This window comes from Streptobacillus notomytis (assembly GCF_001902585.1).
Classification (GTDB): Bacteria; Fusobacteriota; Fusobacteriia; order Fusobacteriales; family Leptotrichiaceae; genus Streptobacillus; species Streptobacillus notomytis.
On sequence record NZ_LKKV01000081.1, the window covers coordinates 1 to 57671 of the forward strand.

Here is a 57671-nt window from a genome sequence, read left to right on the forward strand (position 1 = left end):
ATAAAAAAACAATACATAAAGGGCTAATGCCCTTTTTTTTATTTCAGTAAGACTTGAAAGGGGCTTATTTAGCTATTTGTTAATTTTTGACCATATTTATTGAAAATACTTTATAAATAATGTATAATTAAGTAATAAAATAAAAAAAGGGAGACATCTTATGGAATTAAGAGATTTACAATTAAATACCTCAGAATATTTAGATAAAAAAGTAAAACTAGATGGTTGGGTAAAAAAAATAAGATCACAAAAAAAGTTTGGATTTATAGAGTTTAATGATGGTACATATTTTCAAGGAATACAAGTTGTATTTGATGAAACTTTAGAAAATTTTGAAGAAATTTCAAAGTTATCAATATATTCTTCAATTTCTGTTGAAGGGACTTTAATTAAATCATTAGGTAAAGGTCAAAGTTTTGAAATTAAGGCCGATAATATTTCAATATATAACAAGGCAGATATTTCTAATCCATTACAAAATAAAAGACATGGTATGGAATTTTTAAGAACTATAGCACATTTAAGACCAAGAACTAATACATTTAATGCAGTTTTTAGAGTTAGATCATTACTTGCACATGCAATACATAAATTCTTCATGGAAAGAAATTTTGTTTATGTACAAACACCAATATTTACTAGTACAGATGCTGAAGGTGCTGGAGAAATGTTTCAAGTTACAACACTTGATTTAAATAACTTACCAAAAAATGAAGAAAATATGATAGATTATAAACAGGATTTCTTTGCTAAACCTTCATTTTTAACTGTTACTGGTCAATTACATGTTGAAGCTTTTGCATCAGCATTTCATAATACTTATACTTTTGGACCTACATTTAGAGCAGAAGAGTCATATACTGCAAGGCATGCTGCTGAATTTTGGATGATAGAACCTGAAATTGCTTTTGCTACTTTAGAAACAAATATGGATATAGCAGAATCTATGATTAAATATATTATTAAATATGTTATGGATAATGCACCACTTGAAATAGAATTTTTTAATACATGGATAGAAAAGGGACTAATAGATAAATTGAATTTAGTAGTAAATAATGATTTTGGTCGTGTTACATACACTGAGGTTATTGATATACTTAAAAATTCAGGAGTAGAATTTGAAATTCCAGTTGAATGGGGAATGGATTTAAAAACAGAACATGAAAGATATTTAGCAGAATGTGTATTTAAAAAACCTGTTTTCGTTACAGATTATCCAAAAGATATTAAGGCTTTCTATATGAAACTTAATGAAGATGGTAAGACTGTAAGAGCTATGGATTTATTAGCACCAGGTATAGGAGAAATAGTGGGTGGAAGCCAAAGAGAAGATGATTATGATAAATTAGTTAATATAATGGAAGAAAAGGGACTAAATATAGAAGAATATTCATGGTACTTAGATTTAAGAAAATTTGGATCATTTCCACATTCAGGTTATGGTTTAGGTTTTGAGAGAATGTTAATGTATATTACAGGTATATCAAATATTAGAGATGTATTAGCATTCCCAAGAACAGCAAAAAGCTTAGAATATTAAGAGGAGAAAATATGAAGAAGATATTTCTTGCACTACTTATTATACCTTTATTTCTTAAAGGTGATTTTTTGGAAGAACTTCAAAAAATTGATCTTCTTTTACAAAGAGGGCAATACAAAGAAGCATTGCAAAAAGGAAAAGAATTAGCACAAACTGAAATTACAGAAGATGATAAAAACTCTCTTCAAAATTTATTATCGGTTATAGAAAGAAAAATAAGATCTGAATCTGGAAATTTATCAGATAGAGTTTTTAATAATACAGGTGAAATTAACTTCACAACTAATGAAGCTACTAGAAATGGATCTTCAGATGTTTTTTCAACTGGAACATTTGCTTTTCCAGGGGATGTATTAAATGATGCTTCTAAATATCAAGAATATGTTGATTTTGAAAAAGAAGTTTTAGAAAGTGATAACACTGAAAATATATATACTTTATCTACAATATATATGAGAAGTGGATTATATGAAAGAGCTATGAATTTAGGTCTTAAAACTAATGAGATTAGAACAGTATATAATTCGGCATTAGGAGCAAGATTAATTGGTAAATATGATACTGCAATTAAACAATATCAAAAAATATTGTATTCAGATCCTTATCATTTAAATTCTTTATTAGGACTAGGTCTTTCTTATAGAGGTTCTGGAGATAAAAGTAATGCTATAAAATATTTAGAAAAATATTTAAGTTCTGGAGGAACTAATTCAAATATTGAAACAATAATACAATATTTAAGTAGGTAAGTATTATGGGGTGGATTAAGTTGAGTAAAATATTAAAAGAAGATATATGTGTGGAAATTATGAAAAGGTATAATAATATTTTTCATGCTATAGATGATTTTAAGAAATATAATTTAAATCAAATGATTTTAAGTAAATTGTTAAAAGCAGCAAAAGAAGATGATAGGTATTATATAACTAAATGTATGGAAGAAAATATTAAGATATTATCATTTAAAGATAAAAATTATCCTAAAAAAATGATACAATCTGGTTTTATTTTTCCATATATTTATTTAAAAACAAATATAGATATTAATAAATTAGAGAATATATTAGCTTTTAGTTCAAATTATGATTTGATAGATAATTCTAAAAAAATATTAAATGATACATTAGAATTAAATGCTAATATATCATTAAGTTTAGTTACTGAAACTGATGCAGATAAATATATTCAAAAGAAATTTCTATCTAAAAACAATAATATGATATATATCAATTCAAGAGATTTTAAGTATATACCAGAATATTATGATTTAGATAAAGATATTTTAATTTCAATAGAACCTTTTGAAAATTTAAGAAGTAAAAAAAATATTTTGAAATCTACTTGTTTACTTGCAAGTATTAGTGATTTTTTATATATACCAGAAAGCGTTTTAAGTTCAAGAGCAATGATACTTTCCCAAATAATGAATGGAATGGGTAAGGAAATATTTGCGAGTACTTCATATGGAAGTAGGTATTCAGGATGCAACTATATTTTAAGAAATAATATTGCAAAGCTTGTTATGAGTAAAGATGATATAAATAAAGAGGTGAATAATGTCTAAAAATTTAGTAATAGTGGAGTCTCCATCAAAAGCAAAAACAATAGAAAAAATATTAGGATCAAATTATGAAGTTCTTGCATCAGTGGGACATTGTATTGATTTACCAAAAAGTAAAATAGGTATAGATATACAAAATGATTTTAAACCAGATTATAAGATAATAAAGGGTAAAAAAGAAATTCTTGAAAAGTTAAAAGAAAAATCTAAAAAAGCTAGCAAAGTTTTCCTTGCTTCCGATTTAGATAGAGAAGGTGAAGCTATAGCATGGCATATCTCAAAATATATCGATCAAGATTCTAAGGTTAAAAGAATAGAATTTAATGAAATTACAAAAACTGCAATATCAAATGCAATAAGACATCCAAGAAATATAGACTTAAATTTAGTTAATTCACAACAAGCAAGAAGATTATTAGATAGAATAGTGGGATATAAGATATCTCCTTTATTATGGCCAATAGTTGGAAAAAAAGCATCAGCAGGAAGAGTACAATCTGTATCACTTAAATTGATTTGTGATTTAGAAGAAGAAATAAAAAACTTTGTATCACAAAAATATTTTGAAATAGATATTTTAATAAATAAAGATATTAAATTAAATCTTAGTGAAATTAATGGTGAAAAAATAGATAAAATCTTTGATGAGCAAAAATTTAAAAAAGCTCTTTTAGATTTAGAAAATAGTAAAGTAATGATAGATGATATAAAAATATCAAAAAAATCTCAAAAACCACCAGTTGTATTCAAAACTAGTACTTTACAACAGCTTGCATCATCATATTTAGGATTTAATGCAACTAAAACTATGAGAGTAGCTCAAAGGCTTTATGAAGGATTAAATATTGATGGTGAAAGTAAAGGGTTAATTACATATATGAGAACAGACTCTATAAGAGTTTCTGAAGAAGCTAAATTTGAAGCAAAAAAATATATAGAAAAAAAATATGGAAAAGAGTATGTAGGTAATTACTATGTATCTGGAAATAAAAATATACAAGATGCTCATGAAGGTATAAGACCTACAGATATTAAATTATCTCCTGAAAAAATAGAAAAATACTTAACTAATGAGGAGTATAAGTTATATAAATTAATTTGGGAAAGATTTTTAGTTTCACAATTTGCTAATGTAAAATACAATCAAATGCAGATTATAGCATCAAAAGATGAATATATATTTAAAGGGAGTATAAATAAAATTATTTTTGATGGATATTATAAAATATTTAAAAGTGAAGATATGATACAAACTAGTAATTTTCCTGAATTAAAAGAGAATACTAAGTATGATATTGATGAAATTTTAACTAAAATGGGGGATACAAAACCACCTGCGAGATATTCTGAAGCATCATTAATAAAAAAACTTGAAAGTTTAGGTATAGGAAGACCTTCTACGTATGCAAGTATAATTGATGCAATTAAAGAAAAAAAATATGTTGATATAGTTGAAAAAAGATTGGTACCTACAGTATTTGGAAAAGAAGTAAAAACATTACTTGAAAATAATTTTAAAAATATTATGAATGTTAAATTTACTGCTAGTATGGAAAATAAACTTGATGATGTAGCGACGGGTAAAACTTTTTGGATTGATTTGCTTAAAGAATTTTATAACCATCTATTAATTGAAATGGATGTGTATAAACAAAAAGTTGATGAACTTAAAAATAAAGTTATATACACTGATATGGAATGTAGTAATGGTAAAGGTAAAATGATACTAAAAAGTGGAAGTTTTGGTAAATATATAGTTTGTGAATTTGACAGTACGGAAAAAATTTCTATACAAGGTATAGAGTTAAATGAAGAAGATTTAAGTAAAGATGTAGTTGAGATAAAAGATAAAGTAAAAGAATTATTGGAAATAAAAAAAGGTTTTAAAACTGATATGTTTACTCCTAATGGAAGCCAATATTTGTTGAAAATTGGAAGATTTGGAGAATATCTTGAAAGTGAAGAATATGAAAACGATAATTTAAGAAAATCTTTAACTAAAGATTTAAAAACAAAAATTAAAAAAGGAACTTTAAAACCTGTAAATGGAGTATATTTATTAAAAGAATATTTTGATAAATTAGATAATGAAAATGAAAAAATACTTGAATATGCAGGGAAATGCGAAAAATGTGGTAGTGAATTTAATATTAAAATTGGAAGATATGGTAAATTTTTAGCATGCAGTGGTTATCCTAAATGTGAAAATATAAAGAAAATACCTAAATCTGACAATGTTAAAAAAAGAGTTTCTAAGAATAAAACTAAAGCTACGACTACAAAAAAAATTAAAAAGAAATAGAGGACTTTATGGATAAATTATTAGAAAAGTTTTTATATTTTCAAGAAGTCGTTTTGAATAAAAGTTTTAATACTGTTAAATCATATAAAAAAGATTTAGAGCAATTTATAGAATATTTAAAAAATAATGAAGGTATAGAAGATTTTAATAAGGTAGAAATATTTACCTTTAGATCTTTTATAGCTTATTTAAATATGGAACTTCAAGTTAATAAAAGAAGTATTAATAGAAAATTATCGGCAATTAGAACCTTTTTTAAATATTTACTTGAAAATGACCATATTATTGAAAATAAGGCTGTATATATATCAACACCTAAATTTGAAAAACCATTACCTAATTTTTTAACTAGGGAAGATATAGATAAATTAAGAAGTGTTATTAAACTAGAAAAAATTACAGGTTTAAGAGATAGAGCAATAATAGAATTACTTTATTCAAGCGGTTTACGTTCAATGGAATTGCTTGATTTAACTGAATATACAATAGATTTAAAAAATAGGGAAGTAAGAGTTATAGGTAAGGGTAATAAAGAAAGAATATCTTTTTTTAGTAATAATGCTCAAAAATATATATCAGAATATATTGAAAGAAAGAAAAAAGAATACAAAAACTATAGCAAAGATGTCATATTTGTTAATAAAGATGGGAATAAGTTAGATTCAAGATCTCTAAGAAGATTAATAACAAGTTATTCTATTAAAGCTGGAATAAATAAAGAGGTTACACCTCATATATTTAGACATAGTTTTGCAACAGAACTATTAAACCAGGGTGTTGATATTAGATTTGTTCAAGAATTACTTGGACATAGTAGTATATCAACTACACAATTTTATACTCATATAAGTAAAAATACATTAAAGGATGCCTATATGAAATCACATCCTTTTGCTACTAAAAAATAGGAGAGAAAATGAAAAAAAAATGTAAAGGTTGTGGATTAACATTACAATCAAATGATCCTAAAATTGAAGGATATATACCATATGAAAAATTAATTTCCAATGATGAAATAATTTGTAAAAGATGTTTTAGATTAAAACACTATGGTGAAAATTTAGAGAAAGAAGAAGATAAATTAAGTTATCAAATAGAAGTGAAAAAAGCTATTAAAGAAGCAGATATAGTTATACCCATATTTGATATTATTGATTTTGAATCTTCATTTACTACTGAAATTATAGATTTACTTGAGGATAAAACTATACTTGCAGTGATAAATAAAATAGATTTATTACCTAAATATATACATGTAGCTGAGATATCTAAATGGGTTAAATATTATTTTTCAGAAAATAATGTATATCCTGAAGATATTGCATTTATTTCTGCTAAAAATAGATATGGAGTAAATGGAATATTTAGAAAAATACAGTATATAGCTAAAAATATTTTGAAAAAGAATCTAGATAGTAATATTAAAATTGCTGTTATAGGTGTATCAAATGTAGGTAAATCGAATCTTATAAACCTATTACTTGAAAAAAATATTAGCACAGTTTCTAAATTTTCTGGTACTACAAAAAAAATGTTGGTAAATAAGAAAAAAACTAAGGAATATATGTTAACAATAATGGATACTCCTGGATTAATTCCTGATGGTAGATTATCTGATTTATTAAATTCAGATATTTCATATAAATTAGTACCTAGTGGTGAAATTTCAAGGAAGACCTATAGACTTAAAGAAAAACAAGTATTTATGTTTGAAAATTTAGCATATTTTGAAATCAAAAATATACCTGAAAATAAGTCAAGTGCTATAATTTCTGCCTATGCTTCAAGGGAAGTTAAATTCCATATTACTAATATGGAAAAAGCAAAAGAATTATTGAAAAATGGATTTTTTAACTTTTTAGATGAAGAAAACTATAATAAATATTTTTCAAATGAGTTTATAAAAAAAGATTTTGTAATAGAAGAAAATGAAGATTTTGTATTCTCTGGGCTTGGATGTATTGAAGTTAAAAGAGGTCCATTAGAAATATCGGCATATTATCCAAAAGGAGTAAAAACATTAGTAAGAAAAAGTATATCTAAAGATTCTGATTTTGAAGAAGAAATTGATGAGGATGATTTATTGTGGTAAGAATTTTAAGAAAAATAATAGTAGTTTTAATATTATTAATATTAGCTTATTGTTATTCAACTAATAAAATATATGATTTAAGTACTAAAGAAATGGTAAGTAGATAATGAAAGTTGCTGTACTTGGAAGTAGCAGTAGTGGTAATTCAACGTTTGTAGAAGTTGGTGGAGTAAAATTATTAATAGATGTAGGATTTAGTTTAAAAAAAATAATTGAAAAACTTGAAAGTATTAATGAAAAATTAGAAGATATTTATGCTGTTTTCATAACTCATGAACATATAGACCATGTTAAATCATTAGGACCATTACTTAGGAAAACTAATATATTAGTATATATACATGAGGATTCATATAACGAGATAAAATCAAAATTAGGTAAACATGATGAAGAAAAAGTAATACTTTTAAATAAAAGAGAAGTATATATTGGTAATGCATGTATAATAAATTTTGATTTGACACATGATTCAAAACATTGTTTAGGATTTTCATTTATAGAGAATAATAAGAAATTTGTATATATAACTGATGCAGGATATGTTACTAAAACTATGGAGTTTCACTGTAAAAATGCAGATGTAATAGCTATAGAAAGTAATTATGATTATGATTTATTGATGTCAGGTTCTTATCCTTGGGATATAAAAAGTAGAATTAAAAGTAAATTCGGTCATTTAAGCAATCAAGATTGTTTGAAGTTATTAAAAAATATTTATACAGAAAAATTAAAAAAAATATTTCTAATGCATTTAAGCGAAGAAAATAATATGCCTTCACTTGCAATGCATAATATAAGAAAAGAGTATAAGAATATTAATATAGAAATTTCAGATGAAAATGTTACTAGTATTTTTGAAATTTAGGGGGAAATATGTGGAAAGAATTAGAATATAGGATAAGAACATTAAGTGTTTATAGAAGCTATAAAGATAATACAGAAATTATGTTAGGTCAGGGTAATAGAAAATCTAAAATAATGTTAATATTACCTGATATAGAAAAAGAAGCTTTAGAAAATGGAAATATACTTGATAGTAATAGTGGTAAAGTTATACAAAATATTTTTAAATATTTAGGTATAGACCTTGATAATATTTATATTACTTCATTATATAAATTAGATAAAAATTTTATTAGATATGATTCAAATATTATAGAGGAATTATTAGATGTCCTTATAACAGAAATTATGTATGTTGATCCTAAATATATAGTAACTATAGGTGAAGAAGTATTTAATATATTGATATCAGATGCTTTAGGAAAAGATAATAAAAAAATGAATGTTAATATAAATAAATGTGTAGGAAATATTTATGAATATTTTGAAAAAGCCCTAATCCCTATATATGATATACCGTATATATCTAAGGCAAAAAAAGAAGAAAAATTTAAGATAGTAGAAGTACTAAAACTAATTAAGGAGAAAAATAAATGATAGGAATTGGAATAGTAGGATTACCTAATGTAGGTAAATCCACATTATTTAATGCCATAACTAAAACACAAAATGCAGAAGCTGCAAATTATCCATTTGCTACTATAGAACCAAATGTTGGTATCGTTTCTGTACCAGATCAAAGGTTAAATGAAATTGCAAAAATAATTAATCCTAAAAGAATACTAGGAGCTTCTGTAGAATTTGTTGATATAGCTGGACTTGTAAAAGGTGCATCTAGTGGTGAAGGATTAGGAAATCAATTTTTAAGTAATATTAGAAATACTAAAGCTATATGTCAAGTTGTAAGATGTTTTGAAGATGAAAATATTATACATGTTGAAGGTAGTGTAGATCCAATTAGAGATATTGAAATAATTAATAGTGAATTAATTTTAGCTGATATAGATACTGTTGAAAAAGCAATAGTAAAAAATTTAAAACTTTCAAGAACAAATAAAGATGCTAAGATATTAGTTGATACTTTAGAAAAATGTAAAAAAGTATTAGAAGAGTATAAGATGTTATCAAGCTTTGATTTTACAGAAGAAGAATTAAATATAATAAAAACATATCAGTTTCTAACATTAAAACCTATGATGTTTGGATTAAATATATCTGAAGAAGATTTAGTAAATGGAACCGAAAATGAACATATGAAAAGAGTTAGAGAATATGCTGAAAGTATAAATGCAGAATGTGTTTCTTTTTCAGCTAAGGTTGAATCAGAATTAATAGAAATAGAAGATGAAGATGAGAGAAATGAATTTATTGAAAGTTTAGGAATAAAAGAACCTAGTTTAAATAGATTTATAAGAGCAGGATTTAAATTACTTGGATTAATTTCATATTTTACTGCAGGAGAACAAGAAGTTAGAGCATGGACTATAGAGAAAGGAACTCTTGCACCTAAAGCAGCAAGTGAAATACATTCTGACATAGAAAGAGGATTTATAAGAGCAGAGGTTGTTGCATATGATAAATTCATTGAATATAATGGATGGACAGGAAGTAAAGAAAAGGGTGCAATGAGGTTAGAAGGAAAAGAGTATTTAGTTAAAGATGGAGATGTAATGTTTTTTAGATTTAATGTATAAAGGATGGAAATATATGTATGATTTATTAGTTGTAGGGTGGGGAAAAGGTGGAAAAACTTTAGCAGGAATTTTAGCAAATAAAGGTAAAAAGGTTGCTGTAATAGAAAAAGATCCTAAAATGTATGGTGGAACATGTCCTAATGTAGGATGTTTACCTACAAAATCAATGGTTCATAGATCTAAGTTATTAGTAGGAATTGAATCATTAGGTGTAAAAAGAGATTATGAGTTTAATAATATGATATATAAAAACTCATTATTAGAGAAGAAAAAGCTTGTTAACAAAGTTAATACAGCTAATTTTAATTTATTAAATAATAATGAAAATATTAAAATATATAATGGAGAAGCTAAATTCATATCAAATACTGAAGTTATGGTAAATGGTGAGATTTTAACATCTAAAAATATAGTTATTAATACAGGTTCTAAGACAATAATGCCTAGTATTAAAGGAATAGAAAGTAATAAAATATTAACAAGTGATAATGCATTAGAGCTTGAAGTATTACCTAAAAAATTAGCAGTTATAGGTGGGGGATTTATAGGTATTGAATTTGCAAGTTATTTTAATAATTTCGGTTCAGATGTTACAGTGTTTGAAAGTATAGATGAATTTATGTCTAGAGAAGATAAAGATATATCTGAAACTGTATTTAATATATTGGTTAAACAAGGTATTAATTTTAATTTTGGAACTAAAGTATTAGAATTTAATGAAGTCTATGATAAGGTAGAAGTTAAATTCGAAAAAGATGGAAAAGTTAACTCTGATATATTCGATAATGTTTTAATTTCTATTGGTAGAGATCCTAATACTTATGGATTGGGATTAGAAAATACTGATATTGAACTTTCAAGTAGAGGAGAAATAGTTGTAAATGAATATTTAGAAACTACAGTTTCAGGAATATATGCCTTAGGTGATGTAAAAGGTGGAGAAATGTTTACAGCAGTATCTCTAGATGATAGTAGAATAGCTCTTCCTAGAATGTTAGGAGAAAAAGGAAGAAGTCTTAAAGAAAGAAGAAATGTACCTAAGGTTTTATTTATTGATCCAAGTTATGCACAAGTAGGACTTAATGAAAAACAAGCTAGCGAAAAAGGTATTAATTACATAGTAAAAAAATTGCCTACAACTGCTATACCTAAATCTTTAGTTATAGGGGAAACTGAAGGATTTACTAAGGTGTTAATTAATGAAAATGATGAAATAATTGGAGCATTTATAATTAACTATGAAGCTCATGAAATGATAAATTTATTAGCACTTGCTATAGATCAAAAAATTAAATATCAGGTTTTAAGAGATTTAATTTATGCTCATCCTATATTTACAGAAGGACTAAATGATATTTTAAAATAAAGTAGGAGGATTAAATGGAATTTATGATGACATATTTAAAAAAAATATTTGATTTAACTTTTATTCTACATTGGTTAGAAAATAATTTATTTAAATTATTAATAGGATTAGCTGTGTTAATTTTCTATAGAAAAATAGTTGATTCTACTTTACAATTATTAGATAAGGTTTTATTTTCAAAAATAAGAGATCATGGTTTAAGAAGTTTCTTAAAATCATTTTTAAAAGTATTTATACATATAGTGTTACTTAATTTAATTATAGGTTTATTTGGATTTAACTTAACTTCTGTATTTGCTTTAGTTGGAGCACTTTCAGTAGTATTAGGGTTTGCATTTAAAGAAATTATTCAAAATATTTTTGGCGGGATAATATTGTTGGTATTTAAACCATTTAAGGTTGGAGATGTTATACAATATAATAGCTATATTGGTACCGTTAAAAAAATAGAAATTTTTTATACAAGACTTATTAATTTTCAAAATGAAACAGTAATAGTTCCTAATGGATTATTAATTAATAATGAGATAAGAAATATAACAGCTCAAAATAGAAGAAGATTAGATTTAATAATTTCTGTATCATATGAATCTAATTTAGCTCAAGTTAAAGAAATATTAGAAAAAATTGTAGCTGATTGTGAGTATGTACTTAGAGGTAAAAATGATAATGTAACTATAGGTATTGGTGAACTAGGAGCTTCATCAATTAACTTTACAACTAATGTATATGTTTTACCAGAACATTATGTGTTGACTAAATTTTTCATACTTGAAGAAGCGAAAAAAAGATTTGATGAAGCAGGTATATCAATACCATTTAATCAACTTGATGTATATATTAAAAATAAATAGAGGTTATTATGGAATTAATTAGATTTGAAAATTATGATTATACAAGTAACACATATATTATAATAAGTGATGATAAAACATATATAGTTGATCCGGGATCTAAAGATATGAATAGAATATTAGAATATATTAAAGAAAATAATTTAGATTTAACAGCAATACTTTTAACTCATGGTCATTTTGATCATATTTTGGGTTTACCTATGATACTTGAATTTAAAAATGTTCCAGTATATATGCATGAAAATGAAAAAGAATTTTTATATAATGATAAATTATCATTACTTTCATGGGCAGAAACTAATCAAAATTATTTAAATCCATGTTTAGAAAATGTTAATGTATTAACATTAAAAGATGGAGATAAAATAGATAAATTTGAAATAATACACACACCAGGTCATACTAGTGGTTGTATATGTTATCATAATAGAGAAGAAAAAATATTAGTTACAGGTGATACCTTATTTAAAAATACTTATGGTAGAGTTGATCTTCCTACTGGAAATTCAGAGGATATGTGGAAATCTATAGCTAAGATATTAAAATTAGAAAGAGATACAGTCATTTATCCTGGACATGGAGATAGTACTACTGTAGGTATGGAATATTCATTTTATTATTCAGCATATTAAATGAAAAAATTAAGATGATTTTAAATTTAGAATCATCTTTTTATATATTTATATTATTAATAATAACTATATAATATATATATTTTGTATATTTCTTGTATTATGATACAATACATTTATTAAAAAATAAAGGAGGAATCAGTAATGAAAAAAATAATATTATCAGTTTTAACACTTTTTATGTTGTTTAGTTGTGGTAATAAAACAGAAGTTGATGTAAAAGGAGGAACTGAGTCTATTATTAAAATTGGTGTTCCTGAACCTTTAACTGGAGATTTATCTCAGTATGGTGTCGCAATAAAAGAAGGTATAGAATTTAAAGTTTCTCAAATAAATAATGAGGGTGGAGTTAATGGTAAAAAGATAGAGTTAATAGTTGAAGATACTAAAGGAGATTTACAAGAAGCAGTAAATATAATGAAGAAGATGATATCAGTTGATAAAGTTGATGCAGTATTAGGTGAGGCAATTTCAGCAAATTCATTTGCTATAGCAGAACTTGCTCAAAAGGCTAAAATTCCTATGATAACACCAGCAGGAACAAGATTTGATATTACAGAAAGTAAAGATTTTGTTTTTAGGGCTACATTTACAGATCCATTCCAAGGAGAAGTGTTAGCTAAATATATTAAGAAGTTAGGATACTCAAATATAGCTGTTTTAACAAATACATCAAGTGATTATTCAGTAGGAGTTGCTAAGAGCTTTAAAGAAGTTGCAGATAAGATTAACTTAAAATATGATGAACAAAAGTATACTAAAGAAGATAAAGATTTTAAATCATTATTAACAAATATAAAGAACTCTGGATTTGATTCAGTTTTAATCCCAGATTATTATAACACAGTAGGTTTAATTTTATCTCAAGCAAAAGAGTTAGGGCTTAATGTTAAATTTTTTGGTGCAGATGGATGGGATGGAATACAAACAGATTTCGTTGATGTAGCTGAAGGAGCAATATTTACAACTCAATTTGATATAAATGATAGTTCAGAATTAAGTATGGAATTTATTTCTAAATTTAAAGAAAAATATGCTAAAGAACCTAATCTATTTACAGCACTTGGATATGATGCGGCTACTATTATTATAGAGGCTTTAAAATCTGTTGAAAATCCATCAGATCATATTTGGGTTAAGGAAGCATTAAGTAATGTTAATTTGGAATTAATTACAGGAAAATTAGAATTTGATGCAAATAGAAATCCTAAGAAAGTAGTTTCTTTCTTAACAATAGAAAATGGAAAATTAGTATTAAAAGAAAAATTCTAAAGTTGTGCTCTTAATGGGCACAACTTTTTAAGGAGAGAAGATGTTTAAAAATTTTATAGATCAAACAATAAATGGTCTGCAAACAGGTAGTATATATGCATTGATAGCTTTAGGATATACCATGGTTTATGGGATAGTTAAACTAATTAACTTTGCTCATGGAGATATATTAATGATAGGGGCATATATTAGTTTTATGGCTGTAAACAGAGGATTTAATTTAACTACAGCTTTAATAATATCTATAATATTTTGTTCTATTTTAGGTATAGTTATGGAAAGATTAGCATATAGACCATTAAGAGATGCATCACGTATGAATGTATTAATTACAGCTATAGGATTAAGTTTTTTACTTGAAAGTTTAGCTTTAATATATTTTGGAGCTTCTCCAAAAATTATTAAATCTGAATTTATACCTAAATACTTATCAAGTTCAGAATATATAAGTATTTTTGGTATTAGAGTTAGTAATTTAAGTTTTTTTGTAATTATAGTTACCTTATTTTGTATGTTTTTATTACATGTATTTATTAAATATACTAATTTAGGTAAGGCAACAAGAGCAGTATCTCAAGATATATCAGCAGCGAAACTTATGGGGATAAATACAGATTTCACTATATCTTTAACTTTTGCTATAGGTTCAGCATTAGGATCTTTAGGTGGATTAATGTATGCACTTACTTATCCAAGAATAGATCCATATATGGGATTATTGCCAGGACTTAAAGCATTTATTGCTGCTGTATTTGGAGGAATAGGTAATATACCAGGAGCAATGGTAGGTGGATATGTAATGGGATTAATTGAAACATATGTGAAAGGATATATTTCATCTACTTGGGCAAATCCTATAGTATTTATTTTATTGATTATTATCCTATTATTCAAACCTAATGGATTATTTGGTAAGAATAGAAAGGAAAAGGTTTAAATATGAAAAATAAGAAAAGTTTAAAATTAAATAAAACTAACTATATATTAGGATTTTTAATGATATTGTTTACATATCTAATATTACAATATTCTATAATAGATGATGGTATTTTTAGCTATAAGGCGAGTATTTATATAAATATATTGATATATATTTTATTTGCTTTAAGTATAAATATTACAACAGGAGTTATGGGTGAACTTAATTTAGGACATGCTGGATTTATATCTATAGGAGCATATTCATCATCTATTTTTTCTAAATATTTGTATAGTTTTAATTTAAATCCTTTATTACATTTAGTGATAGTTTGTATATTTGGAGCAGTAATTGCAGGACTTTTTGGAACTTTAGTTTCTATGACAACTCTTAGATTAAGAGGAGATTATTTAGCTATAATAACACTTGCATTCGGGGAAATATTAAAATATATTATACAAAATATAGATTTTTTAGGTGGAGCAGCAGGTTTAAATGGAATACCAGATATAATTAATTTTAGTTATGTATTTTTAATAGTTGTTGTTTCTTCTATATTAATGATAATGATACTAATATCTAAAAAAGGAAGACAATTATTATCAATAAGAGAAAATGAAATAGCTGCTGAGAATATGGGAGTTAATATTAATAAGGTTAAAATTTATGGATTTACTCTTTCTGCATTCTTTGCGGGTATAGGTGGGGCCTTATTTGCACATAACCTTGGAAGTTTAACTCCAGATAAGTTTAATTTTGTATTTTCTATAGAAATATTAGTAATGGTAGTTTTAGGTGGTCTTGGAAGTATAACTGGAGCTGTTGTATCAGCAACTTTTCTAACTTTATTAAATGAGCTTTTAAGACAAGTATCAGAATATAGATTTTTAGTTTATTCAATTATATTAATAAGTTTAATGATATTTAAAAAAGATGGTATTTTAGGAACTAATGAATTTACTATACCAGCTTTATTAAAATGGTTAAAAGATATTAAACAGAAGGTGATAAAATGAAGTTATTAGAAACTAAAAATTTAACATTAAAATTTGGTGGATTAACTGCTGTTAAAGGTGTTAATGTAGAGATTAATGATAAGGAATTGATAGGATTAATAGGACCTAATGGTGCTGGTAAAACTTCATTTTTTAATTTATTAACAGGAGTATATAAGCCAAGTGAAGGAGAAATATTTCTAAACGAAGTTAATATTTCTTATATGAAAACTCATAAAATAGTTGCTCTTGGGATGTCTAGAACTTTTCAAAATATTAGGTTATTTAAGCAATTAACAGTACTTGATAATATTAGAATTTCTTTAGATCAAAAAAAGGATTATTCAACATTAGATGCAATGTTTAGAACAAAAAAATTTAGAGAATATGAATATGAAAGTATAAAAAAGGCAAAATCAATCTTAAAAATATTTGATTTAGATGAAATATCAGAACATAGAGCAGATTCATTATCTTATGGTAATCAAAGAAAACTTGAAATTGCTAGAGCACTTGCTTGTTCTCCTAAATTATTATTACTTGATGAACCAGCAGCAGGAATGAATCCTAATGAAACCTATGAGTTAATGAAAATAATAGAAAAGATAAAAAATGAATTTAATATTTCGATATTATTAATAGAACATGATATGGATTTAGTAATGGGTATTTGTGAAAGAATTTATGTACTAAATTTTGGAGAGATAATTGCAAGTGGTAAACCAAGTGAAATACAGAATAATAAAGAAGTTATTAAAGCATATTTAGGAGATTAAAATGAAAATATTAGAGGTAAATAATATTAATGTATTTTATGATAAAATACATGCAATTAAAGATATTTCTTTTTATATAAATAAAGGAGAGATTGTATCTTTTATTGGTGCTAATGGTGCAGGTAAGAGTACAACTTTAAATGCAATTTCTAACCTTTTAAAAATTAAATCAGGAGAAATAGCATTATTTGGAGAAAATACAGTAAATATCAAGGCTCACAAATTAGTTTCAAGAGGGATAGCACATGTTCCAGAAGGAAGAAGAATTTTTACAGAATTAACTGTATTAGAAAATTTATTTATGGGTTCTTTTACAAGACCAAAATCAGAAATAAAGGAAAATTTAGAGAAGATGTTTAAACTTTTTCCAAGACTTAGAGAAAGAAAAAATCAATTATCTGGAACTATGAGTGGAGGGGAGCAACAAATGCTAGCTATGGCAAGAGCATTAATGTCTAAACCTAAATTACTTTTATTAGATGAACCTTCTATGGGTCTTGCTCCGTTGTTAGTTAAAGAGATATTTGAAATTGTAAAAAAAGTCAATAAAGAAGAAAATGTAACCATATTACTTGTTGAACAGAATGCTAAGATGTCTCTTGAGATATCTGATAGAGCATATGTTATTGAAACAGGTGAAATAATACTTGAAGGTAAAGGATTAGATTTAATAGATAATCCTATAATTAAAAAAGCATATTTAGGTGGATAATAAAATAAGTACTATCATGTCATTGATAGTACTTTTTTAATCATTAATCATTTTATCTATTAATATATCAAAAAATTTTAAAAATTCTTCTATAGGTTCTTTATTTCTCATTCTTTTTAATTTAAGGCAAGTTCCTTCAAGATTATTTATTAATAAGTAAGTATAATAATCTATAAATTCTGATTTGTATTTATTATGAACTATACTTAATGTTTCTAAGAAAAAATATATTCTACTTTCTATTTGAAAATATGCATCAGCTATTTTTGTATTAATCTCATCACTTAAATTAGAAAGTTCAGAATTAAGATTTCCTAAAGGTGAACCACCATAGAATTTTTTAGTATTACTATTATATATACCGAATAATAAATCATTTTCTTTATTTTTAGCTGTATTATCTTCATCTTCTATTTCTATAATTGCAACATTATTTAAAAAAATAGAAAAAAAAGATTTAAGTTTGTATATAGATAAATCATCTACATTTTTTTCAAATAATTTTAAAATATTTTCTCTATGATAATCTATTACTTGTAATAGTAAATCATCTTTACTTTTAAAGTAATAATAAAAAGAACCTTTTGGAATATTACATACATCTAATATATCTTGAACACCAGTATTAACGTATCCTTTTTTAAAGAAAAGATTTGCACTTTGAACTATTACATTTTGTTTTTTTTCTTGTAATAATTTCTTTTTTTCCATGTATTTCACCTCTTGATTACAGTTTAATATTAAAAAGATATAAAGTCAACATTTTTTTCGACATTTTGGTCTAAGACAGTATAATTTCCAAAATCAATACTATAATCATTTACGATTTTCTTTGAAAATGAACCATGTACTTCTTTTATACCTAACTCTTTAAATTTATGAAGATTATTAACATTTATTCCACAACCAGCTATAATAGGTAAATTTTCTTCTACTGCTTTTTTGATATTTTCTATACCTATTTCTACATTTTTTTCATGACCTGATGTAAGTATCCTAGTTATACCTAATTTTACTAATAACCGTATATTATTAAAATAATCATTACTTACATCTATAGCTCTATGAAATATTGCTTCTTTGTTGTATTTTTTAGCTAGATTTATAAATTCTTTACTTTTTTGTATATCTATACTATTATCATGATTTAAAAAACCAAAAACTATACCTTTTATAGGTAATTTCAATAAATATTTAGCATCTTCTTTCATTATCTTATATTCATTTTCAGTATATGTAAAATCACCTTCCCTAAGTCTTACCATAACAACTATATCCTTACTTGAAACTTCTAAAGCTTTTTTAACTAATGCATATGATGGAGTTAATCCTCCTACGCTTATCCCTTGATTAAGTTCTATTCTTGAAATATTTAGTTTTTCAGCTATTATTACATCTTCTATATTACCTGCACAAATTTCTATTTTCATTTTATACCTCCTAATATATTATACATTAAACTATGATAAAAAAATATTTAAATTGCAATATTTATCTATTAAATGTATACTTTAATATATAGTTTTTAAACTTATAAAAAATATTTAAATTATAGGAGGAAAAGATGAAAGTAACTATGGGAGGAAATCCAATTACTTTAATTGGAAATCAAGTGAAAGTAGGAGAAATGGCTCCAGATTTCAAAGCGTTGAAAGGGGATTTAAGTGAATTTAAGTTAAGTGATTATTTAGGTAAAAAAATAGTATTAACTTCTTTCCCATCAATAGATACAGGAATATGTGCAATACAAGCAACTAAATTTAATCAAGAAATAAGTAAATTTGATGATGCAGTACTTATAACTATTTCAAATGATTTACCTTTTGCATTAAATAGATATTGTGGTGCTAATGGAATCGATAATGCGATTACTATTTCAGATCATAAAGATGTTGATTTTGGAATGAAATATGGAATGTTAATAGAAGAGTTAAGATTACTTTCAAGAGCTGTGTTTGTAATTGATAAAGAAGGTAAATTAGCCTTTATAGAAGTATGTCAAGAAATTAAAAGTGAACCAAATTATGAAGAAGCTTTAAAAGTATTAAGTAGAATATAAAAAATGGTAGATTTAATCTACCATTTTTATATATATAAGTTCTAAAGAGTTAATGTGATTTTATCTTGTTATGAAATATATTAAGAATATTATAAATAATAACCAAACTACTTTTCCAATTTTTTTACGTTTACTTGTAAATAATTTACTTAATACATATACTATAAATCCAGCTGCAATACCATCTGCTATAGAATAAGATAATATCATTACTACTATAGTTATAAATCCAGCTGCTGCAGTTGAGAAATCACGCCAATCAACATTAGAAAGTTGTGTTGCCATTAAAATACCAACTACTACAAGTGAAGGCGCAACTACAGGTTCTAAGAACACTCCATTAACTTCTATACCAGATATTACTGTTAATAAAGGAGAAAATAAAGTAGATAATAAGAATAATAAACCAACAATTATTGAAGTTAGTCCAGTTCTTCCACCAACAGCAACTCCACTAGTAGATTCTATATAACTTGTAACATTTGAAGTTCCTAAAGCTGATCCTACTATAGTACCTATAGCATCTGAATAGAACATTTTATCCATATCATAATTTTTTCTACCATTATTATTAATCTTATTTGTAACAGCTATTAATGTACCTGCTGTATCAAAGAAATCAACAAATAACATTGTAAATACAACTATTATAGTTTGTGGTTTATTCATTATTGATTTTAATCCATCTAAAAAAGCTCCAATTGCTGAAGTGTCAAATTGTATACTTACTATTTTTGTTGGAGTTGCAGGCATTCCAGTAATTCCTGCTTTATTTAAAATAATACCAACAATTGCAGTTATAAATAACCCTATAAATATTCCTGATTTAAATTCTAAACTCATTAAAATAATTGTTATAAATAATCCAAATAATGCAAGTAATACAGTAGGATTTTTGAAGTTTCTTAGTGTAACTAATGTAGCAGGATTAGCTACTATTACTCCCATTTTAACAAGACCAATAAATGCAATGAAGAAACCTATTCCAGCTCCTATAGATTGTTTTAAACCTACTGGTATAGAGTCTATAATCAATTTTCTTAATCCTAACAATGAAATTAATAAAAATATTACTCCTGATAAAAATACCATTGCTAGAGCTTCTTGCCATGTATAACCATATTCAAGTACAACTGTATATGTAAAGAATGCATTAAGTCCCATACCAGGTGCTAGTGCTACAGGTGAGTTAGAATAAAACCCCATAAATATACAAGCTACAGCTGCAGATATAGCGGTTGCTAAGAAAACAGCATTTGCTGGTAGACCAGCAGTAGATAAAATACCTACATTAACTCCTAAAATATATGCCATAGTTAAAAATGTTGTAATTCCAGCTATTAACTCTGTTTTAAAATTAGTTTCATAAGTGTAAAATTTAAAAAATTTATTCACAAAAAAACTCCCTTCTGTATTTTTAAATCGCATCCATTAAAAATAAAAAAGAAAGTTCATAACTAAGAATATACAATATCTTCGTAGTCCTAGATCAAGGCTCTAGGGTAGAAACTTCCTTGCCATTTATAAGGAGATATACGATTTTTTTTCATAAACATATTATCATGAAATATAAAAAAAGTAAATAGTTTATAAAATTTCTTGAAAATTCAGCATAAATGATATATAATAACGTATATGTGAAAGTATATGTTTGATTAATAAAAGGAAAGGATGATTAAATTTGGATATACATCATCTGAAAATTTTTTACGAAACATGTAATGAAAAAAGCTTTACTAAGGCCGCTAAAAAATTATTTATAAGTCAATCAGCTGTTTCAATACAATTAAAGAAATTTGAACTTTCTATGTCAACGCAATTAATAGAAAGAAATTCTAAAACTTTTAAACTTACATTTGCAGGTAATGAATTATATAAGATGTCTCAAGATATATTTAATAAGATATCTCGTATGGAAAATGAAATGAAAAAGATAGTTTCAAATCATAAATCTAAAATTGTAGTTGGAGCAACACACAATATAGGAGAACCTCTTTTACCAAAGATAATTACAGATTATAGTAAAAAATACAAGGAAGTTGAGTTCGATTTATATATTAAAAATAGCACTTCACTTGTAAAACATATTAAAGATGGAATAATAGATATAGCTATGATGGAAGAAGAAATTGTAAATGAAAAAGATCTTAGATTTGTTCAAACTGATAATTATCCATTTGTAGTTATTGCACCTCCGTATGTTAATAGAGTAGAAGATATTAAAGAAATGAGTATGTTAAAAAAAGATACTCAATTAGCATCTAAATATATAGAAAAATTTGAAGAAATAATAAATCATAATTTTGACAGAAAAATAATTGTTAATGGTAGCAATGAAACTATTAAAAATCTTGTAATGAATGGTATGGGAATTAGTGTATTACCTTATTATTGTGTATATGAAGAAATTAAAGCTAAAAAAATGAATTTAGTTCATGAATTTGATAAGCTTGAAGATAAATTTCAGTTAGTTTATTTGAAAGAAAATGAAAATAAGGCGTGTATAGTAAACTTTGTTGAATTTTTTAAGCAGTATAATATAAAATTTGAAACAGATAGTATAATTAAAAAGAAATAAAAATATTGGGGTGCTGTAAAAGGCTGAGATTATACCCACAAACCTGATACAGGTAATGCTGGCGTAGGGAAGTATTTTTAAATTAAAGTATTTACTTCCTTTGCAGAAAGGAAGTTTTTTTATGAAAAAAATTATAGATAAATTAATTAGTTACTACTTAATATTTTTGATATTAATAATATGGCAATTATTATCTGGATTTGTAATAATACCAAAATTTTTATTGCCTTCGCCTATTGATGTAACAACAGCATTTATTAAAGATTTTTCTTTGATAATAAAACATACAAAATATACTATTACAGAGGCTTTCTCTGGACTTTTTTTAGGGACATTTTTTGCTTTCATATTATCAATGATCATGGATAGATTTGAGTTTATGTATAAAACAAATATGCCTTTACTTATTATCACTCAAACTATACCTACAGTAGCTATAGCACCTTTACTTGTATTATGGTTTGGATATGGTATGAGTTCTAAAATACTTTTGGTTATGCTTACAACATTTTTTCCTATAACTGTTGCTTTGCTTGATGGATATAAATCGGTAGATAAGGAAAATTTAATGCTTTTAAAATCTATGGGAGCTAATAAAATTCAGGAATATATATACGTTAAATTACCTAGTTCTTTGAGTTATTTTTTTTCAGGATTTAAAATATCTGTGTCATACTCTTTAGTAGGTGCAGTAGTATCAGAATGGCTTGGAGGGTTTTATGGTTTAGGAGTATATATGACTCGTGTTAGAAAATCATATTCATTTGATAAGATGTTTGCAATTATCTTTTTTATATCAGCATTAAGTCTATTTCTTATGACTATGGTTTCTAAAATGGAAAAATATATAATTAAATGGGAGGAAAAATGAAGAAAATACTAATTATATTTTTTGCTATGATTTTAATTGTGAGTTGTGGAATAAAACACGGTGAAACAAATAGAAAAAAAATAACTATAGTTCTTGATTGGGTACCTAATACTAATCATACAGGACTTTTTGTTGCTAAAGAAAAAGGATATTTTAATGAATATGGATTAGATGTAGAAATAGTGCAACCACCAGAAGGAAGTAGTACTCAACTAATAGGTATAGGTAAGGCTGAGTTAGGGATAAGTTTTCAAGATACATTAGCTAAATATTTTGCTACTAAAGAAAAATTACCTGTTACTGCTATTGCAACTATACTTCAACATAATACATCAGGTCTTGTATCTTTAAAGAATAAAAATATTACTTCATTTAAGAATTTGGAGGGTAAAACTTATGGTACATGGGAAGATCCTATAGAACAGGCTATAATTAAAAAATTAATGAAAGATGAAGGTGGAAATTTTGAAAAAGTTAATGTTATACCTTATTCATGGGACGTGTTAAAAGCACTTAAAATAGATACAGATGCTACATGGATATTTTATGGTTGGGATGGAATTGCTCTAAAAAATGCAGGATTTGATTTTAATTTTTTAGATGTTAAAATAGCGCCAGAACTTGATTATTATACACCAGTTATAATAGCAAATAATTACTTTTTATCAAATAATGAAGAAAGTGTTACAAATTTATTAAAAGCTATAGAAAAGGGATATAGATTTGTTTTGGAAAATGTTGAAGAATCTGTTGATATTTTATTAAAAGAAGCACCAGAGCTTGATAAAAACCTGGTGTTAGAATCTCAAAAATGGTTGAATAACTATTATGTAGATAAAGGTGTTAAATGGGGATATATAGATTCAAAAAGATGGAATACATTCTATGAATGGCTATTTAATAATGGATTACTTGAAAATCCAATAGAAAAAGATTTTGGGTTTACAAATAAGTATTTAGGAGAATAATATATATTTTATGATAAAATTAGAAGTGAGAAATTTAAGTGTTTTTTTAAATGGAAAAAACATAGTAAAAAACATTAATTTTCATGTTAATGATGGAGAACTTGTAAGCGTTATAGGTCCATCAGGGAGTGGTAAAACCACAATTTTTAATGCTGTTGCTGGAATTATACCCGTAAATACTGGAAAAGTTTTATTAAATAATATAGATGTTACAGGTAAAAATGGTAAAATGAGCTATATGCTTCAAAAAGATTTATTACTGCCATTTAAAAATATAATAGAAAATATTGCACTTCCTTTAATAATTAAGGGTATGGATAAGAAGAAAGCTTTTGAAAAAGTAATGAATAATCTTGAAGTTTTTGGACTTTTAGGACTAGAGCATAAATATCCTAGAGAATTATCTGGGGGACAAAGACAAAGGGCTGCATTTTTAAGAACATATATGTTTTCTGATGGTATGAATTTACTTGATGAACCATTTTCATCACTTGATTTAATAACAAAATCAAATATACATAAATGGTATATGGAAATTAGAAAAAAATTAAATATTACAACCTTATTAATAACCCATGATATAGATGAGGCTATATTATTATCTAATAGAATATATATATTAAATGGTAATGGTAAAATTTCTAAAGAAATACATATTGATTTGGGGTTAAGGGATAATACAACAATGGATTTTATAGAGTTTAAGAAAAAAATATTAGAAGAATTAGAAAAAAAATAGTATAATAAGTGTGGCGAAATTATCACCACACTTATTAAAAACATATGTTATATAAAAAACTTTCAAAAAAACACAAAAAGTGTTGACAAAGAATTTTAAATGTGATAATATAATTCTTGTCGATAGGACAATGTAACAACGGTGTATAGCGCAGCTCGGTAGCGCACTTGCCTTGGGAGCAAGGGGTCACAGGTTCAAATCCTGTTACACCGACCATTTTATGCGGGAGTAACTCAGTTGGTAGAGTGTCAGCCTTCCAAGCTGAATGTCGCGAGTTCGACCCTCGTCTCCCGCTCCATTTTTATTTATGGTGTCCGTAGTTCAGTTGGTAGAGCGCCAGTTTGTGGCACTGGTTGTCGCGGGTTCAAGTCCCGTCGGTCACCCCATACATGCGCGAGTGGTGAAATTGGCATACACGCTAGACTTAGGATCTAGTGCTTCGGCGTGTGGGTTCGAGTCCCACCTTGCGCACCATTTTTGTTAAAATGAATAATCATTTGAACAAACTAAAGACAGTAGGTACAAAGTAAATCCTACCGAGGTGAGTTCTGAGTATAATACATATATTTAAGGTATATACTTCTAGCCTCGCCCACTAAAATATAGTGGTTTTTTTATTTACAAGGAGGTGAAACAATATGGCATCAAAGGCTAATATTGCAGCAGTAGAAATGTTAACTGAAAAATTAAGAGAAGCAAAAGCAGTAGTTTTCGTTGATTATAAAGGAATTACAGTTAATGAAGATACAAAATTAAGAAGTGAAGCAAGAAAAGTTAATGTAGAATATTTTGTTGCTAAAAACAGATTAGTACAAATAGCTTTAAAAAATGTTGGTTTAGATCTTGAGTTAAAAGAATTAGCTGAAGGAACAACATCTTTTGCTTTAGGTTTTGAAGATGGAGTTGCACCATCAAAATTAATCTATGATTTTGCACAACAATTTAAAGGTGAAAAATTAAAAATTAAAGGTGGAATAATAGATGGAAAAGTAGCTGATAAAAACATGATAGAATCATTAGCTAAGTTACCATCAAGACCAGAATTACTAGGTATGATAGCATACGGATTATTATCGCCAGTAAGAATGTTAGCAGTTGGATTATCTAACGTAGCAGAACAAAAAGAAGCTTAATAATATATATATTTAAAAAATAGGAGGAAATAAAATGGCATTTAATAAAGAACAATTTATTGAAGATTTAAAAGCAATGACAGTATTAGAATTAAAAGAAGTAGTAGAAGCTATAGAAGAAACTTTTGGAGTATCAGCACAACCAGTTGCAGTTGCAGGTGGAGCAGTAGCTGCTGAAGCAGTTGAAGAAAAAACAAACTTCGATGTAGTATTAACAGGAGCAGGAGCTAACAAAATAGCAGTTATTAAAGAAGTAAGAGCTATTACAGGATTAGGATTAAAAGAAGCTAAAGACTTAGTAGATAACGGTGGAGCAGTTAAAGAAGGAGCTTCAAAAGAAGAAGCAGAAGAAATTAAAGGTAAATTAGAAGCTGCTGGAGCATCTGTAGAATTAAAATAATAACATATTAAAAAAATAGGGAAATAGACATCCGAAATACGTGATGTCTTTTTCCTCATTTATAACACCATTCAAATTTCAAATCTTTTTACTTTGATCATTTTTATATTTAACACATTATTTTCGGTGTATCAAGGTATATTTTTCATAGGAGGAAACTTAAAAAAATGAATAACAAACTGATTAAAAGATATAGTTTTGGGAAAATTAAAGACAGGGGAGAGATGCCTAATTTTTTAGAATTTCAATTGGATTCTTATGAAGATTTTTTACAAACAAAAAGATCTCATGATTCAAGAGAATTAAAAGGACTTGAGGCAATATTCCAAGAAACATTCCCAATAGAATCTGCTAATGGTACTTTAAAGTTAGAGTATTTTGGGTATGAAATACACGATAGTGAAGCACCGTTAAATGACGAGTTAGAATGTAAAAAAAGAGGAAAAACATATTCAGGTCAATTAAAAGTTAGATTAAGATTAATAAATAATAAAACTGGAGAAATTAAAGAAACATTAGTACATTTTGGAGATATACCTTTAATGACTGATAAGGCTACTTTTATAATAAATGGAGCAGAAAGAGTAGTTGTTTCTCAATTACATAGATCTCCAGGTATTACTTTTAATAAAGAATTAAATATGCAAACTGGTAAAGACATGTTTATCGGTAAAATTATTCCATATAAAGGAACTTGGCTTGAATTTGAAACAGATAAAAATGATGTTTTAAATGTGAAAATTGATAGAAAGAAAAAAGTATTAGCATCTGTATTTTTAAAAGCAGTTAAATTCTTTGAATCTAACGCTGAAATAATGGATGAATTTTTTGAAGTTAAAACTATAGAACTTGCACCTATATACAAAAAGTATAAGAATATAGAAGATGCAAAAAGTATTATTAGAACAGAAATAGAAGGTTCATTTGTTAATGAAGATATAGTAAATGAAAAAACAGGGGAAATAATAATAGAAGCAGAAAGTTTTATAGATGAAATTACTGTAGATAAATTAATTGAGTTTAATATTTCTGAAATTACTATATGGGAAGTAAAACCAGAAGATAGAATGATAGCTAAGTCAATTAAAGATGATCATACTAAATCATCTGATGAAGCTGTGGTAGAGGTATTTAAGAAAATAAAGCCAGGAGATATAGTTACTGTAGAAAGTGCGTATAATTTAATTATACCTATGTTCTTTAATCCTCAAAGATATGATTTTGCACCAGTTGGAAGATATAAAATTAATAAGAGGTTAAAACTTGAAGGAGAGATTAACGAACAAGATATAGTTTTAACAAGGAAAGATGTGATAGCAACTATAAATTACTTAAAAGTACTATACAATGGTGGTGGAAGTACTGATGATATAGATAATTTATCAAATAGAAGAGTAAGAGGAGTAGGTGAGCTATTATCTATTCAAATTAAAGGTGGAGTAGCTAAAATGTCTAAAATGGTTAAAGAAAAAATGCAAACACAAGACATTAATACTTTAACACCTCAAAGTTTATTAAACACTAAACCATTAAATGCATTAATATTAGAATTTTTTGGTAGTGGACAATTATCTCAATTTATGGATCAATCAAATCCTCTTGCAGAACTTACTCATAAAAGAAGAATATCAGCATTAGGACCTGGAGGATTATCAAGAGATAGAGCAGGATTTGAAGTTAGAGACGTTCATAATTCACATTATGGAAGAGTTTGTCCTATAGAAACTCCGGAAGGACCGAATATAGGATTAATAGCTTCACTTTCAACTTATGGTAAGGTAAATAAATATGGATTTATTGAAACTCCTTTTGTTAAGGTTAAAAATGGAGTGGCTGACTTTAATGATATTAGTTATCTTGCAGCTGATGAAGAAGAAGGACTGTTCATAGCCCAAGCAGATACTAACATAGATGAAAAAGGAAAATTACTTGATAAAGATATTACATGTAGATATGGTGATGAAATAGTTCATGTTAAAAAAGAACAAGTTGATTTAATGGACGTTTCACCTAAACAAATAGTTTCAGTATCAGCAGGTTTAATTCCATTTTTAGAACATGATGATGCTAACCGTGCATTAATGGGATCAAATATGCAAAGACAAGCAGTACCATTACTTAAAACAGAAGCTCCATATGTAGGAACAGGTCTTGAAAGAAAAGTTGCTATAGATTCTGGAGCAGTACTTGTATCTAAAGTAAATGGAGAAGTTACTTACGTTGATGCAAGTAAGATTATAGTTACAGATGAAAAAGGTGATGAACACTTACATAGATTATTAAACTTTGAAAAATCTAATCAAAGTATGTGTTTACATCAAAAACCAATAATAGATTTAGGAGATAAGGTAAATAAAGGGGACATATTAGCAGATGGACCTTCTACATCAGGTGGAGATTTATCTTTAGGTAAAAATATATTACTTGCATTCATGCCTTGGGAAGGATATAACTTCGAGGATGGAATATTAATATCAGAAAGATTAAGAAAAGATGATGTATTTACATCATTACATATAGAAGAATTTGATATTGAAGCAAGAACTACAAAACTTGGAGAAGAAGAAATTACAAGAGAGATACCTAATGTTTCTGAAGAAGCATTACGTAATTTAGATAAAGATGGTATTGTAAGAATAGGAGCTTATGTTGAACCAGATGATATATTAGTTGGTAAAGTAACTCCTAAAGGAGAAAGTGAACCGCCTGCTGAAGAAAGATTGTTAAGAGCAATTTTTGGAGAAAAAGCTAAAGATGTAAGAGATACATCATTAAGATTACCACATGGAGTTAAAGGAACTGTAGTAGATGTATTAGTATTATCTAAAGAAAATAAAGATGACTTAAAAGCAGGGGTAAATAAGGTAGTAAGAGTTTACGTTGCAGAAAAAAGAAAAATAATGGTTGGAGATAAAATGTCAGGAAGACATGGTAATAAAGGAGTTATATCTCGTGTGTTACCTGTTGAAGATATGCCACATTTAGAAGACGGTACACCAGTTGATGTTTGTTTAAATCCATTAGGGGTTCCATCTCGTATGAATATAGGGCAAGTATTAGAGGTGCATTTAGGACTTGCTATAGGAGATATGAATAAATATATTGCAACTCCAGTATTTGATGGAGCAACTGAAGAAGATGTTAAAAATTACTTAGAAGAAGCTGGATATCCTAGAACTGGAAAAGTTAAACTAATTGATGGTAGAACTGGAGAATATTTTGACAATCCAGTAACTGTAGGAAGAATGTATATGTTAAAACTACATCATTTAGTTGAAGATAAGATGCATGCAAGGGCAATAGGACCATATTCACTAGTTACTCAACAACCACTTGGAGGTAAAGCTCAATTTGGTGGACAAAGATTAGGAGAAATGGAAGTTTGGGCTCTTGAAGCATATGGGGCTTCAAATATCCTTCAAGAAATGTTAACTGTTAAATCTGATGATATTAATGGTAGAACTAAAACTTATGAATCAATAATTAAGGGACAATCAATGCCAGAAGCAGACGCTCCTGAATCATTCAAAGTATTGATTAAAGAATTTCAATCTCTAGGACTAGATGTAAATCTATACAATAAAGAGGGAGAAAGAATAGAATTAGATAATAATTTTGAAGGATAAAAAAACTAGAATAAGGAGGCTCATATTCGATGAGTATAAGAGATTTTGATAGTATTCAAATTAAACTTGCTTCGCCTGAGAAGGTATTAGAATGGTCTTATGGAGAAGTAACTAAATCAGAAACTATAAATTATAGAACATTAAAACCAGAACCAGATGGTCTGTTTTGTGAGAGAATATTTGGACCAACAAAAGATTATGAATGTACATGTGGTAAACACAAAAAAATGAAAGATAAAGGAACTGTATGTGAAAAATGTAAAGTTACTATTACAACTTCTAAAGTTAGAAGAGAAAGAATGGGACACATTAAACTTGCAACTCCTATAGCCCATATTTGGTATTCTAAAGGAACACCAAATAAAATGAGTTTACTTCTAGGGATAAGTACTAAAGAACTTGAAGCTGTGTTATATTTCTCAAGATATATAGTTATAGATGGTGGAAATACTGAATTTAGTAAAAATCAAATTATTAGAGAACAACAGTACAGATTATGTATGGAAAGAAAAGAACGTGGTTCATTCCGTGCTAAAATGGGAGCTGAAGGTATATTAGATTTATTACAAGAATTAGAATTGCCAGTTTTAGAAAAAGAATTAGAAGCAGAAATTGATAAAGAAAATTCAACTCAAAAAAGAAAAAAAATGGTAAAAAGATTAAAAATAGTTAGAGATTTCATTAGTTCTGGAAATAAGCCTGAATGGTTAATCCTAACTATATTACCAGTTATACCAGCAGATTTAAGACCTTTAGTACAACTTGATGGTGGAAGATTTGCAACTAGTGATTTAAATGATTTATATAGAAGAGTAATAAATAGAAATATTAGATTACAAAAATTAATAGATTCTAACGCTCCAGAAATAATGATAAGAAATGAAAAAAGAATGCTTCAAGAAGCAGTAGATGCTCTAATAGATAATGGTAGACGTGGTAAACCAGTTGTTACTCAATCTAATAGAGAACTTAAATCATTATCAAATATGTTAAAAGGTAAACAAGGTAGATTTAGACAAAACTTACTTGGAAAACGTGTGGATTATTCAGGACGTTCTGTTATAGTAGTAGGACCAAATTTAAAAATCCATCAATGTGGATTACCTAAGAAAATGGCATTAGAATTATACAAACCATTTTTAATGAGAGAATTAGTTAAAAGAGGAATATCTAGCAACGTTAAAACTGCTAAAAAAATGGTAGAAGAGGAAAATGAAGCAGTTTGGGAATTAATAGAAGAAATTATTAAAAATCACCCAGTGTTATTAAACCGTGCCCCAACTCTACATAGATTATCAATACAAGCATTTGAACCAACATTAATTGAAGGAAAAGCTATTAGACTTCATCCATTAGTATGTTCTGCTTTCAATGCCGATTTTGATGGAGACCAAATGGCTGTTCACTTAGTTTTATCACCAGAGGCACAACTTGAGGCTAAGTTATTAATGCTTGCTACTAATAATATTATTGCTCCTTCAAGTGGTAAACCTATAGCAGTTCCATCTCAAGATATGGTTATGGGTTGTTATTACATGACTAAAGAAAGATTAGGAGAAATAGGAGAAAATAAATCTTTTTCTAGTATAAATCAGTTAATAACAGCATATCAAAATGAAAAGGTTGGAGTTCATGCATTAGTTAATGTAAGAATAGATGGTAAAATTATTAGAACTACACCAGGTAGAATAATATTTAACCAATTATTACCAGAAGAAATTAGAAATTATGAAGTTACTTTTGGTAAAGGAGAATTAGGAAAATTAATAGCAGGACTATATGAACAATATGGATTTGAAAAAACTTGTGAATTAATAGATAAAATTAAAGAATTTGGATATCACTTTGCTACATTTGCTGGGGTAAGTGTTGGTATAGAAGATTTACAAATTCCAGTTGAGAAAAAAGCTATACTTGCTAAAGCAGATCAGGATGTATTAGATATTGAAAATGCATATAAAGCAGGTGAAATTATTAATGATGAAAGATATAGAAGAACAGTTCAAGTATGGAATAAAGCTACTAATGATGTAACTAAAGCCATGATGGATAGTTTAGATCAATTTAATCCAGTATACATGATGGCAAATTCTGGAGCCAGAGGTTCTATTGCACAGATTCGTCAATTAGGTGGAATGCGTGGAATGATGTCAAATACTAAAGGGGAAATTATAGAAATACCAATTAAAGCAAACTTTAGAGAAGGATTAAACGTATTAGAGTTCTTTATGTCATCACATGGTGCGAGAAAAGGGTTAGCAGATACGGCTTTAAGAACTGCCGATTCAGGATATTTAACAAGAAGACTTGTAGATGTTTCTCATGAATTAATAGTTAATAAAGATGATTGTGGTTGTGGAAATCATGGAATAGAAGTAAGTGATTTAACTTATGAAGGTAAAGTTATAGAAAAATTAGAAGAAAGAATATATGGAAGATTCCTAGCTGAAGATTTAGTAGATGATGGAAAAGTAATAGCTAAAGCAAATACTTTAATTACTAAAGATTTATTATCTGAAATAATTAAGAGAAACATAAGTAGTGTTAAGATGAGATCACCATTAACATGTAGACTTGATAAAGGTGTATGTAAAAAATGTTATGGTGTTGATTTATCTAACCATAAAGAAGTATTACTTGGAGAAGCAGTAGGAGTTATTGCAGCTCAATCAATTGGAGAACCTGGAACTCAGCTTACAATGCGTACTTTCCATACAGGAGGGGTAGCTACAGGTTCTGAAGTTCAATCTGATTATAAGGCAGATGAGGACGGAAAAATTAAATTTGAAAACATTGAAACATTTACTTATCCTGATGGTAGAGAAATAGTTGTTTCATCAATAGGTAAAGTAATATTAGGTAAATATCGTTATGAAGTACCTTCAGGTTCAACATTAAGAGTTAAAAATAATGAAAAAGTAACAAGAGGACAAGTATTAATAGAGTTTGATCCTTTCCAAACTCCAACTATTTCAACAGTAGCTGGACGTATTGAATTTAGAGATATATATATTAAAGAAAATATAGATGTTAAATATGATGTTACTGAAAGATTAGCTATTAAACCTATAGAAAGCACTCAAGTTAAACCAAGAGTTATAGTATATGATGATAAAGGTAAGAAAATAAAAGAATATGACATAAGTTATGGTTCTTATTTATTATTTAAAGAAGGAGAAATGATTAAACCAGGAGATATAATTTCTAAATTACCTAAAACAGGTGGAGGAAATAAAGATATTACTGGAGGTCTTCCAAGAGTTCAAGAATTATTTGAAGCTAGAAATCTAAAAGGTAAGGCTATACTTGCTAATGTTGGTGGAAGAATTAAGTTCTCAGATAAAACTAAAAAAGGTATGAGAGTTGTTGAAATTCATGATATAGATAAAGATACTGTAATAGAAGAATATTCAATACCTGCTGGAGAGCATTTAGTAGTTTCAAATGAAATGATAATAAATGCTGGAGATAAATTAACAGAAGGGCCTATATCACCACATGATATATTAAGAATTAAAGGAGCAGTTGAGGCACAACAATTTATACTTGAATCAGTACAAGAAGTATATAGAAGCCAAGGTGTTACTGTTAATGATAAACATATAGAAATAATAGTTAAACAAATGTTCCAAAAGATTAGAATTAAAGAATCAGGAGATTCATTATTCTTAGAAGATGAATTAGTAGATAAAAAAGTAATTGAAAGAGAGAACAAAATTTTAGTTTCTAAAGGTAAGAAACCTGCAATTTTTGAACCTGTTATTCAAGGTATAACAAAAGCAGCTGTAAATACAGAAAGCTTTATATCAGCATCATCATTCCAAGAAACAACTAAAGTATTAGCAAATGCAGCAGTTGAAGGAAAAGTGGATAGACTTGAAGGGCTTAAAGAAAATGTAACTATAGGTAAGAAAATACCAGGAGGAACAGGATTTAAAAATTATAAGGATTTAAATTTATACTTAGGTGAAGATGACGGTAAAATAATAGATGAAATATAATATATAAGGGGAGTAATCCCCTTGTATGTTACTTAGGAGAGTTAAAATGAAAGGAAGATTATTCATAGTTTCAGGACCGTCAGGATCTGGAAAATCTACTGTTACAAAACTAGTAAGAGATATGTTAAATATACCTTTAGCAATTTCTGTAACTACCCGTCAAATGAGAACTGGAGAAGTTGATGGTAAGGATTATTACTTTATAACTAAGGAAGAATTTGAACAAAAAATTAATGAAAATGGATTATTTGAATATGCAAATGTTCATGGAAATTATTATGGTACTTTAAATTCAGAAATTGAAAAACATTTAGAAAATGGTAAAAATGTTATTCTTGAAATTGATGTACAGGGTGGAGTTATAGCTAAGAATAAAAGAAATGATTCTACTTTAATATTTTTTAAAGCTCCTGATCTTGATGAATTAGAAAAAAGATTAAGAGGAAGAAATACAGATAGTGAGAAAGTAATACAAAAAAGATTAGAAAATGCTATTAAAGAACTTGAATATGAAAAGGATTATGATTATACAATAATTAACTATGATATTGAAGATTCTTGCAAGCAACTTATTAACATCATAGAAAGCTAGAGGAGAAAAACTATGAAAAAAGAAAAAGTTTCAGTAGATGAACTATTAAAAAAAATACCCAATAAATATGAGTTAGCTATTTTAGCTGGTAAGGCAGCTAGAAAAGAATTTATAGAGGGTGTAGAAAAATTTAAAATTATAGATAATGTATTTGAAGATATATTGGAGGAAAAAGTTAAAATTGTTGAAAATGATTAATATATTATATTGACAATTTTAAATATCACACTATACTTATATTATGGAGGAGTATATGTATAAACTGTCTGAAGATGAAGAAAAAATAATTAATAATATTGATATAGTTGATCTAATAGGACAATATGTTGATTTAAATAAGGCAGGAGTAAATTATAAGGGATATTCTCCTTTTAAAAGTGAAAATACTCCATCATTTTCTGTTAGTCCAAGAAAAAAGATTTTTAAGGATTTTAGTACAGGAAAAGGTGGAAATATAATAAATTTTTATTCATATATTAAAAATATTTCTTATTATGAAGCATTGTATGAACTTTCACAAAAATATGGTATAAGAATAAAAAAAAATAATTCAAAGTATAATGTTAAAGAAAGTATTGGACATAAGATTTTAAGAGAAGCATTAGAGTTTTTTAAATCAAATTTTGAAAAATCAGTAGAAGCTAAGGAATATTTAATTAATAGAGGATTTAATTTAAATGATTTAAATAGATATGATATAGGTTATGCTAATGATGAATGGTATTCACTATATTATCATTTAAAAGAAAAATATGAAACTGAAGAATTAATTAAATTAGGTTTAGTTACAGTAAGTTCTACAGATAGCACTAATATTTATGATACATTTAGGGAAAGAATAATATTTCCTATATTTAATAGTTATCAACAAATAGTTGGTTTTGGTGGTAGATATATAGGAAAAAATGTAAATATACCTAAATATATAAATTCTAATGAAAGCTATATTTTTGATAAAAGTAGTGAATTATATGGATTATTTAATAGAGGTATAGAAATAAAAGAGAAAAAATATGCAATATTAATGGAAGGTTTTTTAGATGTGCTTAGTTCACATATTAATACTTTTAATAATGCAGTTGCTTCTTTAGGAACAGCCTTTACTGAAAATCAGGCTAAGTTATTAAAAAAATATACAGACAATGTAATTATAATGTATGATAAAGATGATGCAGGTCAAAAAGCAACTAAATCAGTAATAAATATATTAAATAAATTAGAATTTAATATTAAATGTGCCAGTTTACCTGATGATGTAAAAGATCCTGATGAATATTTTAAAAAGTATAGTAAAAATGATTTTGTTAATATATTAGGTAAATCAATTGGATCATTAGATTATGTAATACAAATGGATTTAAAAGATTTTGATTTTACTCAAACTGCCTCAAAAAGAGAAGCTATAGAATTGATGAAATCATATTTTGAGAATATAACTAATGATATAGTATATAATGATGAAATAAAAATATTTTCAAGATTAATTGATGTAGAATCTGAATATATTCTGTCAAGATATAGAAGAAATATTGTTAAAAATGTTAAGAGTACGAATGTTTTAAAAAATAATACTAAAGATAATTTTAATGAAAAGATAAACAGACAAGAAGAGTTAGAAAAATTAAGTATAGTTTTCTTGTTATTTGGAGAAGAAGTTGATCAAATGTTGTATAATATGCTTAAATCTTTTGAGTTTAAAAGTGATAAATATATGGAGTTACATAAGAAACTTTTATCTGTTAATTATGAAATGAATGAAATTTCTACACTTGTTTTAACAAAAGATGAAGAAGAGTTTATGATAGAAACAACATGTGAGTTTAAAAACAATTATACAGACGAAGACTATATTAGAATAATTAAAACTTGGTTAGAATTATTGATAAGAAAATATGAACATTTAATTGATATTTTACCTATTAATGAAAAGATTAGAAAAAAAATATATGTAGGTAAATTATTAAATAAACTTAGAAATATTGTAAATATTAATAATTTAGAGAAATGTTATAAAGAAATAATAGTTTTAAAGGGAGATTGAAATGGCGGCTAAAAATATAGATTTAAAAGAAAGTTTATCTAATTTAATTAAAATAGCGAAAGAAGAGAAAATTATTAGTAGAGAAGAAATTAATAAGTTAATGAAAAATAATTTTTCTCAAGATAAAATAGATGCTACATTTTTTAAGTTACAAGAATTAAATGTAGAAATTGTAAATAAAATAGCCGACAAAAATAAATCGAAAGAAAAAAAAGAAGAACCAGAAATAAATATTGATGAAAAAGAAGTCGAAGCCCTATTAAACGAAGATTTAACAGCTGTTAGTGAATCATCAGATGTTGATGAACCAATTAAAATGTATTTAAGAGAAATAGGTCAAATACCTTTACTTAAAAGTGAAGAAGAATTTGAATTAGCAAGACGTATAGTTGAAGGTGATGAAAGAGCAAAACAACAACTTATGGAATCAAATTTAAGATTAGTTGTAAGTATTGCTAAAAAACATACAAATAGAGGGTTAAAATTACTTGATTTAATCCAAGAGGGTAATATAGGATTAATGAAGGCAGTTGAAAAATTTGAATCAGATAAAGGCTTTAAGTTTTCAACATATGCTACATGGTGGATAAGACAGGCAATAACAAGAGCTATAGCAGATCAAGGTAGAACTATAAGAATACCTGTACATATGATAGAAACTATAAATAAAATAAAGAAAGCATCAAGAATTCATTTACAAGAGACAGGTAAAGAACCTACTGATGATTATTTAGCTGAAATAGTTGAAATGCCAGTAGAAAAAGTTAAAAATATTTTAGAAATGAATCAAGATCCAATATCATTAGAAACTCCAGTAGGAAGTGAAGATGATTCAGAATTAGGAGATTTCGTTGAAGATGATAAATTTTTAAATCCTCACGAAGCTACAGTAAGGTCAGTATTAAAAGAGAAATTAAATGAAATACTTAGAAAAGAATTAAATGAAAGAGAAGAACAAGTATTAAGATTAAGATACGGACTTGATGATGGAGCCCCTAAAACTTTAGAAGAGGTTGGAAGAATATTTGATGTAACAAGGGAAAGAATACGTCAAATAGAAGTTAAGGCTATAAATAAATTGAAAAATATTAAAAAGAAAAAAGGATTAGAAGATTTTAGAAATTAGAGTGATTCATATCACTCTTTTTTATGTGTACAAAATAATTGACAAATATCACTAAATATGTTACTATATCATAGTAAAAGAAAATATCAGTATTGATATTAAAAAGTAGAATTTTGATTCTCACCTTTCCATAGCGTTTAGTGTGCATAGGCTTAATATGAGTTAGGTTATTAGTAATTAATTTATGTTAGATTATATCTAATAGTTTTTTATTGATAATTGAGAACAAGATTTTATCTTGTTTTTTTATTACAAAAATATAGGAGGTGTTCTTTATTAAGGGAACTGGAAAAACTGATGGGTCTAGAATCAATGATGAAATTAGAGCTAAAGAAGTAAGATTAATTTCAGAGGAGGGTGGACAATTAGGTGTGATGTCTTTCCATGAAGCTTATAGTATAGCTCAAGAAAAAAATCTTGATTTAGTAGAGATGTCTTCAAATAATGGGGTTTCGGTATGCAAAATAATGGATTATGGGAAGTATCGGTATGAAAAGATAAAAAAAGATAAAGAAAATAAGAAAAAACAAAAAAATACTGTAATTAAAGAAATTAGAATTAAACCTCATATTGATACACATGATATGGAAACTAAAATTAATCAAATTGATAAGTTTTTAGAAAAAGAAAATAAAGTGAAAATCAGTTTAAGATTATCGGGAAGAGAAAAATTGCATTCAGAAACAGCTATAAAAGTTCTTGATGAATTTGCAAGTGTCTTTGAAGATAAAGCTATAGTTGAGAAGAAATACGGTAGAGAGCAAGTACAAAAATTCGTTATGCTTTCACCTAAAAAATAGACAAGAGGAGGAAAAATTATGCCAAAGATGAAAACACACAAAGGAGCTAAAAAAAGAATTAAAGTAACAGGGACAGGTAAATTCGTAGTTAAACATTCAGGAAAAAACCATATATTAACTAAGAAGACTCATAAGAGAAAGAAAAGATTAGGAAAAGATCAAGTGTTAGCTGGCGGAGCAGCTAAAAAAGTTTCAAGATTATTAGCAGGACAAGAAGGAAGATAATAACTTATATAAGGAGGAAAGAAAATGCCAAGAGTAAAAACAGGAATAGTAAGAAGAAAAAGACATAAAAAAGTATTAAATGAAGCAAAAGGATACAGAGGATCTACAAAGACTAATTATAAAAAGGCTAATGAAGCTGTTAAAAAAGCTATGGCTTATGCAACAGAACATAGAAAATTAAAGAAAAGAACAATGAGAGAATTATGGATAATCAGAATTAATGCAGCAACTCGTGCTGAAGGATTATCATACTCAAGATTTATGAATGGATTAAAGAAATTAAATATAGAATTAGATAGAAAAGTTTTAGCTGAATTAGCTTTAAACAATTCTGTAGAATTTAAAGCTTTAGTAGAAAAAGTAAAAGCTTTATAATACATAAAACTGGATTATATATATAATTCAGTTTTTTATTTAAAAGTGGTATAATATATCAAAAATAAAGGTGGTGTATTATGGCTCTTAATTTTGAATATAAAGGTATAAATTTTGATTTAAATAAAAATATTATAGATAATACTTTATACGTTTTTTCAAATTTTAATGATAAGTTTAAAATAGAAGATAATGATAAAGATATATTTACGACTAAAAAATATATAACCGAATCTGAGTTTTGGGAAAAAGTTATTCTTACTGAAAAAATAATTCTTAAAGAAGAAAAAGAGGTTGTATATTTTTTTAATACTTTAAATTATGAACTTAAAAAGAAGTTACAAATTAATAATTATTTTGATTGCATAGATATTGCGTATAGATATTATTCTTTTATGAAAGAATATATAGAATATGATGTGGATTTAAGTAAAATAAAAATACAAGATTGGCAAAAAAATATTATTGATATATATTTAGATATAAATGATTTAATGTTAAAAAAATCAGAAAAAGAAGATAAAATACCTAGATATTTACTGTATAAATATTCATATATTAATAAAAATTATCTTAATTCTTTTAAGAATATAGTTTTTGTTAATAAGTTTTTATATAGCACATTTGAAAAGAAAATATTAGAAAAAATAGATAATTTATTTATATATCTTTTTGTTAATAAAAATGATTATGATGAAGAAAAAAATATATTAAAAAATATTACATTACCTAGTTTAAAAGATAAGAATATTAAAATAGTAGAGTGTAATGATAAATATACTCAGATTTTAAGTATTATTGATAATGCAGAATTTGATACTTTTTATGATATGGAAGAAAAGAAAATAGATGAAATTAAACCAGAAAATGTGTATATAAATCAAAATGAAATTTTTAATACTTTTGATTTTTCATTTAATAAAACAGTGGCATACGATATAATATTAAAATTATATAGAGCTATTTATAATGAAGTTAATGGTAGATATTTAATATCAGATGTATATAATCTATATTCTATAAAAGAATTTAGAAAAGAATTTTATATACCAGAAAGTGATATAGATATACTATTTAAAGAGTCAAAGTATGGAAATATATATATTGATAGTAAAAAGTTAAAAAGTTTAATCTTATTAGATGAAATGAGGGGTTATAAAAGTAAAGAAGAGTATCTAGATAATCTAACAAAGATTGGAAATATTAGATCTGATAAAGAATATATGTTTAATACGAGATTTAAATATTTTGAAGCTTTGAGTGAAGTAAATGTATTAAATTTTTCTTTTTTGACTAATTTTTCAAGTGAATATTTGATGTTATTTATAAAATATTTAGATAGAAAAATTTTGAATATAAGTTTAAATGATACAAAAATAAAAATATTAGATATTAAAAAATTAAGTACAGTAATTAAAAAAGATTTTGCTTTAATTAATGTTCAAGGTAATATTTCTATTAAAGATAGAAATATATTTTCTAAGATGCAAAGTAGTGAATTAGGATTACCTATATCTGATAATTTAATATATGAGAAACTTTATAATATATATAGAAATATAGTAACTGCAAATAATGTATATATAAGCTATATTAAAAATGAAGATGAAAATATTTCTGAAATGCCATTTTTAACTGAATTAATATTTAATAATGATATAAAGGTTGAAAAAAAAGAAATAAGTATGAGTGAAAAATCTAATATACTAAATCAATTACTAAATAAAAGTAATATAAAAAAAGTTGATAATGATATTTATCTAACATATGATGATGTGATGTATAAGAAGGATTTAGTTTCTGATTTTAATAATGTATCAGTTACTAATTTGCTTGCTCTTATTGACTCAGAAATAGAATATTATCTTTCAAGTAAAATAAAAGATAGTGATATATATAATGAGGATATAAAGGCAGTTGAAGTTGGAAATATTACACATAAGATAATGGAATTAATAATAAATAAAATAGGTAAAAATATTATGGGTATTAAAGAAGATATGTTACTCCAATATATAAATGAGGCTATAAGCATTGTAATTAAGGATAAAGATAGTAATATTTTAGAAAAGTATAAAAATTATTTCTATATTACATACTTAAGTGATCTACCTACTACTATAATAGATTTTTTTAGGAAGTTAAAAAAAGTTTTAGTTCATGAAAAGATAGTAAATGTTTTTAGTGAAAAAGTTGTAGGATTTGATATAGAAGTAGAAGGTAGATTAATTAATATTAATGGAAAGACAGATTTAATTATTGAAACAGATGATAAATATATAATAATTGATTTTAAAACAGGTAAATTTAAAAAAGAAAAAATGAAGACTTATGCAAATCAAGTAACTATTTATTCATATATGGATGAGTTAATAAATAAGGAAAAAGTAGGATATATTAGCTTTATTCAAACATTTGATACTTTAAAACCAATAGATGTTGAAAAGGCAGAATTAAATAAAGATGTAATAAAAGAAATTTTAACTAGATTTATTACAGGAGATATTTTTGAATTCGGTAAAGAAAATAAATATTCTAATTTTAAGGAGGTAATTAAGTATGAAAAAATTGAAAACAGTAGTAAAAGCTAGTGCTGGTACAGGGAAAACATATAGATTATCTTTAGAATACATATATTTTCTTTTACTTGATATAGATTTTAGAAATATTTTAGTAATGACTTTTACAAAGAAAGCTACTTCTGAAATAAAGAATAGAATTTTTGAATTTCTTTTAATAATAATTTCTAAAGGTAAAAATTATGAAGAATTGATGAAGAATATAGAAAGTAATTTTGAATATAAGTTTAAAGATGGAGATATAGAAAAATTAATTGAGATATATAAGGATATGTTGATTAATAAAAATAGAGTTAGAATAGATACTATAGATGGATTTACTTCTAAGGTGTTTAATACTTGTATTTCTGAACCTATATTGGAAATGTATGATTATAATATATTAACAGAGGATACAGAAACAGAAAAAACTCTGTATACAGACTTTGTGGTTAATTTATTAAAAAATCCTGAATTTGATTTTAAGTTTAATGATAAAGATATCAAAGGGATAGTAAAAGAAATTAAAACAAACTTTTTATATAATAAAAATGAATTATTAAGTGTACAAAAACTTGAAGAGAAATATACTTTAGATGATGTTATAACTAAGGCTAAAAATTTATTCTTTAATGATTTAAAAATAGAATATAATGGTGAAGAAGCTAAAATGAAAGCGGATGCTATTAGAATACTAGATATTTTAGAAAAAATTAATTCAAGTAATATGGAAATGGAATATAAAAATTTAAAACCATTGTTAAATAAGATGTATACAATGAAAAATGTATTTGATAATAGATCGAAAAAAAAGGATGTAGTAAAATATTTATTTGAAAAAAATTATGAATTAAGTAAAAAAATACAAGATTTTCAGTTGATTAGATATAGCTATGAAAGTACTAAAAAAACAAATGAATTATTAAGAAATCATAAGATAGTATTTGATGAAGATTTTAGATTAAAAAAAGAAAATAAATTACTTGATTTTAATGATGTGACTTATTATACACTTAAATATATGTTTGATGAAAAATTAGGATTAGTGAAAAATGGAAAAGTTACGGATTATTTTTATGAATTAATGGATGGAAAAATAGAAGCATTAATGGTAGATGAATTTCAGGATACAAGTGTACTTCAATTTAAGTTTATTAAACTTATAATGGATGGTGCAAAAATTGTTACTTGTGTTGGAGATGAAAAACAGAGTATATATGAATGGCGTGGTGGATATAAGAAATTATTTGAAGACTTAGATAAAACTTTAGGAGAAGATACAATTATAAAAACTTTAAATACTTGTTACAGATCTGAAAAGAATATAATTTCTTTTGTAAATGATATATTTACAAAAATACCCAATTATAGATATGATGAGGTTAAATCGAGTAAAGAAGAAAAAAATGCTGGACAAGTTGAAACAATCTTAGTAGAAAAAAATAGTAAAGAAGAAGATTTAATAATAAATAAGATAGTAGAAAAAATTAAGGAAAATAAGGATTATACAAATACAGCTGTATTGTTAAGAGATAATAAAAAATTAGAAAAAATAGCTAGATATTTTGATGAAGAAAATATTAGATATTCTCTAGTTACTAAATCTAATATATTAGACGTTGCTTCTGTAAAGACTGCCCATAAATTAGTTAAATATTTAGTTACTAAAAATGAAATAAATAAATATGAGTTTTTAAGAAGTGGTATAAAAAAATATAGTTTAAATGAAATAAATGATGTAATTCAAGGTAAAATAGATGAAGATATTAAATATTTCCAAGATAATTTTGATAGACATAATTCATTTAATTCAAATTATTTTGATTTTGGTAAGGAATATCTAGAAAGATTTGGCTATAGTATAAATGATGATTCTAATGATATTTTAAATTTAAATATTTATTTTGAGAGAATGAAACAATTTTCAAATATATATGACTTTTATGAAAATATTGAAAAAAACAAGGTATTTAAAAAATCTATCATTGAAAAAGAAGGAATAATATTAAGTACTATTCATGCTTCTAAGGGTTTAGAATATAAGAATGTATATACTTATGATGATAGTTTTGATGATGTTAAGTTAGGTTTAAAAAAATATGTATTTTATGATGATGAATATAATATAAGTAAATTTAGAATGTGTGATTATAATATTTTAAATAAGATGATTAAAGAGATAAATGATGATAATAGTTTAAATGAATTTGAAAAAGATAGTTTAATTGATAATTTCAAACAATTTGAAAATTCATATGATGAGTACATTACTATTAATAAAAGTGATTCAGATGCTTATTTAAATCTTAATTATGTTGCATATACTAGAGCAAAAGAAAATTGCTATATTTTTTATGGGGTTCCAGGACCTTTAATTAGGGAAGAAAAAAAACTTGGAAATAGATACATATCTGATGTTGAAATTGAGAAAAGTAGTGTTATAGACTATTCTAAATATTTGAATTATTTTAGTCAAAGTGATTATGTTGAGGTTAATAATGAAAAATATAGTATTGAAAGAATTAACAAACAAAAAGAAGGAAGTGCAGTGCATTATTTCTTTGAAGTTTATGATGGAAATGTAGAAGTTGCAATAGATATAGTTAAAAAGAAATATGGAAATTTATTATCTGATTTAAGCTTTGATAGAGTACTTGATTTGATATATAAGAATATAAAAAAATATAGACATATATTAGAAAATAAAGATACAATACTTTACTCAGAATTTAAAATTTATGATAAAAAAGATAATGATAAAATGTATATTATAGATTTATTATCAATTAATAAAGAAAAGAAAAAAGTATATATTTATGATTTTAAAACAGGTAAAAATGTTGTTAATAATCTTAAATATATTGAACAATTAGAAAAATATAAGGAAATTTTATCAAGAGAAATTATTGATTATGAAATATTTACAGAAATACTTCCGCTTGATGAAGAATAAAAAAGCCTGTTTCCAGGCTTTTTGTTTTCTTAACCAAAATATTGTATAAAAAATGTTATAATACTAATATTGAAAAAATCTATAAATAATGCTCCTACTATAGGCACAACTAAGAATGCAAGTTTTGAATAACCAAATTCTTCGTTTATAGATTTCATATTTGCTAATCCATTAGGTGTAGCACCCATACCAAACCCCATATGTCCTGCTGAAATAACTGCAGCATCGAAGTTTCCACCCATAATATTAAATGTAATATATCTTATAAATAAATATATAGTAATAACTTGAGCTAATAACAGTATAGATAGTGGTCCAGCTAGATCAAATAATTGCCATAATTTTAGTGATATTAGAGCCACAGATAAGAATAAGCTAAGCGATATACCCTCTAGTGTTTGTATTTCTTTTAAAGGAATTTCTTTATATAGTACATCAAATAAATTTCTAATTATTGAGGCTACAAACATAGGGCCTATATAAACTGGTATTTCTAAACCTATTTTTTTAAACCAAATATTTAATATTGTTCCTACGCTCATTGATAAAAGTAAAATGAAAAAAGCTTTTGCAAATTTCTCTTCATCAAGTTCATGTATCTCATTATCTTCTTCTACTATGTCATTTACTTCATCATGAGATTTAAGATTATACTTTTGTATCAATCTTTTAGCAAGTGGAGGGCCTATTAATGAACCAATAACAGTACCAAAAGTAGCAGAAGCAATTGCTATAGTTTTTAATTCATCTATTTTTATACTTTCAGATATTGCAATAGAAGTTCCGTGTCCACCTGTCATAGGAGTTGATCCAGTCATTAATGCTATTAATGGATTAATGTTTAAAAATTTACCTACTATTAATGCTACTCCATTTTGGAAAAATATTAATAAAACTGCAACAAATAGGAAGTATATAAGTTTAACTCCACCTTTTGTAAGTAATTTGAAACTAGCATTAAATCCAATACTAGTGAAAAACATTATCATAAAAAAGTTTTGTAATGTAGTGTCAAAATTAAATTCAACAATTTTTAAATATCTTAAAATTAACGATATTCCTGAAAATATTATTCCTCCAATAATGGGATTGGGGATACAATATTTTTGTAATAGGATTACTCTTTTTTTTAATTTTATACCTAAAATTAAAAATATTACGGCAATACCTATTGTTTGTATCATATCAAGTTCAATTATATATCTCATAAATACCTCCAAATAAATACTATGATACAATATTAATGTAAAAAAATCAATTATATTATATTTAAATTGAAAATATTATCAATTGACAGTTATTATTAAATATGATATTATACTATATACGCATGTATTAGGTGGCTAATACCTAAAGCAGCGATTTTATAATTTCGGAGGTGAACAGATGTTTGCAGTAATTAAAACTGGAGGAAAACAATACAAAGTTGAAGTAGGTTCATTATTAAAAGTTGAAAAATTAGCCGTAGAAGTTGGAACTGAAGTTTCATTTGAAGAAGTATTAATGGTAGGAGATAAAGTTGGATCACCATTAGTTGAGGGAGCTAAAGTAGTAGCTGAAGTTAAAGAGCATGGTAAAGGTAAAAAAGTTATCAACTTTAAATATGATAAAAAAACATACTACAGAAAAAAAGGTCATAGACAACATTATACTTTAATTGAAGTTAAAGATATTAAAGGATAATTATGACATATATTGAATTTTCTGAAAAAGAAGATAAAATTGTATCCTATTTGATTAAAGGGCATACAGGAGCATATAACTATGGAGAAGATATAGTTTGTGCATCAATTTCTGCTACATCTATTATGACATTAAATGGATTAATAGAAGTGTTAAAAGTTAAGAAGTTGAATTATGAAATGAGAGATGGATATATTTTTTGTGATTTAAGAAATCTTGATGAAGAGGATTTGAATAAATCTCAGAGTTTACTTAAATCATTAGCTTTAATTCTTGAAAGCATTGCAAAAGATTATCCAAAAAATGTACAATTTAGAACTAGGAGGTATGAAAAATGATATTAAAGTTGAATTTACAATTATTCGCCTCAAAAAAAGGACAAGGATCTACTAAAAATGGAAGAGATTCTAACCCTAAATATTTAGGAGTAAAAAGATATGATGGTGAAGTTGTAAAAGCTGGAAATATAATTGTTAGACAAAGAGGAACTAAATTCCATCCAGGAAATAACATGGGATTAGGAAAAGATTATACTTTATTTGCATTAATTGAAGGTTACGTTAAATTTGAAACATTCAAAGGTAAAAAAAGAGTAAGTATTTATCCAGAGAAAAAAGTTAAATAATAAATAAGAAAAGCCTTTTTATATAAAAGGCTTTTTTTTAAAGGTGAATATATATGACTAAAAAAGATAGAGTGAAGAAAGTTCTTGAAGCATTAAGAGATAAGTTTAAAGATCCTAAAATAGCATTAAACTATAATAATGAATATCAGTTAATGATTGCTGTAATTTTGTCTGCTCAATGTACAGATAAAAGAGTAAATATTGTTACAGAAGAATTTTTTAAAGTTGTAGAAAAACCAGAAGACATGGAGAGACTATCTTTAGAAGAAGTAGAAAAATATATTAAATCTACAGGATTTTACAAAAATAAAGCTTTAAATTTAAAAGCTAATGCTAAAATGTTGTTAGAAAAGTATAATGGTGTATTACCAAGAACTATGGAAGAATTAATTGAACTTCCTGGTGTAGGTAGAAAAACAGCTAATGTACTTTTAGGAGATCTTTGGGGAATAAGAGAAGGAATAGTTGTAGATACACATGTTAGAAGATTATCTAATTTAATTGGTTTTGTTGATAATTATAATGTAGAAATCATTGAAAGAGAACTAATGAAGATAGTTCCTAAAAAATATTGGTATGAATATTCACATTTTTTAATTTTACATGGTAGAGATAAATGTATTGCCAGACGTCCTAAGTGTCATGAATGTGAAATTAAACATTTATGCAAGTATAATGAAAAAAATAAGGAAAAGGTATAGATATGAAAAAAATATTAATATTAATTTGCACATTTACTTTAAGTGCTTATGGTATGGAAATGGAAAAAGAAGAAAGAATACCTATAGTATATACAGCTTTAACTGATGGAACTGAAGTTATAGATATTAATTCTGAACTTATATCTCCCATTGCTTCTTTAACAAAAGTTATGAATGTAATAGTAGCAAAAGACGAGATATTAAAAGGTAGAGTTTCCTTAAATGATAAGGTAATATTTGATAAATATACTGCTTTTATAATAGGAGGTTCTATATCTACAAGGAATGGAGATAAGAGTTATTCTTTAGAGGATTTGTTAAAAGCACAGATAGTATTTTCTTCTAACAATGCTTCATATGCAACAGCAAAATATGTAGGTAGGGGAGATATAAATAATTTTATTAGTTTAATGAATAAAAAAGCAAGAGAAATAGGAATGTATAAAACATATTTTGCATCTCCAGCAGGACTTCCTCCAAGACTTAATAAAGGATTTGGAATGGATGTTTCAACAGCTAAAGATTTATATCTATTAACAAAATATGTAATTGAAAACACAGATATTTTAGATTATAGTAGTAAAAAAAGTATTACCTTTCCTAATAGTAAAGATCCACTTCGTGTATATTATAATAGAATTGGTTTATTAGGAGAATATGGAGTAGTTGGATTAAAAACAGGTTATCATGATGAATCAGGATATAATATAATAGTTGTGTCTAAAATTGGAGATTCAACAGTTATTTCGATTTCACTTAATTCTGAAACAGAAAAACAAAGGTATATTTTACAAAAAGAGATACTTTCAAAATTAAGTGAAAGATTAGAAAAAATAGTTGATAAAAATACAGCGTATTATTTATTTGATGTAAAAGATTATAAAAATAAAGTATTGGAAGGATATATAAAAGAAGATGTAAATCTTATTAACTTAGGGCAAAATTTTGTATATGACATAAAATTAAATGATATAAATGATAAAATAAATATTGATGATGAAATTGCCACTTTATATGTAAAAGTTGATGGAAAAATTATTGCAACTAAACCTATATTTGCTAAAAATGAAAATAGAAAATTAAATTGGTTTGAAAAAATTCTTAGATATATTAGTTTTGGACTATATTAAGGGAGTATTTATGTATAAAAATATTTTAATACTTGGGCTTAGTGGTTCAGGTAAAACAACTGCATTGAAATTTTTAGAAGATAATGGATATAATGTTAGTTTAAATTACCCAATTAACTATTTATTAGAAATAAAAGAGGATACAAAAAGTGCTGTAGGAATATATGTTAAATCTAATGAAGAACTTGAAGTATTAAAAACTGTAATTAAGTCAAATAAATTTAGTGTAATATTCTTAGAAGCTAGTAGTGAAGAACTTGTTAAGAGATATGAGTTATTTAGAAAAACTCATCAATTTTTAAAAAATTCAGATTTAAAAAATTCTATAAATGCTGAAAAAGAATTTTTATCAATATTAAAAACCTATAATATTAATAAAATAGATACTACAGGATTAACACCAAAGATGTTATGCGAGGTACTAGAAAATACTTATTTATTAAAGAAAAAGATATTAATTTCTTCTTTTGGATATAAATATGGTATTCCCCAAGATGCTAATTATGTTTTTGATGTTAGATTTTTAGATAATCCATACTATTTAGAAAAATTAAAGTATAAGACAGGTAATGATAAAGAAGTAGCAGATTATGTCATGTCTTTTGATGAAAGTTTAGAATTATTTCAAAAAATATATGATTTTTTTGAATTTGTATTACCCATATATCTTAAAAATACAAAAAATAGTATACATATTGCCATTGGTTGTACAGGTGGTAAGCATAGATCTGTTACTTTAGTTAATAAATTATATGATAAATTAAAAAATACCTATGAGGTATATAAATTGCATAGGGAGATAAAATAATGTTTGATATAAAAAACATTCCAACAAATCCTGGTGTATATATTATGAAAGATATTAAAGATAAGGTAATATATGTAGGAAAGGCTAAAAATCTTAAAAATAGAGTTAGTTCATATTTTAAAAATCCTAAATCATCTATGAAAACTTTTGAACTTGTGAAACATATTAATGATATAGAATTTTTTTTATGTAATAGTGAGTTAGAAGCTTTAATTTTAGAAAATAATTTGATAAAAAAATACTTGCCTAAGTATAATATTTTATTAAAAGATAATAAGACTTATCCATATCTAAAAATAACAAATGAAAAAATTCCTCAAATAAGTGTGGTTAGAAGTAGAAAACATTTAGAAGAAAGTACGGAAGCTTATTATTTTGGTCCATATCCATTTAATATGAAAGAAATGATAAAGTTATTGCTTTATGCATTTGATATGCAATATTTTAATATAGATATGTATAATAAAAAAATTATAGGAAATAATTTAAGATACAATAATTTAAATAGAAACCTATATTTTGAAAATTTTGAAGATGAAAACAAATATATTGAAAATTCAAAAGCTATGATAAATTTTCTTAAAAATAAGGAAATGAGTATTATAGATAAATTACATAATCAAATGATAGAATGTTCTGATAATCTAGAATATGAAAAGGCTTTAGTTATTAGAAATAGAATAGAAAAATTAAATGCTTTAATAAAGACGCAATTAATAGAACATAGTCAAGAAGTTGATGAAGATGTATTTGTATTAACTAATATTGGTAATAATATATTTATTTGTATATTAAATATTAGAGATGGTAAAATTATTGGTAAAAATAATATTAGGGTTGATAATAAATATGAAGAGCAGGATATATTTGAAAGATTATTTTTATCATATTATGATAATAAGAAAATGCCTAAAAACATTATCATAGAAAATAAATATAAAAGTAAAATTGAAATGTTTGAAAAATATTTTTCTTCTGAAAAAAATAAAGTTGTTAAAATACATGCCCCAATAATAAAAAGTAGAAGATTAAGTTTACTTGAATTAGGTAAAAAGAATTTAAATTATTATCTTGATGAATATATGAGAACTGAAAGAGCTATATCTAAAGGTTTAATTGATTTAAAGAATGTTTTAAATCTTAAAAAATTACCTAAAGTTATAGAATGTTTTGATATATCTAATATACAAGGTAAAGATGCTGTTTCGGCTATGAGTGTTACAGTTAATGGTAAGGCAGATAATAAGAGATACAGACATTTTAGGATTACTGTAAAAGACACTCCTGATGATTTTATGATGATGAGGGAAACTCTTACAAGAAGATATTCAAAACTTGAAATTGATGAGTTACCTGATGTAATTTTAATTGATGGGGGTAAAGGGCAATTAGGAGTTGCAGTAGAAGTATTAAAAGAATTAGAAAAATTTGATTTTGTAGATATAATTAGCATTGCGAAAAAAGAAGAGTTGATTTTTAAAGCAGAAGAGAGCGAACCTTACAGATTTGATAAAAATGATGAGGCTTTAAAAATATTAATTAGAACTAGAGATGAAGTTCATAGATTTGGGATAACTTACCATAGAAAGTTAAGATCAAAAAGAAATATAAAATCAATTTTAGATGAAATAAGGGGAATAGGTCCAAAGAGAAAGAAGGAATTAATATTAAAATTTGGAAGTGTTAAAAATATTTTAGAAGCAAGTGAAAAAGAACTTTTAGATATACTTCCACTAAATGTGGTGCAGGAGATAAAAAAAATTTAGAAGTTTTTGCATTTTGATATTTTATGTTGTATAATATAACGGTATGTAAAAAACAAATAGGAGGAAGCAATGAGTAATTATATTTTGGAAATGCATAATATAAGGAAAGAGTTCTTCGGTGGTAAAATCATAGCAAATGATGATATTACACTTAAGATACAAACTGGAGAAATTCATGCTATCGTCGGTGAAAATGGAGCTGGAAAATCAACATTAATGAAAATTTTAAATGGATTATATGATCCAACATCAGGTAAAATTTTTTATAAGGGAAACGAAGTTACTATAGATACACCAACTGAAGCTGCAAGACTTGGAATAGGAATGGTTTATCAGCATTTTATGTTAGTTGAAACATTAACTGTTGCTGAAAATATGGTTTTAGGATTTGAACCAGCAAAAAACAAGGTATTTTTTGATTTAGAAACAGCAAGAAAAAAAGTTATAGAAGTTTCTGAAAAATATGGTTTAAATATAGATCCAGATGCAAAAGTAGGAGATTTATCTGTTGGGATACAACAAAGAATAGAAATTTTAAAAATTTTATTTAAAGGTGCAGAATTATTAATTTTTGACGAACCTAGTGCTGTTTTAACTCCACAAGAAGTTATAGAATTATATGGAATTATGCGTAACTTAATTAAAGAAGGAAAAACAATAATATTTATTACGCATAAATTACAAGAAGTATTAGATTTATCAGATAATATTACAGTTATACGTCGTGGAAAAGATGTGGGAAATTTAAAAACTAGTGATGCGACAAAAAAAGTAATAGCAAATATGATGGTAGGAAGAGAAGTTTTATTTGATATTAAAAAAGAGGAAGTTAAAATTGGTGAACCTTTAGTTAAAGTAGAAAATATTGTTGCTTTAAATGATCTAGGTTCAAAAAAGGTAAAAGGTATATCTTTTGAAATCAGAGAAGGTGAAGTACTTGGTATAGCAGGAGTTGAAGGTAATGGTCAAACTGAGCTTATAGAAGTATTAGCTGGACTTAGAAAAGCACAAGAAGGTTCATATACTATTGATGGGGTAGAATTACTTAATAGTAGTCCTAGAAGTATTAGGTTATCTGGACTTTCACATGTACCTGAAGATAGACATAAAAGAGCTACTATAGATGAGTTTACAGTAAATGAAAATTTAATCTTAGGAGATATGGATAAATACGTAAATAAAGGTATAATAAACTTTAATAAAGTTCTTAAAAATACTAAGCAAATGATAGAAAAATATGATATAAGACCAGTTGATGGAACTGTAATATATGGTGGATTATCTGGTGGAAATCAGCAAAAAGTTGTTATAGCTAGAGAATTAGAAAAAGAAAATAAATTTATTATAGCATCTCAACCTACAAGAGGAGTAGACATAGGTGCTATAGAAATGATACACAATACTATATTACATGAAAGAACTAAGGGTAAAGCTATACTTGTTGTATCGGCTGAACTTACAGAAGTTATGACATTAAGTGATAGGATAGCTGTTATGTATTCTGGTAAAATAGTTGGGTTGTTAGATAGAAAAGATGCAACTATGGAAAAATTAGGAATATTAATGGCAGGAGGTAAATTAGATGAGTAAATTCAAAAAAACGTTTTATAATATTTTACCATCATTATTAGCTGTAATGATAGCGTTATTTGCTGGAGCTTTAATAATGATGTCAAGAGGAGTTAATCCTATTGAAGCTTATGCTGCAATGTTTAAAAGTTCTCTTTATCAATCATCTCCTAAGTTTCCATTTAATGGTCTTGCTAAAACATTAGTTTTTGCTACGCCACTAATGTTTTCAGCTATAGCTGTAATGATAGCTTTTAAAGCAGGATTATTTAACATAGGAGTACAAGGTCAGTTAGTAGCTGGAGGATTAGGAGCAGTAATTTCAGGGACATTTATTACTAAATATTTAGATAGTTTTGGTATTTTAAATATATTAATATGTTTATTCTTTGCTGCATTATTTGGGTTTTTATGGGCATCTCTTGCTGGATTTTTAAAATCAAGATATAACATACATGAAGTAATTAGTACTATAATGTTAAACTATGTTATGATTAATTTACAAAGATATTTAATAAATCCATCAAATGGACCTTTAAAAGATCCAACTACAAATAATAATATTACTGAAAAAGTATTTGAAGCATCAAGATTACCATTGTTCTTCTATGAGCAAACTAAGCAAAATTTAAATCTTGGATTTGTTATAATATTAGTATTAATTATAGTTTCATATTTCTTCTTTGAAAAAACAAGATTAGGATATGAGATTAAAGCAGTAGGATTTAATCCAACTTCTTCTGAAAATGCAGGTATTAATCCTAAATTGGTAGCATTTATAGCTATGGGTCTTGCAGGAGCTGTTGCAGGACTTGGTGGAGCTGAAAGAGTTTTAGGTGGTGCTGCTGAATATAGATATACAGATTTTATTATGGGTGATTATGGATTTACTGGTCTTGCTATAGCATTATTAGGTAAAAATAATCCTATAGGAATATTCTTTGCAGCTATATTTTATGCTTCACTTGAAATTGGTGGACAAACTTTACAAAGACAATTTAATATAGATAAAGAAATAGTATTTATTATTCAAGCATTGATAATTATATTAGTTGCTGCTGAGAACTTATTTAAGTATCTTTTAAATAGGAGAAAGGGGAAATAAATGGAAGCACTAAAAATAATATTAATACAAACAATTAAGGTTGCTCCTCCAGTTTTAATTACTGCAGTTGGAGCTTGTCTATCAGAGTTATCTGGAGTTACAAATATTGGACTTGAAGGTATGATGTTAACAGGTGCATTTACTGCAGCAGTAGTAAATTATTTCACAGGAAATCCATATTTAGGGATAATATGTGGTATGACAGTTGGAGCTTTAATGTCATTAATTCATGCTGTTATAAGTATACATTTAAAAGGTGAGCAAATTATAAGTGGGGTTGCTATTAACTTATTTGCAGTTGCTGTAACTTCATATTTGGTTAAAGTAATCTTTAAAGCTTCTGGATCTACTCCAGCAGCGTCTACTCATCCTAATAACTTTTTAGTAATTTGTTTAATTTATATCTTAGCGATATCTTCATATTTTTTAGTATATAAAACTATATTTGGATTAAGATTAAGAGCGGTTGGGGAACACCCATTAGCAGCTGATACAGTTGGTATTAACGTATATAAATATAGATATATAGGAGTTTTACTTTCGGGTGTATATGCAGGATTAGGGGGAGCATATATGACTACAGTAATACTTTCAAACTTTACAAATAATATGTCAGCTGGTCGTGGATTTATGGCATTAGCTGCAATGATATTTGGTAGATGGAATCCATTAGGTGCAATACTTGCCAGTATATTATTTGCATTCGGGCAAGCTGTTTCAGACTTTACAAAAGCAAGTGGTGGAAGTGTACCACAAGAGTTTTTAGCTATGATACCATATCTTTTAACTTTAATAGCTTTAGTAATGTTTGGACGTAAATCAAGAGCACCTAAAGCAAGTGGAAAACCTTACGAAAAATAGGAAATATTACAAAGATTTTCTTTTGAAAATTTTAAAATGTTAGTATTGCTTTTTAAATAAAAAAAGGGTATAATCAGATATAACAAATATTTAGGAGGAATTTTAAATGAAAAGATTATTTGGAATTTTTACAGTTTTATTAACTTTCATTTTTGTTCTATCATGTGGAGCAAAAACTGAAAAATCTTCTGCAGATCAACCAGTTAAAAAAATAGCTATTGTTTATTCAACAGGTGGAAAAGGAGACAAATCATTTAATGATTCATCATTTAGAGGAATGCAAAAAGCTAAGGCAGAGTTAGGTATAGAATTTTCAGAATACGAACCTAAAGATCCGTCAGTAGAAGCTAAAAACCAATTAACTGAATATGCTCAAACAGGAGAATATGAATTAATAATTGGTGTAGGATACACTATGAAAGAATCAGTAGAAGCAGTTGCTGCTGAATATCCTGATCAAAAATTTGCTTTAATAGATGATGTTATTGAAGGGAAAGACAACGTTGCTTCATTAATGTTTAGAGAACAAGAAGGAGCATTCTTAACAGGTGCTTTAGCAGCTATGATGACAAAAACTAATGTTTTAGGATTTGTAGGAGCAGTAGAAGCTCCAGTTATTCATAGATTTGCTACAGGATTCATTCAAGGAGCAAGACACGTTAATCCAAGTATAACAATATTATCAGCTTATGTAAATGGATCTAATCCTTTCAATGATCCAGTTGCTGGAAAACAATTAGCAGAAAGCTTAATAGCTCAAAACACTGATATAGTTATGCATGCAGCAGGAGCTACTGGAGCAGGAGTATTTAAAGCAGCACAAGAAAAAGGTGTATACGCTATAGGAGTTGACTCTAATCAAGATGCTGAAGCTCCTGGAATAATTTTAACTTCAATGGTTAAAAACGTTGATGTAGCAGTATTCAAAACTATTAAAGCTGTTCTTGAAGGAAACTTCAAACCAGGTGTTCAATACTTTGGTATAGCTGAAGATGGAGTTGGAATTACTGAATTAGAATTCACTAAAGATGTAATTGGACAAGAAATAATAGATAGATTAGCAGCTTTAAATAATGAAATTAAAGAAGGTAAAATTAAAGTTGCTGAAAATGGTCCTTTAAAATAAGGATAGATAAAATCAGGACTCAAGTCCTGATTTTTTTTCAAATAATGCATATTGACAAATTAATAAAATAAAGGTAAAATTATGTAGAAATAATAAAATAAATATTATTAATATACTTAGTTGCAATAAATTCAACCTAAGAGAAAAAAACAGGAATTTTTTCCTGTTTTTTTGTCCCAAAATTGATATACATGTAAATTAAGCGTATAATTTTAATTTATGAAAGGAAATGTTATGAGAATTGTTGATATTATTCAAAATAAAAGAGATGGTTTTGAATTAAGTACTGACGAAATAAAATTCATATTAAATGAATACATGCAAGAAAAAGTTCCTGAATATCAGATTGCATCATTTTTAATGGCAACATATTTTCAAGGAATGTCAGATAGAGAATTAGTTGATTTTACAATGGCTATGAGAGATTCTGGAGATGTTATTAAATTTCCAAAAATTGATAAATTTTTAGTTGATAAACATAGTACAGGTGGAGTAGGGGATAAAGTAACTGTTGTACTTGCACCAATACTTGCATCATTAGGTATGGCTACAGCTAAATTATCAGGAAAAGGATTAGGACATACTGGAGGAACTATAGATAAATTTGAATCTATAGAAGGTTTTAATTTTTCAAATACTAAAGAAGAATTATCTGAAATTGCTATGAAAACTGGAATAGGTTTAATGGGATCTAGTGATAAAATAGTTCCACTTGATAAAAAAATATATGCATTAAGAGATGTTACCGCTACTGTACCTTCAATACCGTTAATTGCAAGTAGTATAATGAGTAAGAAATTAGCTATACAAAATGATGTAATTATATTAGATGTTAAAGTTGGTGACGGTGCATTTATGAAAACAATCGAAATTGCAAGAGAACTTGCAAAAAGGATGGTTGCAATAGGTAAAGGTACTGATAGACAAGTTAAGGTAGTTTTATCTAATATGGATGAACCTCTGGGACATAACATTGGTAATGCATTAGAAATAATTGAAGGAATAGAAGCTTTAAAAGGAAATGTCTCTTCTGATTTAAAAGAAGTAGTATATACAATAGTTTCTCTTGCGTTAAAAGCTAAAGGAGATATTAAAGATATATCAGAAGGAAAAGAAATTATTGATAATATCATTAAAACTGGTAAGCCATTAGAATTATTCGCTAAATTTATTAAAGAAAGTGGAGGAAATCCAGAAATAATAAATGATTATAAATTACTTCCTACGGCTAAAAATTGTTTAGAAGTTAAATCAATATCTTCTGGAATAGTAACTAAAATAAAGACAGAAGAAATAGGTAAGGCAGCTATGGTTATAGGTGCAGGAAGAGAAACTAAAGAATCTATTATAGATCATGCTGTTGGAATTAGTATACTTAAAAAAGTAGGAGATAAAGTAGAAGAAGGGGAAGTAATTGCCAAAATTTATTATAACGATGAAAGTAAAGTAAATGTTTCAAAAGAGATGATACTTGAATCATATGTTATTGGAAATGAAAAATTAGAAGAAATAACACCAATATTAGATATTATAGAATAAAAATAGGAGGAATAATTATGTTAAATGTTGCAAAATATATTGATCATACAGTATTAAAAGCTACAACTAAATCATGCGAAATTAAAAAACTTTGTGAGGAAGCGAAAGAATATGGATTTTATTCTGTTTGTGTAAATGGGTGCTATGTT

General features: G+C 26.1%; 52 protein-coding genes, 4 tRNA genes, 2 riboswitches and 1 other annotated feature (1 of these 59 running past the window's edge). Of the genes, 52 read left to right on the top strand and 4 right to left on the bottom strand.

Translation table 11 applies throughout. The features are described 5' to 3' along the window. The first annotated feature begins 160 nt into the window (after positions 1-160). From asnS to BUE91_RS03440, 17 genes are all read left to right on the top strand, one after another. Positions 161-1543 (top strand): asparagine--tRNA ligase, encoded by a 1383-nt coding sequence (asnS, locus tag BUE91_RS03360; RefSeq protein ID WP_073507955.1) that lies wholly within the window; start codon positions 161-163, stop codon positions 1541-1543. 11 nt (positions 1544-1554) lie between these two features. After that, entirely contained in the window at positions 1555-2292 is a 738-nt protein-coding gene (locus tag BUE91_RS03365; RefSeq protein WP_073507956.1) for a tetratricopeptide repeat protein, read from the top strand. Between the two features lie 20 nt (positions 2293-2312). Continuing rightward, positions 2313-3107, top strand: coding sequence for a hypothetical protein (locus tag BUE91_RS03370; RefSeq protein ID WP_073507957.1), 795 nt, complete (start codon positions 2313-2315; stop codon positions 3105-3107). Continuing rightward, on the top strand, positions 3100-5406 hold the full coding sequence (gene topA, locus BUE91_RS03375) for a type I DNA topoisomerase (protein ID WP_073507958.1): 2307 nt from the start codon (positions 3100-3102) through the stop codon (positions 5404-5406). The genes BUE91_RS03370 and topA overlap by 8 nt, the downstream gene beginning before the upstream one ends. Before the next feature lie 8 nt (positions 5407-5414). Further along, complete coding sequence (xerA, locus tag BUE91_RS03380) at positions 5415-6314, top strand: site-specific tyrosine recombinase/integron integrase (protein WP_073507959.1); 900 nt, start codon at positions 5415-5417, stop codon at positions 6312-6314. A gap of 8 nt (positions 6315-6322) precedes the next feature. Further along, positions 6323-7498 carry a GTPase gene (locus tag BUE91_RS03385; RefSeq protein ID WP_073507960.1) on the top strand — a complete coding sequence of 392 codons (1176 nt, stop codon included), beginning with the start codon at positions 6323-6325 and terminating at the stop codon, positions 7496-7498. Between the two features lie 106 nt (positions 7499-7604). Then, complete coding sequence (locus BUE91_RS03390) at positions 7605-8363, top strand: MBL fold metallo-hydrolase (RefSeq protein ID WP_073507961.1); 759 nt, start codon at positions 7605-7607, stop codon at positions 8361-8363. Positions 8364-8371: 8 nt separating this feature from the next. Beyond that, positions 8372-8938, top strand: coding sequence for a uracil-DNA glycosylase family protein (locus BUE91_RS03395; RefSeq protein ID WP_073507962.1), 567 nt, complete (start codon positions 8372-8374; stop codon positions 8936-8938). Continuing rightward, complete coding sequence (gene ychF, locus BUE91_RS03400) at positions 8935-10035, top strand: redox-regulated ATPase YchF (RefSeq protein ID WP_073507963.1); 1101 nt, start codon at positions 8935-8937, stop codon at positions 10033-10035. The genes BUE91_RS03395 and ychF overlap by 4 nt, the downstream gene beginning before the upstream one ends. Then, complete coding sequence (locus BUE91_RS03405; protein WP_244889885.1) at positions 10028-11401, top strand: dihydrolipoyl dehydrogenase family protein; 1374 nt, start codon at positions 10028-10030, stop codon at positions 11399-11401. The genes ychF and BUE91_RS03405 overlap by 8 nt, the downstream gene beginning before the upstream one ends. Before the next feature lie 14 nt (positions 11402-11415). Then, on the top strand, positions 11416-12255 hold the full coding sequence (locus BUE91_RS03410) for a mechanosensitive ion channel family protein (protein ID WP_083573761.1): 840 nt from the start codon (positions 11416-11418) through the stop codon (positions 12253-12255). Between the two features lie 8 nt (positions 12256-12263). Continuing rightward, positions 12264-12890, top strand: coding sequence for an MBL fold metallo-hydrolase (locus BUE91_RS03415; protein WP_073507964.1), 627 nt, complete (start codon positions 12264-12266; stop codon positions 12888-12890). A 144-nt stretch (positions 12891-13034) separates the two neighbouring features. Then, the gene (locus tag BUE91_RS03420; RefSeq protein WP_073507965.1) at positions 13035-14162 is read left to right on the top strand and encodes an ABC transporter substrate-binding protein; all 1128 of its coding nucleotides are present in this window, start codon (positions 13035-13037) and stop codon (positions 14160-14162) included. 40 nt (positions 14163-14202) lie between these two features. Next, on the top strand, positions 14203-15099 hold the full coding sequence (locus BUE91_RS03425; protein WP_073507966.1) for a branched-chain amino acid ABC transporter permease: 897 nt from the start codon (positions 14203-14205) through the stop codon (positions 15097-15099). Between the two features lie 2 nt (positions 15100-15101). Then, positions 15102-16097 (top strand): branched-chain amino acid ABC transporter permease, encoded by a 996-nt coding sequence (locus BUE91_RS03430; protein WP_073507967.1) that lies wholly within the window; start codon positions 15102-15104, stop codon positions 16095-16097. After that, positions 16094-16852, top strand: coding sequence for an ABC transporter ATP-binding protein (locus BUE91_RS03435; protein WP_066899529.1), 759 nt, complete (start codon positions 16094-16096; stop codon positions 16850-16852). Before BUE91_RS03430 ends, BUE91_RS03435 begins: the two co-directional genes overlap by 4 nt. 1 nt (position 16853) lies before the next feature. Beyond that, a complete protein-coding gene (locus BUE91_RS03440) occupies positions 16854-17564 on the top strand; it encodes an ABC transporter ATP-binding protein (RefSeq protein WP_066899528.1) in 711 nt (236 codons plus the stop codon). A gap of 36 nt (positions 17565-17600) precedes the next feature. Here BUE91_RS03440 and BUE91_RS03445 read toward each other — a convergent pair whose 3' ends face one another. Together BUE91_RS03445 and BUE91_RS03450 are read right to left on the bottom strand one after the other, a co-directional pair. After that, positions 17601-18275 (bottom strand): TetR/AcrR family transcriptional regulator, encoded by a 675-nt coding sequence (locus BUE91_RS03445; RefSeq protein ID WP_066899525.1) that lies wholly within the window; start codon positions 18273-18275, stop codon positions 17601-17603. 29 nt (positions 18276-18304) lie between these two features. Beyond that, positions 18305-18994, bottom strand: a complete 690-nt coding sequence (locus BUE91_RS03450; RefSeq protein ID WP_073507968.1) for a copper homeostasis protein CutC — start codon at positions 18992-18994, stop codon at positions 18305-18307. A 134-nt stretch (positions 18995-19128) separates the two neighbouring features. Here BUE91_RS03450 and tpx point away from each other — a divergent pair, with 134 nt between their 5' ends. Then, the gene (gene tpx, locus BUE91_RS03455) at positions 19129-19623 is read left to right on the top strand and encodes a thiol peroxidase (RefSeq protein WP_073507969.1); all 495 of its coding nucleotides are present in this window, start codon (positions 19129-19131) and stop codon (positions 19621-19623) included. A 60-nt stretch (positions 19624-19683) separates the two neighbouring features. Here tpx and BUE91_RS03460 read toward each other — a convergent pair whose 3' ends face one another. Continuing rightward, on the bottom strand, positions 19684-21018 hold the full coding sequence (locus BUE91_RS03460) for an NCS2 family permease (protein WP_073507970.1): 1335 nt from the start codon (positions 21016-21018) through the stop codon (positions 19684-19686). Between the two features lie 64 nt (positions 21019-21082). Beyond that, positions 21083-21182: riboswitch (purine riboswitch) on the bottom strand. A 122-nt stretch (positions 21183-21304) separates the two neighbouring features. Here BUE91_RS03460 and BUE91_RS03465 point away from each other — a divergent pair. The 21 genes from BUE91_RS03465 (at position 21305) to BUE91_RS03565 (ending at position 44609) form a co-directional block, all read left to right on the top strand. Beyond that, the gene (locus BUE91_RS03465; protein ID WP_073507971.1) at positions 21305-22201 is read left to right on the top strand and encodes a LysR family transcriptional regulator; all 897 of its coding nucleotides are present in this window, start codon (positions 21305-21307) and stop codon (positions 22199-22201) included. Next, a riboswitch (TPP riboswitch) is annotated at positions 22198-22289 on the top strand. Its footprint overlaps the gene before it by 4 nt. A gap of 33 nt (positions 22290-22322) precedes the next feature. Next, on the top strand, positions 22323-23072 hold the full coding sequence (locus BUE91_RS03470; RefSeq protein WP_073507972.1) for an ABC transporter permease: 750 nt from the start codon (positions 22323-22325) through the stop codon (positions 23070-23072). Then, positions 23069-24040 (top strand): ABC transporter substrate-binding protein, encoded by a 972-nt coding sequence (locus BUE91_RS03475; protein ID WP_073507973.1) that lies wholly within the window; start codon positions 23069-23071, stop codon positions 24038-24040. The genes BUE91_RS03470 and BUE91_RS03475 overlap by 4 nt, the downstream gene beginning before the upstream one ends. Positions 24041-24050: 10 nt before the next feature. Then, on the top strand, positions 24051-24779 hold the full coding sequence (locus BUE91_RS03480) for an ABC transporter ATP-binding protein (RefSeq protein WP_066899513.1): 729 nt from the start codon (positions 24051-24053) through the stop codon (positions 24777-24779). 139 nt (positions 24780-24918) lie between these two features. Continuing rightward, positions 24919-24995: transfer RNA gene (locus BUE91_RS03485), tRNA-Pro, on the top strand. Positions 24996-25001: 6 nt separating this feature from the next. Beyond that, positions 25002-25077 (top strand) — tRNA-Gly (locus BUE91_RS03490). A gap of 12 nt (positions 25078-25089) precedes the next feature. Then, positions 25090-25165: transfer RNA gene (locus BUE91_RS03495), tRNA-His, on the top strand. A gap of 5 nt (positions 25166-25170) precedes the next feature. Then, a tRNA-Leu gene (locus BUE91_RS03500) sits at positions 25171-25253 on the top strand. 14 nt (positions 25254-25267) lie between these two features. Next, positions 25268-25403, top strand: a sequence feature (ribosomal protein L10 leader region). A 14-nt stretch (positions 25404-25417) separates the two neighbouring features. Then, positions 25418-25912: a 50S ribosomal protein L10 gene (rplJ, locus tag BUE91_RS03505; RefSeq protein WP_066899511.1), complete on the top strand. Its 495-nt coding sequence runs from the start codon at positions 25418-25420 to the stop codon at positions 25910-25912. Positions 25913-25946: 34 nt separating this feature from the next. Then, entirely contained in the window at positions 25947-26312 is a 366-nt protein-coding gene (gene rplL, locus BUE91_RS03510) for a 50S ribosomal protein L7/L12 (RefSeq protein WP_066899509.1), read from the top strand. 167 nt (positions 26313-26479) lie between these two features. Further along, entirely contained in the window at positions 26480-29938 is a 3459-nt protein-coding gene (gene rpoB, locus BUE91_RS03515; protein ID WP_073507974.1) for a DNA-directed RNA polymerase subunit beta, read from the top strand. A 29-nt stretch (positions 29939-29967) separates the two neighbouring features. Further along, complete coding sequence (gene rpoC / locus BUE91_RS03520; RefSeq protein ID WP_073507975.1) at positions 29968-33939, top strand: DNA-directed RNA polymerase subunit beta'; 3972 nt, start codon at positions 29968-29970, stop codon at positions 33937-33939. 46 nt (positions 33940-33985) lie between these two features. After that, entirely contained in the window at positions 33986-34531 is a 546-nt protein-coding gene (gene gmk / locus BUE91_RS03525; protein ID WP_073507976.1) for a guanylate kinase, read from the top strand. A 12-nt stretch (positions 34532-34543) separates the two neighbouring features. Continuing rightward, on the top strand, positions 34544-34729 hold the full coding sequence (rpoZ, locus tag BUE91_RS03530; RefSeq protein ID WP_066899501.1) for a DNA-directed RNA polymerase subunit omega: 186 nt from the start codon (positions 34544-34546) through the stop codon (positions 34727-34729). Positions 34730-34784: 55 nt separating this feature from the next. Next, entirely contained in the window at positions 34785-36572 is a 1788-nt protein-coding gene (gene dnaG, locus BUE91_RS03535) for a DNA primase (protein ID WP_073507977.1), read from the top strand. A gap of 1 nt (position 36573) precedes the next feature. Then, on the top strand, positions 36574-37698 hold the full coding sequence (gene rpoD, locus BUE91_RS03540) for an RNA polymerase sigma factor RpoD (protein WP_073507978.1): 1125 nt from the start codon (positions 36574-36576) through the stop codon (positions 37696-37698). A gap of 266 nt (positions 37699-37964) precedes the next feature. Further along, the gene (infC, locus tag BUE91_RS03545) at positions 37965-38498 is read left to right on the top strand and encodes a translation initiation factor IF-3 (RefSeq protein ID WP_066899494.1); all 534 of its coding nucleotides are present in this window, start codon (positions 37965-37967) and stop codon (positions 38496-38498) included. An 18-nt stretch (positions 38499-38516) separates the two neighbouring features. Beyond that, positions 38517-38723: a 50S ribosomal protein L35 gene (rpmI, locus tag BUE91_RS03550; RefSeq protein ID WP_066899492.1), complete on the top strand. Its 207-nt coding sequence runs from the start codon at positions 38517-38519 to the stop codon at positions 38721-38723. A gap of 24 nt (positions 38724-38747) precedes the next feature. Beyond that, on the top strand, positions 38748-39098 hold the full coding sequence (rplT, locus tag BUE91_RS03555) for a 50S ribosomal protein L20 (protein WP_066899490.1): 351 nt from the start codon (positions 38748-38750) through the stop codon (positions 39096-39098). Between the two features lie 80 nt (positions 39099-39178). Next, a complete protein-coding gene (locus BUE91_RS03560; RefSeq protein WP_073507979.1) occupies positions 39179-41689 on the top strand; it encodes a PD-(D/E)XK nuclease family protein in 2511 nt (836 codons plus the stop codon). Beyond that, positions 41658-44609, top strand: a complete 2952-nt coding sequence (locus tag BUE91_RS03565) for a UvrD-helicase domain-containing protein (RefSeq protein WP_073507980.1) — start codon at positions 41658-41660, stop codon at positions 44607-44609. Before BUE91_RS03560 ends, BUE91_RS03565 begins: the two co-directional genes overlap by 32 nt. A gap of 29 nt (positions 44610-44638) precedes the next feature. Here BUE91_RS03565 and gltS read toward each other — a convergent pair whose 3' ends face one another. Next, positions 44639-45817: a sodium/glutamate symporter gene (gltS, locus tag BUE91_RS03570; RefSeq protein ID WP_073507981.1), complete on the bottom strand. Its 1179-nt coding sequence runs from the start codon at positions 45815-45817 to the stop codon at positions 44639-44641. A gap of 178 nt (positions 45818-45995) precedes the next feature. On the opposite strand from gltS, the gene rplU reads away from it, so the two are divergent. The 13 genes from rplU to deoC all read left to right on the top strand — a co-directional run. Beyond that, a complete protein-coding gene (rplU, locus tag BUE91_RS03575; protein WP_073507982.1) occupies positions 45996-46292 on the top strand; it encodes a 50S ribosomal protein L21 in 297 nt (98 codons plus the stop codon). A gap of 2 nt (positions 46293-46294) precedes the next feature. Continuing rightward, positions 46295-46630: a ribosomal-processing cysteine protease Prp gene (locus BUE91_RS03580; RefSeq protein WP_073507983.1), complete on the top strand. Its 336-nt coding sequence runs from the start codon at positions 46295-46297 to the stop codon at positions 46628-46630. Continuing rightward, positions 46627-46917, top strand: a complete 291-nt coding sequence (rpmA, locus tag BUE91_RS03585; protein ID WP_066901497.1) for a 50S ribosomal protein L27 — start codon at positions 46627-46629, stop codon at positions 46915-46917. Before BUE91_RS03580 ends, rpmA begins: the two co-directional genes overlap by 4 nt. Positions 46918-46970: 53 nt before the next feature. Beyond that, positions 46971-47618 (top strand): endonuclease III, encoded by a 648-nt coding sequence (gene nth, locus BUE91_RS03590; RefSeq protein ID WP_073507984.1) that lies wholly within the window; start codon positions 46971-46973, stop codon positions 47616-47618. Positions 47619-47620: 2 nt separating this feature from the next. Continuing rightward, the gene (locus BUE91_RS03595) at positions 47621-48748 is read left to right on the top strand and encodes a D-alanyl-D-alanine carboxypeptidase family protein (RefSeq protein ID WP_073507985.1); all 1128 of its coding nucleotides are present in this window, start codon (positions 47621-47623) and stop codon (positions 48746-48748) included. A 10-nt stretch (positions 48749-48758) separates the two neighbouring features. Continuing rightward, positions 48759-49556, top strand: coding sequence for an RNase adapter RapZ (gene rapZ / locus BUE91_RS03600; protein WP_073508012.1), 798 nt, complete (start codon positions 48759-48761; stop codon positions 49554-49556). After that, positions 49556-51322, top strand: coding sequence for an excinuclease ABC subunit UvrC (gene uvrC / locus BUE91_RS03605; protein WP_073507986.1), 1767 nt, complete (start codon positions 49556-49558; stop codon positions 51320-51322). Before rapZ ends, uvrC begins: the two co-directional genes overlap by 1 nt. A gap of 69 nt (positions 51323-51391) precedes the next feature. After that, the gene (locus tag BUE91_RS03610; RefSeq protein ID WP_066901506.1) at positions 51392-52912 is read left to right on the top strand and encodes an ABC transporter ATP-binding protein; all 1521 of its coding nucleotides are present in this window, start codon (positions 51392-51394) and stop codon (positions 52910-52912) included. Continuing rightward, positions 52905-53996 (top strand): ABC transporter permease, encoded by a 1092-nt coding sequence (locus BUE91_RS03615; protein ID WP_066901508.1) that lies wholly within the window; start codon positions 52905-52907, stop codon positions 53994-53996. The genes BUE91_RS03610 and BUE91_RS03615 overlap by 8 nt, the downstream gene beginning before the upstream one ends. Next, complete coding sequence (locus BUE91_RS03620; RefSeq protein ID WP_066901510.1) at positions 53997-54857, top strand: ABC transporter permease; 861 nt, start codon at positions 53997-53999, stop codon at positions 54855-54857. Positions 54858-54963: 106 nt separating this feature from the next. Further along, positions 54964-55983, top strand: coding sequence for a BMP family lipoprotein (locus BUE91_RS03625; RefSeq protein ID WP_073507987.1), 1020 nt, complete (start codon positions 54964-54966; stop codon positions 55981-55983). Between the two features lie 234 nt (positions 55984-56217). Continuing rightward, a complete protein-coding gene (locus BUE91_RS03630; protein ID WP_066901514.1) occupies positions 56218-57522 on the top strand; it encodes a thymidine phosphorylase in 1305 nt (434 codons plus the stop codon). Between the two features lie 17 nt (positions 57523-57539). Next, positions 57540-57671: the 5' end (the start) of a deoxyribose-phosphate aldolase gene (deoC, locus tag BUE91_RS03635; protein ID WP_073507988.1), read on the top strand. It continues 537 nt past the right edge of the window; the window shows 132 of its 669 coding nt (coding positions 1-132); it begins with the start codon at positions 57540-57542; its stop codon lies beyond the right edge, outside the window.

Excerpts from the sequence above, each read along its gene's own strand:
- asnS (WP_073507955.1), top strand. The coding sequence starts at position 161 with ATGGAATTAAGAGATTTACAATTAAATACCTCAGAATATTTAGATAAA.
- BUE91_RS03365 (WP_073507956.1), top strand. The coding sequence starts at position 1,555 with ATGAAGAAGATATTTCTTGCACTACTTATTATACCTTTATTTCTTAAA.
- topA (WP_073507958.1), top strand. The coding sequence starts at position 3,100 with ATGTCTAAAAATTTAGTAATAGTGGAGTCTCCATCAAAAGCAAAAACA.
- xerA (WP_073507959.1), top strand. The coding sequence starts at position 5,415 with ATGGATAAATTATTAGAAAAGTTTTTATATTTTCAAGAAGTCGTTTTG.
- BUE91_RS03385 (WP_073507960.1), top strand. The coding sequence starts at position 6,323 with ATGAAAAAAAAATGTAAAGGTTGTGGATTAACATTACAATCAAATGAT.
- BUE91_RS03390 (WP_073507961.1), top strand. The coding sequence starts at position 7,605 with ATGAAAGTTGCTGTACTTGGAAGTAGCAGTAGTGGTAATTCAACGTTT.
- BUE91_RS03395 (WP_073507962.1), top strand. The coding sequence starts at position 8,372 with ATGTGGAAAGAATTAGAATATAGGATAAGAACATTAAGTGTTTATAGA.
- ychF (WP_073507963.1), top strand. The coding sequence starts at position 8,935 with ATGATAGGAATTGGAATAGTAGGATTACCTAATGTAGGTAAATCCACA.
- BUE91_RS03405 (WP_244889885.1), top strand. The coding sequence starts at position 10,028 with ATGTATAAAGGATGGAAATATATGTATGATTTATTAGTTGTAGGGTGG.
- BUE91_RS03410 (WP_083573761.1), top strand. The coding sequence starts at position 11,416 with ATGGAATTTATGATGACATATTTAAAAAAAATATTTGATTTAACTTTT.
- BUE91_RS03415 (WP_073507964.1), top strand. The coding sequence starts at position 12,264 with ATGGAATTAATTAGATTTGAAAATTATGATTATACAAGTAACACATAT.
- BUE91_RS03420 (WP_073507965.1), top strand. The coding sequence starts at position 13,035 with ATGAAAAAAATAATATTATCAGTTTTAACACTTTTTATGTTGTTTAGT.
- BUE91_RS03425 (WP_073507966.1), top strand. The coding sequence starts at position 14,203 with ATGTTTAAAAATTTTATAGATCAAACAATAAATGGTCTGCAAACAGGT.
- BUE91_RS03430 (WP_073507967.1), top strand. The coding sequence starts at position 15,102 with ATGAAAAATAAGAAAAGTTTAAAATTAAATAAAACTAACTATATATTA.
- BUE91_RS03435 (WP_066899529.1), top strand. The coding sequence starts at position 16,094 with ATGAAGTTATTAGAAACTAAAAATTTAACATTAAAATTTGGTGGATTA.
- BUE91_RS03440 (WP_066899528.1), top strand. The coding sequence starts at position 16,854 with ATGAAAATATTAGAGGTAAATAATATTAATGTATTTTATGATAAAATA.
- BUE91_RS03445 (WP_066899525.1), bottom strand. The coding sequence starts at position 18,275 with ATGGAAAAAAAGAAATTATTACAAGAAAAAAAACAAAATGTAATAGTT.
- BUE91_RS03450 (WP_073507968.1), bottom strand. The coding sequence starts at position 18,994 with ATGAAAATAGAAATTTGTGCAGGTAATATAGAAGATGTAATAATAGCT.
- tpx (WP_073507969.1), top strand. The coding sequence starts at position 19,129 with ATGAAAGTAACTATGGGAGGAAATCCAATTACTTTAATTGGAAATCAA.
- BUE91_RS03470 (WP_073507972.1), top strand. The coding sequence starts at position 22,323 with ATGAAAAAAATTATAGATAAATTAATTAGTTACTACTTAATATTTTTG.
- BUE91_RS03475 (WP_073507973.1), top strand. The coding sequence starts at position 23,069 with ATGAAGAAAATACTAATTATATTTTTTGCTATGATTTTAATTGTGAGT.
- BUE91_RS03480 (WP_066899513.1), top strand. The coding sequence starts at position 24,051 with ATGATAAAATTAGAAGTGAGAAATTTAAGTGTTTTTTTAAATGGAAAA.
- rplJ (WP_066899511.1), top strand. The coding sequence starts at position 25,418 with ATGGCATCAAAGGCTAATATTGCAGCAGTAGAAATGTTAACTGAAAAA.
- rplL (WP_066899509.1), top strand. The coding sequence starts at position 25,947 with ATGGCATTTAATAAAGAACAATTTATTGAAGATTTAAAAGCAATGACA.
- rpoB (WP_073507974.1), top strand. The coding sequence starts at position 26,480 with ATGAATAACAAACTGATTAAAAGATATAGTTTTGGGAAAATTAAAGAC.
- rpoC (WP_073507975.1), top strand. The coding sequence starts at position 29,968 with ATGAGTATAAGAGATTTTGATAGTATTCAAATTAAACTTGCTTCGCCT.
- gmk (WP_073507976.1), top strand. The coding sequence starts at position 33,986 with ATGAAAGGAAGATTATTCATAGTTTCAGGACCGTCAGGATCTGGAAAA.
- rpoZ (WP_066899501.1), top strand. The coding sequence starts at position 34,544 with ATGAAAAAAGAAAAAGTTTCAGTAGATGAACTATTAAAAAAAATACCC.
- dnaG (WP_073507977.1), top strand. The coding sequence starts at position 34,785 with ATGTATAAACTGTCTGAAGATGAAGAAAAAATAATTAATAATATTGAT.
- rpoD (WP_073507978.1), top strand. The coding sequence starts at position 36,574 with ATGGCGGCTAAAAATATAGATTTAAAAGAAAGTTTATCTAATTTAATT.
- rpmI (WP_066899492.1), top strand. The coding sequence starts at position 38,517 with ATGCCAAAGATGAAAACACACAAAGGAGCTAAAAAAAGAATTAAAGTA.
- rplT (WP_066899490.1), top strand. The coding sequence starts at position 38,748 with ATGCCAAGAGTAAAAACAGGAATAGTAAGAAGAAAAAGACATAAAAAA.
- BUE91_RS03560 (WP_073507979.1), top strand. The coding sequence starts at position 39,179 with ATGGCTCTTAATTTTGAATATAAAGGTATAAATTTTGATTTAAATAAA.
- BUE91_RS03565 (WP_073507980.1), top strand. The coding sequence starts at position 41,658 with ATGAAAAAATTGAAAACAGTAGTAAAAGCTAGTGCTGGTACAGGGAAA.
- gltS (WP_073507981.1), bottom strand. The coding sequence starts at position 45,817 with ATGAGATATATAATTGAACTTGATATGATACAAACAATAGGTATTGCC.
- rplU (WP_073507982.1), top strand. The coding sequence starts at position 45,996 with ATGTTTGCAGTAATTAAAACTGGAGGAAAACAATACAAAGTTGAAGTA.
- BUE91_RS03580 (WP_073507983.1), top strand. The coding sequence starts at position 46,295 with ATGACATATATTGAATTTTCTGAAAAAGAAGATAAAATTGTATCCTAT.
- rpmA (WP_066901497.1), top strand. The coding sequence starts at position 46,627 with ATGATATTAAAGTTGAATTTACAATTATTCGCCTCAAAAAAAGGACAA.
- nth (WP_073507984.1), top strand. The coding sequence starts at position 46,971 with ATGACTAAAAAAGATAGAGTGAAGAAAGTTCTTGAAGCATTAAGAGAT.
- BUE91_RS03595 (WP_073507985.1), top strand. The coding sequence starts at position 47,621 with ATGAAAAAAATATTAATATTAATTTGCACATTTACTTTAAGTGCTTAT.
- rapZ (WP_073508012.1), top strand. The coding sequence starts at position 48,759 with ATGTATAAAAATATTTTAATACTTGGGCTTAGTGGTTCAGGTAAAACA.
- uvrC (WP_073507986.1), top strand. The coding sequence starts at position 49,556 with ATGTTTGATATAAAAAACATTCCAACAAATCCTGGTGTATATATTATG.
- BUE91_RS03610 (WP_066901506.1), top strand. The coding sequence starts at position 51,392 with ATGAGTAATTATATTTTGGAAATGCATAATATAAGGAAAGAGTTCTTC.
- BUE91_RS03615 (WP_066901508.1), top strand. The coding sequence starts at position 52,905 with ATGAGTAAATTCAAAAAAACGTTTTATAATATTTTACCATCATTATTA.
- BUE91_RS03620 (WP_066901510.1), top strand. The coding sequence starts at position 53,997 with ATGGAAGCACTAAAAATAATATTAATACAAACAATTAAGGTTGCTCCT.
- BUE91_RS03625 (WP_073507987.1), top strand. The coding sequence starts at position 54,964 with ATGAAAAGATTATTTGGAATTTTTACAGTTTTATTAACTTTCATTTTT.
- BUE91_RS03630 (WP_066901514.1), top strand. The coding sequence starts at position 56,218 with ATGAGAATTGTTGATATTATTCAAAATAAAAGAGATGGTTTTGAATTA.